At 70.8% G+C, this 54779-nt stretch carries 48 protein-coding genes, 1 pseudogene and 1 riboswitch; of the genes and pseudogenes, 33 read left to right on the forward strand and 16 right to left on the reverse strand.

What is annotated here, in order from left to right; genetic code table 11:
• Together CKO43_RS08520 and CKO43_RS08525 are read right to left on the reverse strand one after the other, a co-directional pair.
• Window positions 1-1098: pseudogene (locus CKO43_RS08520) on the reverse strand (lytic transglycosylase domain-containing protein); the annotation flags it as partial.
• A gap of 48 nt (window positions 1099-1146) precedes the next feature.
• A complete protein-coding gene (locus tag CKO43_RS08525; RefSeq protein WP_200227103.1) occupies window positions 1147-2091 on the reverse strand; it encodes a LysR substrate-binding domain-containing protein in 945 nt (314 codons plus the stop codon).
• Window positions 2092-2187: 96 nt separating this feature from the next.
• On the opposite strand from CKO43_RS08525, the gene CKO43_RS08530 reads away from it, so the two are divergent.
• Complete coding sequence (locus CKO43_RS08530; RefSeq protein WP_200227105.1) at window positions 2188-2529, forward strand: DUF2917 domain-containing protein; 342 nt, start codon at window positions 2188-2190, stop codon at window positions 2527-2529.
• 1 nt (window position 2530) lies between these two features.
• Here CKO43_RS08530 and CKO43_RS08535 read toward each other — a convergent pair whose 3' ends face one another.
• Window positions 2531-2863 carry a TfoX/Sxy family protein gene (locus tag CKO43_RS08535; protein ID WP_200378386.1) on the reverse strand — a complete coding sequence of 111 codons (333 nt, stop codon included), beginning with the start codon at window positions 2861-2863 and terminating at the stop codon, window positions 2531-2533.
• A gap of 55 nt (window positions 2864-2918) precedes the next feature.
• On the opposite strand from CKO43_RS08535, the gene CKO43_RS08540 reads away from it, so the two are divergent.
• Window positions 2919-3518 carry a 5-formyltetrahydrofolate cyclo-ligase gene (locus CKO43_RS08540; protein WP_200227110.1) on the forward strand — a complete coding sequence of 200 codons (600 nt, stop codon included), beginning with the start codon at window positions 2919-2921 and terminating at the stop codon, window positions 3516-3518.
• 73 nt (window positions 3519-3591) lie between these two features.
• Window positions 3592-6309: a S8 family serine peptidase gene (locus tag CKO43_RS08545; protein ID WP_200378387.1), complete on the forward strand. Its 2718-nt coding sequence runs from the start codon at window positions 3592-3594 to the stop codon at window positions 6307-6309.
• Between the two features lie 40 nt (window positions 6310-6349).
• Here CKO43_RS08545 and CKO43_RS08550 read toward each other — a convergent pair whose 3' ends face one another.
• The 4 genes from CKO43_RS08550 to ppk2 all read right to left on the reverse strand — a co-directional run bounded on the left by CKO43_RS08550 (window position 6350) and on the right by ppk2 (window position 10938).
• Window positions 6350-6949: an OmpW/AlkL family protein gene (locus tag CKO43_RS08550; protein ID WP_200227114.1), complete on the reverse strand. Its 600-nt coding sequence runs from the start codon at window positions 6947-6949 to the stop codon at window positions 6350-6352.
• Window positions 6950-7087: 138 nt separating this feature from the next.
• Window positions 7088-7930 carry a methylenetetrahydrofolate reductase [NAD(P)H] gene (metF, locus tag CKO43_RS08555; RefSeq protein ID WP_200378388.1) on the reverse strand — a complete coding sequence of 281 codons (843 nt, stop codon included), beginning with the start codon at window positions 7928-7930 and terminating at the stop codon, window positions 7088-7090.
• Between the two features lie 192 nt (window positions 7931-8122).
• Complete coding sequence (gene ahcY / locus CKO43_RS08560; RefSeq protein ID WP_200227118.1) at window positions 8123-9559, reverse strand: adenosylhomocysteinase; 1437 nt, start codon at window positions 9557-9559, stop codon at window positions 8123-8125.
• 82 nt (window positions 9560-9641) lie between these two features.
• A riboswitch (S-adenosyl-L-homocysteine riboswitch) is annotated at window positions 9642-9718 on the reverse strand.
• Window positions 9719-9774: 56 nt separating this feature from the next.
• Window positions 9775-10938 carry a polyphosphate kinase 2 gene (ppk2, locus tag CKO43_RS08565; RefSeq protein ID WP_200378389.1) on the reverse strand — a complete coding sequence of 388 codons (1164 nt, stop codon included), beginning with the start codon at window positions 10936-10938 and terminating at the stop codon, window positions 9775-9777.
• A gap of 30 nt (window positions 10939-10968) precedes the next feature.
• Here ppk2 and CKO43_RS08570 point away from each other — a divergent pair, with 30 nt between their 5' ends.
• On the forward strand, window positions 10969-11787 hold the full coding sequence (locus tag CKO43_RS08570; protein ID WP_200378390.1) for an HAD-IIB family hydrolase: 819 nt from the start codon (window positions 10969-10971) through the stop codon (window positions 11785-11787).
• A gap of 1 nt (window position 11788) precedes the next feature.
• On the opposite strand, the gene CKO43_RS08575 is transcribed toward CKO43_RS08570, so the two are convergent.
• Complete coding sequence (locus tag CKO43_RS08575) at window positions 11789-12286, reverse strand: hypothetical protein (protein WP_200227125.1); 498 nt, start codon at window positions 12284-12286, stop codon at window positions 11789-11791.
• A 174-nt stretch (window positions 12287-12460) separates the two neighbouring features.
• Here CKO43_RS08575 and purT point away from each other — a divergent pair, with 174 nt between their 5' ends.
• From purT to CKO43_RS08590, 3 genes are all read left to right on the forward strand, one after another.
• A complete protein-coding gene (purT, locus tag CKO43_RS08580) occupies window positions 12461-13666 on the forward strand; it encodes a formate-dependent phosphoribosylglycinamide formyltransferase (protein ID WP_200227127.1) in 1206 nt (401 codons plus the stop codon).
• 246 nt (window positions 13667-13912) lie between these two features.
• Window positions 13913-14872: a chemotaxis protein CheX gene (locus tag CKO43_RS08585; protein ID WP_200227129.1), complete on the forward strand. Its 960-nt coding sequence runs from the start codon at window positions 13913-13915 to the stop codon at window positions 14870-14872.
• Between the two features lie 38 nt (window positions 14873-14910).
• On the forward strand, window positions 14911-15282 hold the full coding sequence (locus CKO43_RS08590; protein WP_200227131.1) for a response regulator: 372 nt from the start codon (window positions 14911-14913) through the stop codon (window positions 15280-15282).
• Between the two features lie 18 nt (window positions 15283-15300).
• Here CKO43_RS08590 and CKO43_RS08595 read toward each other — a convergent pair whose 3' ends face one another.
• Together CKO43_RS08595 and metK are read right to left on the reverse strand one after the other, a co-directional pair.
• Entirely contained in the window at window positions 15301-16083 is a 783-nt protein-coding gene (locus CKO43_RS08595; RefSeq protein WP_200378391.1) for a MipA/OmpV family protein, read from the reverse strand.
• A gap of 300 nt (window positions 16084-16383) precedes the next feature.
• On the reverse strand, window positions 16384-17565 hold the full coding sequence (gene metK, locus CKO43_RS08600; RefSeq protein ID WP_200227135.1) for a methionine adenosyltransferase: 1182 nt from the start codon (window positions 17563-17565) through the stop codon (window positions 16384-16386).
• Between the two features lie 212 nt (window positions 17566-17777).
• Between metK and CKO43_RS08605 the strand changes: the two genes are divergently transcribed.
• The 6 genes from CKO43_RS08605 to CKO43_RS08630 are packed head-to-tail and all read left to right on the forward strand — an operon-like array spanning window position 17778 to window position 23201.
• Window positions 17778-18632, forward strand: coding sequence for a lysophospholipid acyltransferase family protein (locus CKO43_RS08605; protein WP_200227137.1), 855 nt, complete (start codon window positions 17778-17780; stop codon window positions 18630-18632).
• Window positions 18629-19519: an LpxL/LpxP family acyltransferase gene (locus CKO43_RS08610; protein ID WP_200227139.1), complete on the forward strand. Its 891-nt coding sequence runs from the start codon at window positions 18629-18631 to the stop codon at window positions 19517-19519. The genes CKO43_RS08605 and CKO43_RS08610 overlap by 4 nt, the downstream gene beginning before the upstream one ends.
• Before the next feature lie 7 nt (window positions 19520-19526).
• Window positions 19527-20372: a diaminopimelate epimerase gene (dapF, locus tag CKO43_RS08615; protein ID WP_200227141.1), complete on the forward strand. Its 846-nt coding sequence runs from the start codon at window positions 19527-19529 to the stop codon at window positions 20370-20372.
• A complete protein-coding gene (locus CKO43_RS08620) occupies window positions 20369-21034 on the forward strand; it encodes a DUF484 family protein (RefSeq protein ID WP_200227143.1) in 666 nt (221 codons plus the stop codon). Before dapF ends, CKO43_RS08620 begins: the two co-directional genes overlap by 4 nt.
• 8 nt (window positions 21035-21042) lie before the next feature.
• Window positions 21043-21984, forward strand: a complete 942-nt coding sequence (locus CKO43_RS08625; protein ID WP_200378392.1) for a tyrosine-type recombinase/integrase — start codon at window positions 21043-21045, stop codon at window positions 21982-21984.
• Between the two features lie 35 nt (window positions 21985-22019).
• Window positions 22020-23201 (forward strand): class I SAM-dependent rRNA methyltransferase, encoded by a 1182-nt coding sequence (locus CKO43_RS08630; protein WP_200378393.1) that lies wholly within the window; start codon window positions 22020-22022, stop codon window positions 23199-23201.
• Window positions 23202-23210: 9 nt separating this feature from the next.
• On the opposite strand, the gene CKO43_RS08635 is transcribed toward CKO43_RS08630, so the two are convergent.
• Together CKO43_RS08635 and CKO43_RS08640 are read right to left on the reverse strand one after the other, a co-directional pair.
• Window positions 23211-24140, reverse strand: coding sequence for a YcjF family protein (locus CKO43_RS08635; protein ID WP_200378394.1), 930 nt, complete (start codon window positions 24138-24140; stop codon window positions 23211-23213).
• An 80-nt stretch (window positions 24141-24220) separates the two neighbouring features.
• Entirely contained in the window at window positions 24221-24688 is a 468-nt protein-coding gene (locus CKO43_RS08640; RefSeq protein ID WP_200378408.1) for an Lrp/AsnC family transcriptional regulator, read from the reverse strand.
• 153 nt (window positions 24689-24841) lie between these two features.
• Here CKO43_RS08640 and glmS point away from each other — a divergent pair, with 153 nt between their 5' ends.
• Both glmS and CKO43_RS08650 read left to right on the forward strand, forming a co-directional pair.
• Window positions 24842-26692 (forward strand): glutamine--fructose-6-phosphate transaminase (isomerizing), encoded by a 1851-nt coding sequence (gene glmS, locus CKO43_RS08645; protein ID WP_200227151.1) that lies wholly within the window; start codon window positions 24842-24844, stop codon window positions 26690-26692.
• Between the two features lie 213 nt (window positions 26693-26905).
• Window positions 26906-27334 carry a VOC family protein gene (locus CKO43_RS08650; protein ID WP_200227152.1) on the forward strand — a complete coding sequence of 143 codons (429 nt, stop codon included), beginning with the start codon at window positions 26906-26908 and terminating at the stop codon, window positions 27332-27334.
• A 360-nt stretch (window positions 27335-27694) separates the two neighbouring features.
• Here the strand turns inward: CKO43_RS08650 and CKO43_RS08655 are convergent, their stop codons facing one another.
• On the reverse strand, window positions 27695-31561 hold the full coding sequence (locus CKO43_RS08655) for a CHASE domain-containing hybrid sensor histidine kinase/response regulator (protein ID WP_200378395.1): 3867 nt from the start codon (window positions 31559-31561) through the stop codon (window positions 27695-27697).
• Between the two features lie 115 nt (window positions 31562-31676).
• A complete protein-coding gene (locus tag CKO43_RS08660; RefSeq protein ID WP_200378396.1) occupies window positions 31677-33047 on the reverse strand; it encodes a tryptophanase in 1371 nt (456 codons plus the stop codon).
• A gap of 262 nt (window positions 33048-33309) precedes the next feature.
• Here CKO43_RS08660 and CKO43_RS08665 point away from each other — a divergent pair, with 262 nt between their 5' ends.
• Together CKO43_RS08665 and CKO43_RS08670 are read left to right on the forward strand one after the other, a co-directional pair.
• Complete coding sequence (locus CKO43_RS08665) at window positions 33310-33897, forward strand: NADPH-dependent FMN reductase (protein ID WP_200378397.1); 588 nt, start codon at window positions 33310-33312, stop codon at window positions 33895-33897.
• Between the two features lie 128 nt (window positions 33898-34025).
• On the forward strand, window positions 34026-35921 hold the full coding sequence (locus CKO43_RS08670; protein ID WP_200378398.1) for a bifunctional metallophosphatase/5'-nucleotidase: 1896 nt from the start codon (window positions 34026-34028) through the stop codon (window positions 35919-35921).
• A gap of 31 nt (window positions 35922-35952) precedes the next feature.
• On the opposite strand, the gene CKO43_RS08675 is transcribed toward CKO43_RS08670, so the two are convergent.
• Window positions 35953-36951, reverse strand: coding sequence for a helix-turn-helix transcriptional regulator (locus CKO43_RS08675; protein WP_200378399.1), 999 nt, complete (start codon window positions 36949-36951; stop codon window positions 35953-35955).
• 98 nt (window positions 36952-37049) lie between these two features.
• Here CKO43_RS08675 and CKO43_RS08680 point away from each other — a divergent pair, with 98 nt between their 5' ends.
• The 3 genes from CKO43_RS08680 (at window position 37050) to fusA (ending at window position 41379) form a co-directional block, all read left to right on the forward strand.
• Window positions 37050-38186, forward strand: a complete 1137-nt coding sequence (locus tag CKO43_RS08680) for an Acg family FMN-binding oxidoreductase (RefSeq protein WP_200378400.1) — start codon at window positions 37050-37052, stop codon at window positions 38184-38186.
• Window positions 38187-38208: 22 nt separating this feature from the next.
• The gene (locus CKO43_RS08685; protein WP_200378401.1) at window positions 38209-38832 is read left to right on the forward strand and encodes a DUF3313 family protein; all 624 of its coding nucleotides are present in this window, start codon (window positions 38209-38211) and stop codon (window positions 38830-38832) included.
• A 504-nt stretch (window positions 38833-39336) separates the two neighbouring features.
• Window positions 39337-41379 (forward strand): elongation factor G, encoded by a 2043-nt coding sequence (gene fusA / locus CKO43_RS08690; RefSeq protein WP_200378402.1) that lies wholly within the window; start codon window positions 39337-39339, stop codon window positions 41377-41379.
• A gap of 95 nt (window positions 41380-41474) precedes the next feature.
• On the opposite strand, the gene CKO43_RS08695 is transcribed toward fusA, so the two are convergent.
• On the reverse strand, window positions 41475-41801 hold the full coding sequence (locus CKO43_RS08695) for a BON domain-containing protein (protein WP_200378403.1): 327 nt from the start codon (window positions 41799-41801) through the stop codon (window positions 41475-41477).
• Between the two features lie 955 nt (window positions 41802-42756).
• Between CKO43_RS08695 and CKO43_RS08700 the strand changes: the two genes are divergently transcribed.
• The 13 genes from CKO43_RS08700 to CKO43_RS08760 all read left to right on the forward strand — a co-directional run.
• Window positions 42757-44127: a 2-hydroxycarboxylate transporter family protein gene (locus CKO43_RS08700; RefSeq protein ID WP_200378404.1), complete on the forward strand. Its 1371-nt coding sequence runs from the start codon at window positions 42757-42759 to the stop codon at window positions 44125-44127.
• A 94-nt stretch (window positions 44128-44221) separates the two neighbouring features.
• The gene (locus tag CKO43_RS08705) at window positions 44222-45121 is read left to right on the forward strand and encodes a fumarylacetoacetate hydrolase family protein (RefSeq protein WP_200378405.1); all 900 of its coding nucleotides are present in this window, start codon (window positions 44222-44224) and stop codon (window positions 45119-45121) included.
• 71 nt (window positions 45122-45192) lie between these two features.
• Window positions 45193-46248 carry a [citrate (pro-3S)-lyase] ligase gene (gene citC, locus CKO43_RS08710; protein WP_200227180.1) on the forward strand — a complete coding sequence of 352 codons (1056 nt, stop codon included), beginning with the start codon at window positions 45193-45195 and terminating at the stop codon, window positions 46246-46248.
• Between the two features lie 61 nt (window positions 46249-46309).
• Window positions 46310-46606 (forward strand): citrate lyase acyl carrier protein, encoded by a 297-nt coding sequence (gene citD, locus CKO43_RS08715; protein WP_200227182.1) that lies wholly within the window; start codon window positions 46310-46312, stop codon window positions 46604-46606.
• Entirely contained in the window at window positions 46603-47475 is an 873-nt protein-coding gene (gene citE, locus CKO43_RS08720) for a citrate (pro-3S)-lyase subunit beta (protein ID WP_200227184.1), read from the forward strand. Before citD ends, citE begins: the two co-directional genes overlap by 4 nt.
• A 20-nt stretch (window positions 47476-47495) precedes the next feature.
• Window positions 47496-49016 carry a citrate lyase subunit alpha gene (gene citF, locus CKO43_RS08725; protein ID WP_200378406.1) on the forward strand — a complete coding sequence of 507 codons (1521 nt, stop codon included), beginning with the start codon at window positions 47496-47498 and terminating at the stop codon, window positions 49014-49016.
• Between the two features lie 12 nt (window positions 49017-49028).
• Complete coding sequence (citX, locus tag CKO43_RS08730) at window positions 49029-49571, forward strand: citrate lyase holo-[acyl-carrier protein] synthase (RefSeq protein ID WP_200378407.1); 543 nt, start codon at window positions 49029-49031, stop codon at window positions 49569-49571.
• Entirely contained in the window at window positions 49555-50529 is a 975-nt protein-coding gene (gene citG / locus CKO43_RS08735; RefSeq protein WP_242481101.1) for a triphosphoribosyl-dephospho-CoA synthase CitG, read from the forward strand. Before citX ends, citG begins: the two co-directional genes overlap by 17 nt.
• A 118-nt stretch (window positions 50530-50647) precedes the next feature.
• Window positions 50648-52357 carry a sensor histidine kinase gene (locus tag CKO43_RS08740; protein ID WP_346728230.1) on the forward strand — a complete coding sequence of 570 codons (1710 nt, stop codon included), beginning with the start codon at window positions 50648-50650 and terminating at the stop codon, window positions 52355-52357.
• On the forward strand, window positions 52341-53048 hold the full coding sequence (locus tag CKO43_RS08745; protein WP_200227189.1) for a response regulator: 708 nt from the start codon (window positions 52341-52343) through the stop codon (window positions 53046-53048). Before CKO43_RS08740 ends, CKO43_RS08745 begins: the two co-directional genes overlap by 17 nt.
• A gap of 38 nt (window positions 53049-53086) precedes the next feature.
• Window positions 53087-53665, forward strand: coding sequence for an RBBP9/YdeN family alpha/beta hydrolase (locus tag CKO43_RS08750; RefSeq protein ID WP_242481102.1), 579 nt, complete (start codon window positions 53087-53089; stop codon window positions 53663-53665).
• Window positions 53666-53880: 215 nt separating this feature from the next.
• A complete protein-coding gene (locus CKO43_RS08755) occupies window positions 53881-54111 on the forward strand; it encodes a hypothetical protein (protein ID WP_200227193.1) in 231 nt (76 codons plus the stop codon).
• A 151-nt stretch (window positions 54112-54262) separates the two neighbouring features.
• The coding region (locus CKO43_RS08760; protein WP_346728231.1) for a pyruvate formate lyase family protein at window positions 54263-54779 on the forward strand (517 nt) is incomplete at its 3' end.

Here is a 54779-nt window from a genome sequence, read left to right on the forward strand (position 1 = left end):
ACGCGCCATCGCGCGCGAGCGCCAGTAGACCCAGGCGGCGTCGCTGCGCTCGGCCGGGCTCAGCGCGTCGATGGCGCGTGCGATCAGCGCCCAGCGGTCGGGTGCCTGCGCCGCGCGCAGCCCGGCGCGCACGCCCCAGGCCAGCGTGTCGTCGCTCCAGCTGGGCTGGGCGGCGCCGTTCAGTGCCCAGGCGCGGCGGTAGTAGTCCTGGCCCTGCGGCTGCTGCAGCACCGCGGCCCACTTGCCGGCGAAGGCCCAGGCGAAGGCGGCGTCGCGTGCCGTCAGGCGCTTGTCCCAGCCGCCGGCCAGCTGCGCCGCGGCGCCGGCGGGGTCATTGGCGCCCAGCTTCAGCAGCGCGACGAGCGCGATCGACGGCGGCACGTCGCTGCGTGCCAGCAGGCGGGCCGGGTTGGCGAGCGCGTCGTCGACGGCCTTCAGCGTCTCGGGCCCGAGCAGCTGCACCGCACTGCGCAGCGAACGCTGGCCGCGCGCCGAGTTCTGGCGCTCGAGCTCGAGCGCCAGCCGCGCCTGCTGCCAGACGTCGTCGGTGCCGAAGCGGCCGGCGGTGAACAGCGTCTGCGCCATCAGCGCGCAGCCGTCGTCGGCCTCGCGCTGGGCGTACCAGGCCGTGAGCGCGTCCTGGCGCACGTCGCGGCCGGCCAGGTGCTCGGTCAGGCGGGCGTAACACGCGACCTCGCGGTCGTCGTTCATGCGGAAGCGCGGGTAGTCGCGGGCGAAGTTCGCCCAGTCGCGGCGCTTGCCGAGTTCGAGCAGCCAGTCGTTGCGTAGCCGGTCCTCGAGGTAGCTGCCGCTCCAGCGCCGGTAGAAGGCCTCGACCTCGGCCGGCTGGACCTCGGCCAGCCGGCTCGTCAGGTCCCAGTAGTCGACCCAGGCGGCCAGCGGGTGTTCGGCGAACAGCGCCGCGCTGCGCAGCGCCGAGAGTTTGGCGCGGTCGCCCTTCTGCCAGGCGGCGCGGGCGTCGAGGATGAGGTCGTCGCCGGTCTGGGCCTGCGCCGCGGGCAGCAGCAGCGCCAGGGCCGCGACGGCGGCGCCGGCGCGGCCGGGCATCCGGCGGATGAAGCGGTACAGCACGTGCATGGAGCCGAATCTAGCGGATCGTGAGAGGCCGTCCGCCGTGCGATCGTTTCAGCCGGCCGCCAAGGCTTCGTCGTCGAGCCCGGAACGTGTGGCCTCGGCCTGCTCCAGCACCCAGGTCTCGAAGGCCGCCAGTTCGGGCCGTTCGCGCCGCGACGGCCAGCGCACCAGCCAGTAGGCGAAGGGCGAGCGCAGGCGACCGGCGGCACCGAAGGGTTCGACCAGCTCGCCGCGTGCCAGCGACTCGCGCACCAGCGCCATGCGCGCCAGCGCGACGCCCTGGCCCGCGGTCGCGGCCTGGATCTGCTGGTAGGTGTAGTTCAGATAGAGCCAGCCGCGCGGCTCGAGCAGGGGCACGCCTTTGGCGCCTAGCCAGTGGCGCCAGCTCAGGTACTCGACGCTGGGCAGCTGCGAATCCTCTTCCAGCAGCGTCATCTGGGCCAGATCCTCGGGCCGGGTTAGCGGGCCGAGCGCGGGGCTGGCCACCGGGGTCACGACCTCGCCGAACATCAGCGTCGAGCCCGGCGGCGCGTTGTCGGGGTGGCAGTAGCGCAGCGCCAGGTCGAGCTCGGGGTCGTCGAAGTCGACGATCGCGTCCTGCGCCGAGACGCGGATGTCGATGCCCGGCTGCTCGCGCTGGAACTGCTGCAGCCGCGGCAGCAGCCACATCGACGCGAACGAGGGCCAGGTCGTCAGGTTCACCTGGCGCCGGCCCTGCACGCTGCGGATCTGGCGCACGGTGGCGTCGAGCCGGTCCAGCAGCGGCGCCACGGTGCGCAGCAGCGCCTCGCCGGCGCTGGTGAGTTCGACGTGGCGCGTGCCGCGCAGGAACAGCGGCAGGCCGATCTCTTCCTCCAGCGCGCGGATCTGGCGGCTCACCGCCGGCTGCGTCAGGTGCAGCTCGTCGGCGGCGGCGCGGAAACCCAGGCGCCGCGCCACCGCCTCGAAGGCGCGCAAGGGGCCGATGGACAAGGGGCGCTGGCGCGGTCTATTCATGCGGTTTGATTATCAATGTGCGCTGCATTCCTGATTGGACCGCAGGCCTGTTGCCGCCGAGAATTCCTTCCCAAGCAGCCCATTCGGGAGTCCGATATGTCCCAAGCCGTCATGACCGATCCGCATCAACGCGCACCGTGGGAGTGGGCCGTCGAGCCGGCCACGGCGGTGCGTCTGCCGGCCGCAAACCAGCCGCGCTGGCTGGCGGTGTCCGAAGGCCGCGTCTGGCTCACGCGCAGCGGCGCCGGGCCGCACGCGCAGGACGTCTGGCTGCAGACCGGCGAACGCCACGAACTGCCCGCCGGCACCGAGTGGGTGCTCGAAGGCTGGCCGGCCGCCCAGGTCGAGTTGCTGGAAGCGCCGCAGCCGGCGCCGGCACGGCGCCAGTCCCGCTCCGGTCGCTGGCACGCGCCTTGGGGCGCGGCGCACGCCGCCTGATTCAGCGCCGCCGCGCCGCCAGCGCAGCGGCCAGCGCCCGCCGGGCCCAGGGCGCCATCGCCTGCGGCGAGTCCATCGCTTCGGCCGGCGGTGTCCAGAAGCCGAGCTGCACCTCGCGGCCGGCGCGCTGGTAGCGGAACGGGCGTCCGCCGGCGGCTTCGAATGCCGCCTGCGTCGCGGCGCAGGTCTTCAGATAGAAATCGTCGCCGACGATCAGCGCGACGAAGAGGCCGTCGACGTCGAAGCCGTGGCTGCCGAACATGCGGCGGCGGCGCACCGCGCCCAGCGGCGACAGCAGCTCGTGGCAGTGTTCGGCGAAGGCGTCGATGCGCATCGTGGTGTCAGTCTAGACATCCCATGGCGCGGTACCAAGCCTCACAATGCGCGCCATGACACTGCCGTTCCAGCTGCCGCTGCAGCCCTCCCGCGACAAGAAGACGCTGAGGCGCCAGCTCCAGGCGGAACGGCAGTCGCTCGTCGACCGCCACCAGCGTTCGGTGCACCTGCAGGAAGTGCTGCGCGTCTGGCTGATCGGCCGCGGCGAAGCCACGATCGGTGCCTACTGGCCGATCAAGGGCGAGTTCGACGCGCTGCCGGCGCTGTATCGCTGGAGCGAGGCCGAACCCGACCGTCGCATCGGCCTGCCGGTGATGGACCGCGAGACGCGCCAGCTGCGGTTTCACGTCTGGTACCCCGGCTGCCCGATGGAAGAAGACGCCTATGGCATCCCCAAGCCCAAGGACACCGAGCAGTTCGCGCCAGCGCTGCTGCTGGTGCCCTGTGTCGGCTTCGGGCCGGGCGGCGTGCGCCTGGGTTACGGCGGCGGTTTCTACGACCGTACGCTCGCGACGATCAGCCCGCGCCCGCTGACCGTGGGTGTCGGCTACGCGCACGGTTTTGTCCCCTGGCTCGAGGCCGAGGCGCACGACGTGCCCCTGGATGTCGTGCTGACGGAGGACGGCGTGCACTGGCAGCGCCCCGGAGTCTGATCCGCCTGCGGCCGGCCCTGCGCCCGGCCTGCCTATCATCCGGCCCGGCGTCCGCGTGACGCAGGAGAACCCGATGAGTGCCCAGCCCTACCCGATCTCGTCCTTGGCGCGCCGCACGGCGCTGGCCGCAGCGCTGCTCGCGCTGGCGGCCTGCGGCGGAGGCGGCGGAGGTGGAAGTGACGACGGCGGGAACGACGACCCCGGCAGTTCGTCGGGCTTCACGGTGTCGGGCACGCTCAGCGTGCCGGCCAACCTCGTCGTCGACGGCGACACCAACGACATCAACCAGACCCGGGTCGCCAACGACGGCTTTGCCAGCGCCCAGGCGATCTCCGCCACCAGCCAGGTGATGGGAACGGTCAACCTGCCGCGCACGGGGCCCGAAGGCGCCAGCTACGCGGCCGGCGACGGCAACGACTTCTATCGTGTGACGCTGGCCGCCGGGCAGACGCTGGAGCTGGATTTCAGCGCCGACCCGGCCGTGCACAACCTGGACCTCTATGTCTACCGCCAGTCCGGCGGCAGCTACGCGCTGGTCGGCGATTCGAGCGGCAGCAGCAGCTCCGAGTGCCTGCGCATCACGAGCGCTGGCGAATACTGGGTGCAGGTGCTGGCCAACAAGGGCGCCTCGCTCTACAACCTGCGCATCGCAGCGGCCGGTGCTGCCAGTTCGTGCAGCAACACCGCGACCGCCGTCGGGGTGCAGCGCGTGCTGCCCGGGCAACTGATCGCCGGGCTGGCCGCCGGCACCGCCAAGGCCACTGCCGCCGGTGCGCTGATCGCCGCGCAGCCGCTGTCGCTGCTCAAGGGGCGGGTCGCGCCGGGCCACATCGGCCTCTTCGCGCTCGACGCGAGCGAGAAGGCGCGGCGGCGCGGGCTGCTGGCGCTTGCCGGCGCCTCCGCCGAGGAGTTGCAGGCCGCGCCCCGGCCGGCCTGGATGGACGAGCTCGACGCGAGTTCGCGCCTGCAGGTCGAGACACTGCAGTACGCCAAACGGCTGCGCGCCAGCGGCGCCTTCGACTACGTCGTCGCCAACCGCCCGGTGCACGCCAGCGCCACGCTCGTCGGCAGCTACCCGCCCAACGACGAGCGCTATTCGCTGCAGCGCTGGCACTACGAACAGATCGCGCTGCCGACGGCGATGCAGACCCTGCTCGCGATGACGACCCAGCCGACGCTCAGGCCCATCGTCGCCGTGCTCGACACCGGCATCGTCGCCGACCATCCCGATCTGAAGAACCAGATCGCCGGCGGCTACGACTTCGTGCGCGACGCCGACTCGGCCGGCGACGGCGGCGGCATCGACTCCAACCCCGACGACCTGCTGTCGGACGCGTCGCAGCCCTCGTTCCACGGCACCCACGTCGCCGGCACCATCGCCGCCGAGACCTTCAACGGCACCGGCGTCGCCGGCGTCGCGCCGATGGCGCAGCTGATGCCGCTGCGCGTGCTCGGCAAGGGCGGCGAAGGCAGCTTCTACGACATCCTGCAGGCGCTGCGCTACGCCGCCGGCCTGGACAACGACTCCGGCACGCTGCCCGCGCGCCGTGCCGACGTCGCCAACCTGAGCCTGGGCGCAGAAGGCACGGCCTGCGACGCCGACACCGAGTCCCTGATCGCCAGCGTTCGCGCCCAGGGCACGATGGTCGTCGCCGCCACCGGCAACGAGTCCGAACGCGACAGCGGCAGCATCGCCGCCGTCGACTTCCCGGCCAACTGCCGCGGTGTCATCGCCGTCACCGCGACCAATGCCCAGCGCGGCATCGCCTACTACGCCAACGGCGGCACCCAGGTCGCGCTCGCTGCGCCCGGTGGCGACATGCGTGTGGCGACCAACGGCACCGGCCTGCCCGACGGCATCTACAGCACGCTGGCTACCTTCGAAACGGGCGGCAACCGGGTGTCGACCTACGGCCAGTACCAGGGCACCTCGATGGCCACGCCGCACGTCGCCGGCGTGCTCGCGCTGATGCGCTGGGCCTACCCCGGCATCACGCCGGCACAGGTCGACGCGCTGCTGCAGGACGGGCAGCTGAGCGACGACTACGGCGCCAGCGGCCACGACAGCGACTTCGGCTGGGGCCTCGTCAACGCCGCCAAGGCGGTGCGCGCGGCGCTGAACCTGAAGGACGGCGTCTCGGCGCCCGTCGATCAGGGCGTCATCGAGGCGCAGCCCTCGTCGCTGGACTTCGGCACCAGCACCACCAGCCTGAACTTCACGCTGCGCAAGACCGCCGACACCGACGAGACTGTGCAGTCGGTCAGCGACGACAGCAGCGCGGTCAGCGTCGCCGCGTTGTCGGTCGACGGCGCCGGGCTCGGCAGCTACCGCGTCAGCGTCGACCGCAGCGGCCTGGCTACCGGCCTGTACACGCCCACGATCACGGTGACGACCAGCCGGCGCACGCTGATCGTGACGCTCAGCATCCAGAAGCTGGCGGAAGGCACGGGCAGCGGCGACATCGGGCCGGTCTATGTGCTGGTCTACGACGCGGCCACCGACGAGATAGTGCAGCAGGGGCTGGTGAGCGCGTCCGGTGGCAGCTACCGCTACAGCCTGAGCGGCATCACGGCCAAGTCGGTCTACATCGTTGCCGGCAGCGACTACGACAACGACAGCGTCGTCTGCAGCCGAGGCGAGGCCTGCGGCGCCTATCCGGTGCTGGGTGCGACGCTGACGCCGGTCGACCTGAGTGGCAACCGCAGCGGGCTGGACTTCCTGCTGACGCCGGTGGGCGTCGGAAACGCGGAGGCCGCCTCGCGGGCGGCCTCCAGGAAACGTCAGGACTGAACGGAAAAAGGCGGCCCGGCGTACCGGGCCGCGAAGCGCATCAGAAACGCTTGCCGAAGCCGATGCTGTAGAGCATCGGGTCGACCTTGAAGGTGCCGTGGTCGACGCCGCCGACGGACACGTCGGTGCGGATCTGCACCTTCTTCACGTCGACGTTGAACAGCCAGCCGCCGCCCAGCGGAACGTCGACACCGACGTTCAGCGCCGCGCCGAAGCTGTTCTTGTCGACGTCGACGCCGGCCGGCAGATCGACGCTCGAGAAGCGCGTGTAGTTGATGCCGGCGCCGGCGTACGGGCGGAAGCCGTTCAGGCCGGTGAAGTGGTACTGCAGCGTCAGCGTCGGCGGCAGGTGCTTGAGCGTGCCCAGCTTCGTGTTGCCCGACTTCACGTCGTGCTTTTGCGGGTAGGTGAGGATCAGTTCCGTCGCCAGATTCGGCGTGAAGAAGTAGGTGATGTCCACTTCCGGGAACGTCTTGGAGTTGACGTTCAGATCCAGGTCCGTTCCCTTGTTGGCCGGATCGAGGTAGAGCGCGCGGGCACGGATGATCCACGAACCGCTGTCGTCAGCCTGGGCCTGGGCCATCGGGGCGGCCAGACCGGCCATCAGGGCGACGAGGGCGAGCGCGGTGCGCTTGAACATGGATAACTCCTCAACTTTTGATCTGGCCACATGGCCTGGATCAATTTGGCGCGCCCCCATCATCGTCAAGTTTGAGGCAGCGCAAAGCCTCCATTTCAGGCGGGGTCGAAACGTCCGGGTTGTTGCTCTTGACCGACGTCAGCTGGCTTGAGCCAAGCCCAGGCGTCGGGAGATCTCCAGCGCCAGCGAGGACTGGTTCAGCGTGTAGAAATGCAGCCCCGGCGCGCCGCCCGCGATCAGGCGTTCGCACAGCCGCGTGACGACCTCGATGCCGAAGGCGCGCACCGATGCGGCGTCGTCCATGAAGCCTTCCATCTTCAGCGCGACCCAGCGCGGGATCTCGATGCCGTCGCGCGCGGCGAACTGGGCGATCTTGGCGTAGCTGTGGATCGGCATGATGCCGGGCACGATCGGCACCTTCACGCCCAGCTTGTGCACTTCGTCGACGAAGTGGAAGTAGGCGTCGGGGTTGTAGAAGAACTGCGTGATCGCCGAGTTGGCGCCGGCGCCGACCTTGTTCGCGAAGTGCTCCAGGTCGCGGCGCGCGTAGCGCTGCTGCGGGTGGTATTCGGGATAGGCGGCGACCTCGATGAACCAGTCGTCGCCCTGGGTGCGGCGGATGAATTCGACCAGTTCGCTGGCGTATCGGAACTCGCCGGCCGTCGCGGTGCCGCTGGGCAGGTCGCCACGCAGCGCGACGATGCGACGTATGCCCTGCTCGCGGTAGGTGGCCAGGATCTCGGCGATGCTGGCCTCGGTGCTGCCGACGCAGGACAGGTGCGGCGCCGCCTCATGGCCCATCGTGGCGATGGCCTTGACGGTATCCAGCGTGCGCTCGCGCGTCGTGCCGCCGGCGCCGTAGGTGACGCTGAAGAACTCGGGTTTCACCGCCGCCAGGTCCTGGACGACGGTGCGCAGCTTGTCGGCGCCGACCGGCGTGTTGGGCGGGAAGAACTCGAAGCTGACGGGCGTGGTGCTCATGGGCGAACTCGCTGGCGGTGACGTGCTGTGCAGGCGCCCGAGCCGCCGCTGGCGGACTCGGGGCGCATCAAGCGTACGCCGCGGCCTGGCTCGGCCGGGGCGCTGGTGGGCCCCCTCGGGGGCCGAGTCGGGGTCCGGTTCGTCCGGTGGACAGACCGGGCCCGAGGAAGCGCCGAAAGGCGCTTCGGGGGCTCAGTACCGGTACGTGTCCGGCTTGTACGGACCTTGCTTGGGCACGCCGATATAGGCCGCCTGCTCCTCGGTCAGCTCGGACAGCTCGGCGTTCAGCGTCTTCAGCTGCAGCCGCGCGACCTTCTCGTCCAGGTGCTTGGGCAGCACGTAGACCTTGCCGGCTTCGTAGTAGTCGCTGTGCGTGAACAGCTCGATCTGGGCGATCGTCTGGTTCGCGAACGAGCTCGACATCACGTAGCTCGGGTGGCCGGTGCCGCAGCCCAGGTTCACCAGCCGGCCCTTGGCCAGCAGGATGATGCGCTTGCCGTCTGCGAAGATGACGTGGTCGACCTGCGGCTTGATCTCTTCCCACTGGCACTTGGCTTCGAGCGCCGCGACGTCGATCTCGTTGTCGAAGTGGCCGATGTTGCAGACGATGGCGTTGTTCTTCATCTTCGCCATGTGGTCGAAGGTGATGACGTTCTTGTTGCCGGTGGCGGTGACGAAGATGTCGCCCTTGTCGGCGGCCCAGTCCATCGTCACGACGCGGTAGCCTTCCATCGCCGCCTGCAGCGCGTTGATCGGGTCGATCTCGGTCACCCAGACCTGGGCCGACAGCGCGCGCAGCGCCTGCGCCGAGCCCTTGCCGACGTCACCGTAGCCGGCGACGACGGCGATCTTGCCGGCGACCATCACGTCGGTGGCGCGCTTGATGCCGTCGACCAGCGACTCGCGGCAGCCGTAGAGGTTGTCGAACTTGCTCTTCGTGACCGAGTCGTTGACGTTGATCGCGCGGAACAGCAGCGTGCCCTTGGCCGACATCTCGTTCAGGCGGTGCACGCCGGTCGTCGTCTCTTCGGTGACGCCGATGATCTGGGCGCTCTTGCGGCTGTACCAGGTGGGGTCGACGGCGAGCTTGGCCTTGATCGCGGCGTACAGGCAGGTCTCTTCCTCGCTCGTCGGCTTGTCCAGCAGCGACAGGTCCTTCTCGGCGCGCTTGCCCAGGTGCATCAGCAGCGTTGCGTCGCCGCCGTCGTCGAGGATCATGTTCGGGCCTTCGCCCTCGCTGCCGGCGGGGCCGAACTCGAAGATGCGGTGGGTGTAGTCCCAGTAGTCGGTCAGGTTCTCGCCCTTGTAGGCGAAGACCGGCGTGCCGCGTTCGACCAGCGCCGCGGCGGCGTGGTCCTGGGTCGAGAAGATGTTGCACGAGGCCCAGCGGACTTCGGCGCCCAGAGCCTGCAGCGTTTCGACCAGCACACCGGTCTGGATCGTCATGTGCAGGCTGCCGGTGATGCGCGCGCCCTTCAGCGGCTGCGTCGCGGCGTATTCGGCGCGGATCGCCATCAGCGCCGGCATCTCGCTTTCGGCGATGTTGAGTTCCTTGCGGCCCCAGGCGGCGAGCGACAGGTCTGCGATCGCGTAATCCGGGTGGTGCTGTGCTTTGAGAACGGCGGTCATCACGAGGCTCCAGTTGGGTTGGAACCCGCGCGCCTGCGCTCGGGAAGGGGAAACGATCGTCACCCACCCACGACGCCGGTCGTGCGGGTGAGCGCGGTTGCAATGGGAGGTTTCCGAGCCTGGCCTCAAGCGGGTGAGGTTGCAACGCTCCTCGGAAGGTGTGCGATTGTAGCCACGGCCGGCGGCGCGGAACATGCCGCCGGCCGCGTGCCGGCTCAGGAGTCGTTGGACGGCGTGAATTCGTCCGCGCTGAAGTTCGCGATCGCCGCGCGGCCGACCAGCAGCGTGTCGACGGTGCCCAGCGTGCGCAGGTCCTTCTTCGTGTAGGGCAGGCGGTGCAGCAGGTAACGCATCGCGTTCAGGCGCGCGCGTTTCTTGCAATCCGACTTGATGACGATCCACGGCGCGTCCGAGGTGTCGGTGTGCAGGAACATCGATTCCTTGGCGCGCGTGTAGTCGTCCCACTTGTCGAGCGAGGCGACGTCGATCGGCGACAGCTTCCACTGCTTGAGCGGGTGCGCGCGGCGCTCCTTGAAGCGGCGGCGCTGCTCGTCGCGGCTGACCGAGAACCAGAACTTGAAGAGGTGCACGCCGCTTCTGACGAGTTGCCGTTCGAACTCCGGCGTCTGGCGCAGGAACTCGTCGTACTCGGCGTCGCTGCAGAAGCCCATCACGCGTTCGACGCCGGCGCGGTTGTACCAGCTGCGGTCGAACAGCACGATCTCGCCGCGCGTCGGCAGGTGCTGGATGTAGCGCTGGAAGTACCACTGGCCGCGTTCGACGTCGCTGGGTTTTTCCAGCGCGACGACACGCGCGCCGCGCGGGTTCAGGTGCTCCATGAACCGTTTGATCGCACCGCCCTTGCCGGCGGCGTCGCGGCCTTCAAAGAGGATGACGACCCGCTGGCCGGTGTCCTTGACCCAGGCCTGCAGCTTCAGCAGCTCGACCTGAAGCCGGTACTTCTGGCGCTCGTAGTTGCGCCGCGACATCAGGTTGCGGTAGGGATAGGCGCCGTCGCGCCAGCCGGGGCGCAGCTCCATGTCGGGGTCGGTGCCTTCGACCGGCGCGCGGTCGCGGTCGAACAGCAGCCGGCGCAGCGCCTTGGCTTCGTCGGGCGAGGCGCCGGCGACCAGCGCCTGCACCTGCCGCAGCCACTCGCCGTCGGGGTGCGGTTCGCCCGCCGCGTGCGCGGCGAGCACGTCCTTCAGCGCCATCGCGGTCGCCGTCTGGTGGCGTTCGGCGGCGCGTTCGACGACGTTGCGTTCGATTGCGGCGCCGTTGAGCGCCGGGGCGACGTCGCCGCTGGCGACGGCACGCGGGCGCCGGGCGCGGCGTGCCGGCTTGGCTGGAAGAGGGCTTGCGGCAGAATCCTGGGCCATGAGACGTGCTCGCGACGTTGCGACCACTGCATGATCGACCGTCCAGCCGAGCTGTCAATTATCTTGAGTCAAGCCGTCGAGCTCGATCCGGGCGCCTTGCACGGCGTGCTCGGCATCTTCACCGACATCGACGACACGCTGACCGCCGAGGGCCGCCTGGACCCGCCGGCGGCCGCCGCGCTCGCCGAGCTGCAGGCCGCCGGCGTGCCGGTGATCGCCGTCACCGGCCGGCCGCTGGGCTGGTGCGTGCCGCACCTGGGCATCTGGCCGCTGGCGGCGATGGTGGCCGAAAACGGCGGCGTCGCGCTGATCCCCGACGGCGACGGCGCCCGCATCGAATACGCCCAGAGCGCCGCCGAACGTGCAGCCAACGCGCTGCGCCTGCGCGCCACGGCCGAGCGCGTGCTGCGCGAGCTGCCGGGCACGGCGCTGGCGCGCGACAGCGACGGCCGCGTCACCGACATCGCCGTCGACCACAGCGAGTTCACCCGGCTCGACGAAGCGAGCATCGCCGCGGTCGTGCGCCTGATGCAGGAAGAGGGGCTGACGGCCACCGTCAGCTCGATCCACGTCAACGGCTGGATCGGCGGCCACTCCAAGCTGACGGCAGCGCAGTGGATGCTGCGCCGGCTGTATGGGCGCGAGCTGGCGCCCGAGATCGGGCGCTGGGCCTACGTCGGCGACTCGACCAACGACCAGCAGATGTTCGCGGCCTGCCCGCTGTCGGTCGGCGTCGCCAACCTGCGGCGTTTCGCCGCCCAGCTGAGGACCTGGCCGCGTTTCATCACCGCGGGTGAACGCGGTGCCGGCTTCGCCGAAGTCGCGCGCGCGGTGCTGGCGGGGCGCTGATTTAGGCCAGCGCGCGCGGCGCCAGGCGCCGGTAGGGCGCCTCGACCAGCTCGCGGTGGTGCCAGCCGCGGGCCGAGCGGATCGGGAACTCGGCCGCGTACTGCCCGTCCTCGCATGCCAGTTCGACGTAGAGCACCGCCCGGCGCTTGATCTTGCGTTCGCAGACGTAGACGAACAGCGCCTCGGGTCGCGGGTCGGAGAGCAGCTGTGCCAGCACGGTGCGGCGCTGGGTGTCGTCGGCCAGGCGCTCGGGGTCGGACGCGGTGCCGGCGACCGGCGCGATCCAGGTCGAGCCCAGCAGCTCGCCGGGGATGCAGGGGTCCATCTCGATGCCGTAGAGCTGGCCTTCTATCGTCATGCCGCGGCGCACATTGGCCTGCAGCGGGCGGAACAGCTCGCGGAAGACGATGTTGATGTCCGCCGACTCCATGAAGCGGTGCTGGCGGGCGCCGCGGTGTTCATGCAGCGGGGCGCCGAAGAGGTCGTCGAGTTGGGCCATGAGAGGGTTTCGGCTCCGCGGCGCCAGCGTTGAGCGGGAAAAGCCGGGCAAAGTCCGCGTTGTGCGGCGAGACAGGCGGCCTCAGGCGTGCCTTCGGGCCCGGTTTCGGCATGCGCCGGGGCCGCCGGCGCGGCGACAATGCGCGGCCTTCACCGACTCCCAACCCGCACCGCCATGAGCTCTCCGATCGGCACCCCGCTCGCCCCTTCCGCCACCCGCGTGCTGCTGCTGGGCAGCGGCGAACTCGGCAAGGAGGTGCTGATCGCGCTGCAGCGCCTGGGTGTCGAGACCATCGCCGTCGACCGCTACGAAAATGCGCCCGGCCAGCAGGTCGCGCACCACGCGCGCACGATCACGATGAGCGACCCGGAGCAGCTGCGTGCGCTGCTCGAAGCCGAGAAGCCGCAGCTCGTCGTGCCCGAGATCGAGGCGATCGCGACGCCGGTGCTCGAGCAGATGGAAGCCGAAGGCCGCATCCGCTGCATCCCGACGGCACGCGCCGCGCGCCTGACCATGGACCGCGAAGGCATACGCCGCCTGGCCGCCGAGACCCTGGGCCTGCCGACCAGCCCCTACCGCTTCTGCGACTCGCTCGAGGAACTGCAGGCCGCGATAGCCGGCGGCATCGGCTATCCCTGCGTCGTCAAGCCGGTGATGAGCTCCAGCGGCAAGGGCCAGAGCAGAATCGACGGCCCCGACGGCGTGAAGAAGGCCTGGGACTACGCGATGGCCGGCGGCCGTGTCGCCGGCGGCCGCATCATCGTCGAGGGCTTCATCGACTTCGACTACGAGATCACGCTGCTGACGGTGCGTGCGCTCGGCGCCGACGGCCAGCCGCAGACGCAGTTCTGCGCTCCCGTCGGCCACGTGCAGGTCAGCGGCGACTACGTCGAGAGCTGGCAGCCGCACCCGATGAGCCCGGCGGCGCTGGCCGCTGCGCGCGACATCGCGAAGAAGATCACCGACGACCTGGGCGGTCTGGGCCTGTTCGGCGTCGAGCTCTTCGTCAAGGGTGACCAGGTCTGGTTCAGCGAGGTCAGCCCGCGCCCGCACGACACCGGCATGGTGACGATGGCCACGCAGTGGCAGAACGAGTTCGAGCTGCACGCACGCGCCATCCTCGGCCTGCCGGTGGACACGACGCTGAAGAGCCCGGGCGCCAGCGCCGTGGTCTACGGCGGCGTCGACGCCGCCGGCATCGTCTTCGACGGCGTCGCCGACGCGCTGGCGGTGCCGGGCAGCGAGCTGCGCCTGTTCGGCAAGCCCGAGAGCTTCGTCAAGCGCCGCATGGGTGTGGCGCTGGTGCACGCCGACGACGTCGACACCGCACGCGAACGCGCCAAGCTGGCGGCGTCGCGCGTCAAGCCGCGCGCGGCCTGACGGGGCACCGGCGCCGCGCACGCGCCGGTCGTGGACAACCACACGCTCGTCCCGACCGGGCAGCGGGCGGCGGGCGCGCAGGGCTCAAGCCGGGCCCTGGCGCGGCCGATCAGCGACTGAGGCAGGACCTGCGGCGCCGCAAGGCGTCGCTCGCCTGTCGACGGCCCGAGCGCGATGTCACGCGCGGGGCCCGAGCCCGGCCCGGCAGACGGTGCCGACCACGACACCTTTCGCCCTGCGCCCGCCATGTCCGATGCCCCCACGCTCGCAGCGAAGGTGCTGCTGCTCGAACACGACCCCCGCCACTACCAGGCGCTGTGGGACTTTTCCCAGTCGCTCGGGCTCGTCGTGCTGCCGCGCAGCGCAACCGACGCGCTGGCGACGCTGGGCCAGCACAAGGACCTGGGCGGCGTGATGCTGGCCGAGGACCTGCCCTGCGAGTCGGGTGACGCGCTGGCGCTGGCGCTGGCGATCAACCGCCTGCGGCCCGAGCTGCCGATCTTCCTGCGCCGCACCGGCACGCTGCCGCTGTCGGACGAGCAGGCGCGTGCGGCCAGCCACCCCTGGACCGAACTCGACACGCTGCGCGAGGCGATCGAGTGCAGCCTGTTCAGCCTGCGCTACCCGACCGAGCTCGTCACCGGCGTCGTCGAGCTGACGGCGGGCGCGATCCGCTCGATGTTCCCGCACGCCCAGGTGGACAACGAAGCACCGTACGTCGTGCACGACCGCATCATCTTCGGCCAGGTGTCGACGCTGATCGCGCTGGAGAGCACCTGGTGCCGCGGCTACATGATGCTGCAGACGGAAGAGAGCGCGCTGCGCCAGGGCATGCTGCAGGGCTTCGGCTACGAAGGTGTCGGCGGCGACCTGAACTTCCGCGAGCTCAACCACCTGCTGGGCGAGACCACCAACCTGATCTGGGGCGCGTTCAAGAACCGCTACATCCCGCCCGAGGCCTTCGCCAACGAGCAGACCCAGGTGCCGATCGTCATCAACCACGAGCAGAAGTACATCTCCTTCGGCTCGCAGGACCCGCAGCTGTGCGTGCGCTACCGGCTGTCGGACCCGCGGCGCCCGGGGCTGCCGCCGCTGATCATCGTGCAGCGGCTGATCTTCAACCTGCTGTGGAAGCCCGAACGTTTCACCGAATACGCCAGCCCGACCGACAAGCCCGGCGGCACCGGCGAACTCGAACTCTTCTGAAACCCCCAGCGCGTCGCGTGGCGCGAGGATCCTGTCCCATGGCCCATGTCCTGGTCGTCGACGACTCGAGCACGATGCGCGAGATCGTCTCCAGTTATCTCATCCAGAACGGTTTCGAAGTCACCGTGGCCAGCGACGGCCGCGACGGCATCGCCAAGCTCCAGCAGGACCCCGGCATCCGGCTGATCGTCAGCGACGTCAACATGCCCAACATGGACGGGCTGACGATGGCGCAGAAGATCCGCAGCGAGTTCGGCAACAAGGACGTGCGCATCATCATGCTGACGACCGAGGACAACGCCGCGATCCGCGCCCGCGGGCGCGAGGTCGGCGTCACCGGCTGGATCGTCAAGCCCTTCCGCGGCGACGCGGTGCTGGCGCCGTTCCGCAAGTTCTGCGGGCTGAGCTGAGCGCGGCGTGCCTGGTGCTCAGAAGGCGTAGAGGTAGCCGAGCCTGAGCTGGGGCACCGTCCGGCGCTCGACGATGGGGCTGTCGGCGACGCCGCTGCCATAACGCGTTGCCGACAGGTCCACCAGCAGTCGCTGGCGCGCAGCCAGGCTGTACTGGACGCGCACGCCGGCCTGCACCGCCAGCGTCGCATCGCCCTGGTACGCGGCGCGGCCCTGGCGCACTTCGTCGGAGCGCACGCCGTAGAAGTAGTCGACGGAGGTCCCGTCCAGACGCGTGAACTGGAGGTGCGGGACGATCCGGGCCTGCTGGCCCCACGTGAAGCCGTGTTCGATGCCCAGCTTCAGCTGCGAGCCCTCGCTGTGGCCGGAGACGTCCTTCAGGTACGCCAGCGAGACGTTGGCGACCGCGTTGTGCCAGGTCGAAGCCAGCCCGACGTAGACCGAGCCCTTGCGTTCGGCCATCCCTGCCAGCCGGTCGGAGTCTGATGCCTCGTAGCCTTCGCCGATCGAATACTGGGTGCGCAGCGCGAAGTCCAGCGTCCCGTAGGACGGCAGCTTCAGGTCGAGCTGAGTGCCGGCGAAGCGCAGCCATCGGCTCTCGTAGGTCAGCAGCGGCAGCACCCGGGTCTTCGTGTCGACGCCGGCGTAGGGACTGCGCATGGTGGCCAGGGCCAGGCCCAGGCCCCAGCGCTGGGTCTCCGGCTGGTCGGCGCCGTTCGGTTCGGCCGCATGGGCGGCGACGGCCGTCAGCAGGGCGAGGGCAAGCAGCAGCCGGGGCGCGCCGTTCGTGTTCTGGGTCATCGCTTCTCTGTCGGTGGAGGGATGGGAGCCCGGATCATCGCGCTTGTCGTGTGAAGCGCGCCATACCGTGCCGCCGCCGCTCCATCCCGGCGTTGGGCTTCGCTCACATCGCTGGCGCGATATGAGCGAAGCCCGAGAACCGACGCCGCGCCTGGCGCGGCGGGCTTACAGGCCGGCGGCCGCTCGCAGGGCGGCCGCTTTGTCGGTCCGCAAGCTCCGGCCGGGCCTTGCGGCCCTTGACTTCGCTGGCGCGAAGTCAGCCTGCGCTGGCGCCCGGATACCGCGCTGCGCGCGGCGGGCTTACAGCCCGGCTGCGGCGCGCAGCGCCGCCGCTTTGTCAGTTCTCTCCCAGCTGAACTCGGGCTCTTCGCGGCCGAAGTGGCCGTAGGCCGCGGTCTTCTCGTAGATCGGGCGCAGCAGGTCCAGCATCTGGATGATGCCCTTGGGGCGCAGGTCGAAATGGGTCTCGACCAGCTTGGCGATCGCGGTGTCGGAGATGACGCCGGTGCCTTCGGTGTAGACCGTGATGTTCATCGGCTTGGCGACGCCGATGGCGTAGGCCACCTGCACCTGGCACTGGCGCGCCAGGCCGGCGGCGACCACGTTCTTGGCGACGTAGCGCGCGGCGTAGGCGGCCGAGCGGTCGACCTTGGACGGGTCCTTGCCCGAGAACGCGCCACCACCGTGCGGGCAGGCGCCGCCGTAGGTGTCGACGATGATCTTGCGGCCGGTCAGGCCGCAGTCGCCTTGCGGGCCGCCGATGACGAAACGGCCGGTCGGGTTGACCAGGTAGCGCGTGTCCTGCAGCCATTCCTTGGGCAGCACCGGCTTGATGATCTCCTCGATGATCGCCTCGTAGAAGCTGGGCTTCAGCTTGGTGGCGGTCTCGCTCTGGTCGGGGTGGTGCTGGGTCGACAGCACGACGGTGTCGATCGAGTGCGGCTTGCCGTCGACGTAGCGCATCGTCACCTGGCTCTTGGCGTCGGGGCGCAGGAAGGGCAGCTTGCCGTTCTTGCGCAGCTCGGCCTGGCGTTCGACGAGGCGGTGCGCGTAGTAGATCGGCGCGGGCATCAGCTCGGGCGTCTCGTCGCAGGCGTAGCCGAACATCAGGCCCTGGTCGCCGGCACCGGTGTTCAGGTGGTCGTCGCTGGCGTGGTCCACGCCCTGGGCGATGTCGTTGCTCTGCTTGTCGTAGGCCACGAGCACCGCGCAGCCCTTGTAGTCGATGCCGTAGTCGGTGTTGTCGTAGCCGATGCGCTTGATCGTGTCGCGCGCGACCTGGATGTAGTCGACGTGCGCGTTGGTCGTGATCTCGCCGGCCAGCACCACGAGGCCGGTGTTGGTCAGCGTTTCGGCGGCGACGCGGCTGCGCGGGTCCTGCTTGAAGATCGCGTCGAGAATCGCGTCCGAGATCTGGTCGGCCACCTTGTCGGGATGGCCCTCGGAGACGGATTCGGAGGTGAAGAGGAATTCGTTCGCCACTGCTGAAAGCTCCTGTTGGTCTGTCTATCGCACCCTGACTTCGCGATCGTCGGGTCAGACAGTTCTGGAGCCGCGGCGAACGCTTTAGCGGATTTGTTGAGCCAACCCCGCATGCTGCGGCGTCAGGCCCGGCGGGGGCTCGGTATCCTTCGGCTCCCCGCGTCGCCCCGCAAGTTGTCCTGTTAACTCGGCGACGCGCGGATCATACAAGCATGCATTTCCTGGTCCGCTGGCTATCTCGCCGTTCATTGAGATTTCTCCACATGTTGGGCGGTTTGCTGGGTTGGCTGGCCTACGCGTTGTCTCCCACCTACCGTCGCCGGCTGGCTGCCAACGCCGCGCTCGCCGGGCTGACGCCGGCCCAGCGCCGCGAAGCGGTGGCCGACGCCGGCCGCCTGGTGATGGAAGTGCCGCGGCTGTGGCTGCGCCCGCGCGAGCAGCCGATCGCCGACCCGGTGCGCTGGGAAGGCGCCGAACTGCTGGAGCCGCTGCTCGGCCGCGGCAAAGGCCTGGTGCTGCTGACGCCGCACATGGGCAGCTTCGAGATCGCCGCCCAGGCCTATGCCGAACGTTTCGGCGCACGCCAGCCGATCACCGTGCTCTACCGCCCGGCGCGCAAGCAGCTGCTGCGTGAACTGGAGGAGACCGCACGCGCCCGGCCCGCGCTGGCCACCGCGCCGGCGACGCTGGCCGGCGTGCGCCAGATGCTGCGCGCCTTGAAGAAAGGCGAAACCGTGGGCCTGCTGCCCGATCAGGTGCCGCCCGAAGGGCAGGGCGTGTGGGCGCCGTTCTTCGGCAAGCCCGCCTATACGATGACGCTGGCCGCGCGCCTGGTGCAGCAGACCGGCGCCGCCGTCGCGATCGTCTGGGCCGAGCGCCTGGAGCGCGGCAGCGGCTACGCGGTGCGTGTGCTGGCGCTGCCCGAGCCGCTGCCCGAAGGCGCTGATGACGAGGCGGCCGCGCTGGCCGTGAACCGTTCGATGGAAGCCGTGATCCGCATGAAGCCCACGCAGTACCTCTGGGGCTACCACCGCTACAAGGCGCCGCGCCGCGCCGCCGCGTCATGAACGCCGCCGCGCGCGTCGTGCTGGCGCTGGTCTGGCTGCTGCACTGGCTGCCGCTGGGGGTGCAGGCCGCGCTCGGCCAGGGCCTGGGCGCGCTGTTCTACCGTTTCGCCGGCCCGCGCCGGCGCATCGCGCTGCGCAATCTGGAGCTCTGTTTCCCCGAGATGCCGCTGGCCGAGCGCGAGCGCATCGCACGCGAGCACTTCGGCTGGCTGGGCCGCAGCCTGATCGAACGCGGCCTGCTCTGGTACGCCAGCCCCGAGCGCCTGAAGCGCCTGATCCAGGTCGAAGGCCAGGTGCACCTGGCCGACGAGAGCGAGCGCCCGGTGATGTGGCTGGTGCCGCACTTCATGGCGCTGGACGTCGCCGGCGCCGCGACCCAGCTGTTCCAGAAGCGCTGGGTGGCCTCGATCTACCAGCGCCAGAGCATCCCGGCCTTCGACGCCGCGATGCGCGCCGGCCGGCTGCGCTTCAAGCAGGGCGAGGTGTTTTCGCGCCACGAGAGCGTGCTGCCGCTGATCCGCGCGATCAAACGCGGCGCCGCCTTCTTCAACCTGCCCGACATGGACTTCGGCCGCCGCGAAGCCGTGTTCGTGCCCTTCTTCGGCGTACCGGCGGCCACGCTGATGGCGCCGGCCAAGATGGCGGCGTCGCTGAAGATGATCGTGCAGCCGGTGGTCGCCGAGTTCCTGCCTGGCGGCGCCGGCTACCGCGTGCGTTTCCTGCCTGCCTTCACCGACTGGCCCAGCGGCGACCCCGAGGCCGATGCGCGCCGCATGAACGAGTGGATCGAGAGCGAGATCCTGCGCAACCCGGCGCAGTACCTGTGGGTGCACAAGCGCTTCAAGACCCGCCCGCCGGGCGAGCCCAAGCTGTATGCGAAGCGATAATCGGCCGATGCGACTGCGCTTCACCAAGATGCACGGCGCCGGCAACGACTTCGTCGTGCTCGACGCCACCCGCAGGCCGCTGGAGCTGTCGGCCGCGCAGCTGCGTCACCTGGGCGACCGGCGCCTGGGCGTCGGTGCCGACCAGATCCTCCTGATCGAGCCGGCCAGCACGCCCGGCGTCGACTTCCGCTACCGCATCTTCAACAACACCGGCAACGAGGTCGAGCACTGCGGCAACGGCTCGCGCTGCTTCGTGCGCTACGTCGTCGACCACGGCCTGACGGACAAGAAGACCATCCGCGTCGAGACCGTCAACAACCAGCTCGAGCTGACGCTGGCCGACGACGGCCGCGTGCGCGTCGACATGAACCGCCCGATCTTCGATCTGGCGCGTGTGCCCTTCGACGCCAGCGGCCTGGTGCCGCGCGCCGAGGGCGGCTTCGAACTCTGGCCGCTGGCGGACGTCGGCGTCGAGCTCGCGGTGCTGTCTATGGGCAACCCGCACGCGGTGATGCGTGTCGCCGACGTCGACAGCGCGCCGGTGGCGACCATCGGCCCGCGTGTCGAGGGCCACCCGCGTTTTGCACGCCGCGTCAACGCCGGCTTTCTGCAGCTGCTGTCGCGCCGCGAGGTCCGGCTGCGTGTCTACGAACGCGATGCCGGCGAGACCCTGGCCTGCGGCAGCGGCGCCTGCGCCGCGGTCGTCGCCGGCATCCGCCTGGGCTGGCTCGACCGCCGCGTCGAGGTGCACGCGCGCGGCGGCGACCTGCTGATCGAGTGGCCCGACGACAGCGCCTCGGTGCTGATGACGGGCCCTGCCGTTACCGTCTTCGAAGGAGAGATCGAGCTGTGAACCTCCAGGGCATCACCGAGAACGACATCGCCGAGTACCTGGCCAACACGCCCGGTTTCTTCGAGCGCCACGCCGAGCTGCTGTCCAGCGTGCAGCTCACCAGCCCGCACGGCCAGCGTGCCGTCTCGCTGCAGGAGCGGCAGATGGAAATGCTGCGCGACCGCATCAAGGGTCTGGAGATGCGCATCGTCGAGATGATCCGGCACAGCCAGGAGAACGTCGGCATCGCCGACCGCCTGCACCGCTGGACCCGCGCGCTGCTCGTCACCGCCGACGCCGCCGCGCTGCCCGAGGTGCTGGTCGACGAGCTGCAGCACCAGTTCATGATCCCGCAGGCGGCGATCCGCGTCTGGGGCGTCGCCCCGGAGCACCAGGGCCAGCGCTACAGCGCCCCTGTGAGCGACGACGCCAAGAGCTTCGTCGACAGCCTCACGCAGCCGTACTGCGGCGTCAACGCCGGCTTCGAGTCGGTCGGCTGGCTGCCCGAGCCGACGGCCATCGCCTCGGTCGCGCTGATCCCGCTGCGCAGCGGCCCGGTCAGCTTCGGACTGCTGATCCTGGGCTCGCCCGACCCCACGCGCTACAGCGCCGACATGGGCACCGAGTTCCTGGCGCGCATCGGCGACGTCGCGGGTGCTGCCCTCTCTCGTCTGACCGCCTGAACGATCCGATGGACGGCACGCTGCCGGATGACGCGCAGCGCTGGCTGGACCACCTGAGCGTCGAGCGCCGCCTGTCGGCGCGCACGCTGACGCTGTACCGCGACGCCCTCGGCCGGCTGACGGCCTCGGCCGCGGCCGACGGCGTCGAGTTGCGCGCCGCGCTGCCGCACCACGTGCGCCGCTGGATGGCGCAGCTGCGCACCAGCGGCCTGGCGCCGCGCAGCATCGCGCTGGTGCTGTCGGCCTGGCGCGGGCTGTACCGCTGGTGGGGGCGCGAAGGGCTGGTGCCGGCGAACCCGGTCGACGGCCTGCGCGCGCCCAAGGCGCCCAAGCCGCTGCCCAAGGCGCTGTCGGTCGACCACGCGGTGGCGCTGGCCGAACACGAGAACGAAGACGGCGACGCCCGCCTGGCGGCGCGCGACCACGCCATCGTCGAGCTGCTCTACGGCTGCGGGCTGCGCATCGGCGAGCTGCTGGCGCTGGACCTGGCGCCCTCGGCCACGGCGGCCGGCTGGATCGACGTCGACGACGCCAGCGCCCACGTGCTGGGCAAAGGCCGCAAGCGCCGCAGCGTGCCGGTCGGCGCCAAGGCGCTGGAGGCGCTGGCGGCCTGGCTGGCGCAGCGGGCGCAGCTGGCGGCGGCCGGCGAGCCGGCGCTCTTCGTCAGCCGGCGTGGTGAGCGCCTGTCGCAAGGCGCCTTGCGCGCGCGGCTCAAGCAGATCGCGCTGCAGGCCGGGCTGCCGACGCACGTGCACCCGCACATGCTGCGCCACAGCTACGCCAGCCATCTGCTGCAGAGCAGCGGTGACCTGCGTGCGGTGCAGGAGCTGCTGGGCCACGCCAGCATCTCGACGACCCAGGTCTACACCCAGCTCGACTTCCAGCACCTGGCGCGTGCCTACGACGCCGCGCACCCGCGCGCCAAACGCAAGACGCCCGAAGGCGGCTGAAGGCTGCGCGCCCGGCCGCAGCGACAATCGCGCCCATGAAAACGATCAGACTGCGCGAAGGCAAGGAGCGCTCGCTGCAGCGCCGCCACCCCTGGGTGTTCCAGGGCAGCGTCGAAAAAGGCAAGGCCGACGCCGGCGAGACCGTGCGTGTGGAAGCCGCCGACGGCAGCTTCCTGGCCTGGGGCGCCTACAGCCCGAACTCGACGATCCGGGTGCGCGCCTGGAGCTTCGAAGCCAGCGAGCGCATAGACGCCGACTTCTTCGAGCGCCGCATCGCCCGTGCGCTGGCGCTGCGTGCGCGGCTGCCGGTGGCCAGCGACGGCGTGCGCCTGGTGCACGGCGAAGCCGACGGCCTGCCGGGTCTGGTCGTCGACCGCTACGGCGACCTGCTGTCGGTGCAGTTCCTGTCGGTGGGCAGCGTGCGCTGGAAGGACGTGATCGCCGACGCGCTGATGGTGCAGACCGGCGCGCGCGGCCTGTACGAGCGCTCCGACGCCAGCGTGCGTTCGCTCGAAGGGCTGGAGCCCGCCACCGGCTGGCTGCGGGGCGGCGGCGGCACCGAGGTCACGATCCGCGAACACGGCTGGAGGCTGACGCTGGACGTGGCCACCGGCCACAAGACCGGCTTCTACCTCGACCAGCGCGACAACCGCGCGCGTTTTGCCGAGCTGGTGCGCCAGCAGGGCGCACGCCGGGTGCTGAACTGCTTCAGCTACACCGGCGGATTCACCGTCGCGGCGCTGGCCGGCGGCGCCCGCCACGTCACCAGCATCGACTCGTCGGCACCGGCGCTGGAGCGTGTACGCGCCCACGTCGAGCTGAACGGTTTCGACGGCGCGCGCAGCCAGACGCAGGACGCCGACGTCAACCAGTTCCTGCGCGACGAGATCAAGGCCGGCCGCAGCTACGACGCCATCGTGCTGGACCCGCCCAAGTACGCGCCTACGGCCGCGCACGCCGAACGCGCGTCGCGTGCCTACAAGGACATCAACCGCCTGGCGCTGAAGCTGCTGGAGCCGGGTGGCCTGCTGCTGACCTTCAGCTGCTCGGGCGGCATCAGCGCCGACCTGTTCCACAAGATCGTCGCCGGCGCGGCGATGGACGCCGGTGTCGACGGTGCCATCCTGGCGCGGCTGGAGAGTGCGCCCGACCACCCGACGACGCTGTTCTTCCCCGAAGGCGAGTACCTGAAGGGGCTGGCGATCGTCAAGCAGTAGCGCCGGCGCTCAGCGCCCGCGCACCAGCGCCATCACCTTGGTGGTGTCGAGCGTGCGCGCCTGCTGCTGGATCTGCGGGCCGTACTGCGCCTGCAGCCCACGCGCCTGCTGCAGCAGGTCGGTGTAGGACTGGCGCAGCAGCTCGGCCGACAGCGTGCGGCCGCCCGCGTAGTAGCGCTTGGCGACGTGGCCCAGCGCCCAGGTCGTCGCGAACGCCAGCCCCGAGCTGACCGCCTGTTTGCCCAGGCCGCCGAACAGCCCCTTGCCCAGCAGCCCGCCGAGCAGCTTGCGCCCGGCCTGCTCCAGGTACTGCGAGGTGAGGCCCACGCCGGCGGTGGCCAGGAAGTCCTTCACGTGGCCGCTGTCCAGCGGGTAACCGTAGGCCAGGCCGACGCGGTGCACCAGCTTCATCTGCAGCGGGATGATGGCCAGCGTGGACAAGGACTCGGGCAGCAGCTCGAGCGCGCCGTTGACGACGGCCGCGTTGACGATGGCACGGTCGAGTTCGGCTTCGTCGACCACCGGTTTGGTGCCGGCGGCGGGTGCCGCGGCCACCGGCAGGGCGGCCTCGGCCAGTGTCTCGGCCTGCGCCGAGTAGGCGCTGGCTTCGGCGCCGTCCAGCTGCAGCCGCTGCGCCAGGTCGGCGAGGAAGGCACGTTCGGCGGCCGACTGCGCGCCGTCGGCATCGCAGACGCCCACCGCCATCTCGTAGGCCAGCTGGCGCGCCTCGGCGCTGCCCAGCGCGGCGGCGGCGCCGGCCACGTCCACACGCTTCAAAAGCACGTCCTGCACCAGCTGCGGCAGGCCGACCGCCGCGTCCTGCGCCAGGCCTTCGGCGATGCGGCGCACCTGCTCGTGCTCGCGTTCGTGCTTGCGGCCGTCGGCAAAAGCCGCCAGCAGGCTGATCGTCAGGATGGCGCGGGTGTCTTCGGTGTTCATGCGGCGGCCTCGTGGATGCAACGGCGCCGCACTCTAGCGACAGCGCCGAACACCGCCGGCGCGAAGGTGCTTGGGCGCCGTCAGCGCGCCGGCAGCGGCAGCCGCGGGTCGAACTTGGCGCGTTTGACGCTGAAGAAGGCCTTCACGTTGCGCACGTTGGCGTCCTGCGTGAACAGGCGCTGCACCAGCGCGTGGTAACCCGGCATGTCGGCGGCATGCACCACGAGCACGAAGTCCGGCCCCGGCGAGACGCGGTAGCACTGCTGCACCGCGGTGTCGGCGGCCACGCGCGCTTCGAACGTGTCCAGGTGCTCGGCGCCCTGGCGGTCGAGCGTGATCTCGACCAGTGCCGTCAGCCCCGGGCCCAGGCGTTCGGGCGAGAGGATGGCGACGCGGCGCTCGACGATGCCGGCGTCCAGCAGCCGCCGCACCCGGCGCAGCGCCGTCGCCGGCGAGGTCAGCGCACGTGCCGCCAGCTCCTGGTTGGACAGCGAGGCGTCGGTTTGCAGCAGGTCCAGCAGGCGCAGGTCGGTGGCGTCGAGTTCCATGGCGAAAGAATACGCCAAACGGATGCCTCATATGAAACGATAGTCCGATGCCGCATTAAAGCAGTTGAATCGTTCACGAAGCGCCGTCGAATGAATGAAAAGTTCAGGCTCGCGGTCCTAGGATGCCCGCACCGAGTTCCAAGAGGTTCACCCATGTGCGGCATCGTCGGCGCGGTCAGCGCGCGCAACATCGTCCCGATCCTGATCGAAGGCCTGAAGCGGCTGGAATACCGCGGCTACGACTCCTGCGGCGTGGCGGTGCACCAGGGCGGCGAGCTGCGCCGGGCGCGCAGCACCGCGCGTGTGGCCGAGCTGGAAGCCAACGTCGCGCGTGACGAGATTGCCGCCACCACCGGCATCGCCCACACGCGCTGGGCGACGCACGGCGCGCCGCTGGTGCACAACGCGCACCCGCACTTCTCGCCCGGCCCCGGCGGCGACGGCCCGGGGCGGGTGGCGCTGGTGCACAACGGCATCATCGAGAACCACGACGAGCTGCGCGCCGAGCTGCAGCTGCGCGGCTACGTCTTCACCAGCCAGACCGACACCGAGGTCATCGCCCACCTGGTGCACCGCTATTACGAAGGCGACCTGCTGGAAGCGGTGCAGCGCGCGCTGCCGCGGCTGCGCGGCGCCTACGCCATCGCCGTGTTCTGCCGCGACGAGCCGCACCGCGTGATCGGCGCGCGCCAGGGCTCGCCGCTGGTGCTGGGGCTGGGCGAGGGCGAGAACTTCGTCGCCTCGGACGCGATGGCGCTGGCCGGCGTCACCGACCGCATCGTCTACCTGGAAGAGGGCGACGTCGTCGACCTGCAGCTGGGCCGCGTGTGGATCAGCGCCGCCGACGAACAGGGCCGCTACCGCGGCGTGGAGCGCCCGGTGCGCACCGTGGCCGCCTACAGCGGTGCTGCCGAGCTGGGGCCGTACCGGCACTACATGCAGAAGGAGATCTTCGAGCAGCCCAAGGCGATCGCCGACACGCTGGACGGCGTGCCCGGCATCAGCCCCGAGCTGTTCGGCGACGGCGCGTACCGCGTGTTCAAGGAGATCGACCGCGTGCTGATCCTGGCCTGCGGCACCAGCTACTACGCCGGCAGCACCGCGCGCTACTGGCTGGAGTCGGTGGCCGGCATCCCGACCACGGTCGAGATCGCCAGCGAATACCGCTACCGCGACAGCGTGCCCGACCCGCGCACGCTGGTCGTCACCATCAGCCAGAGCGGCGAGACCGCCGACACGCTGGCTGCGCTGAAACACGCGCGCAGCCTGGGCATGAAGCACACGCTGACCATCTGCAACGTGGCGACCAGCGCGATGGTGCGCGAGTGCGAGCTGGCCTACGTCACGCGCGCCGGCGTGGAGATCGGTGTCGCCAGCACCAAGGCCTTCACGACCCAGCTGGTGGGCCTGTACCTGCTGACGCTGGCGCTGGCGCAGGTGAAGGGGCGGCTGACCGACGAGCAGGAAGCCGAGGAGCTGAAGGCGCTGCGCCATCTGCCGATGGCGCTGCAGGCCGTGCTGGCGCTGGAGCCGCAGGTCATCGCCTGGAGCGAGGACTTCTCGCGCAAGGAGAACGCGCTGTTCCTGGGCCGCGGGCTGCACTATCCGATCGCGCTGGAGGGAGCGCTGAAGCTCAAGGAGATCAGCTACATCCACGCCGAGGCCTACCCCGCCGGCGAGCTGAAACACGGCCCGCTGGCGCTGGTGACCGAGCAGATGCCGGTGGTGACGGTGGCGCCGAACGACGCGCTGCTGGAGAAGCTCAAGAGCAACATGCAGGAAGTGCGCGCCCGCGCCGGCCAGCTCTACGTCTTCGCCGACGCCGACACCCACATCGCCAGCGAACCCGGCGTGCACGTCATCCGCATGCCCGAGCACTACGGGCGGCTGTCGCCGATCCTGCACGTGGTGCCGCTGCAGTTGCTGGCGTATCACGTGGCTTGTGCGCGGGGAACGGATGTGGACAAGCCGCGGAATTTGGCGAAGTCGGTGACGGTGGAGTGAGGGGCTGCGCTGGCGGCACCGCCGTCAGCCAGGCGACCAGCGATGAAGTCGCTCCATCACCTCGGCTTTCGGCAGCCGCCGGCGCGGGTGGTTCGTGATGGCTGACCGGAACAACGTTCACGGCTCCGAACGCCAGCGCCAGGCGCACGGCAAAGCGCCCTCGAGCGCTATGCTCGTCACCAGTCTTTGTCGACTGAGTCAAGCGAGCTGTCCATGGAAACGCAGGCCCTGCATCGTGGCCGATTGATCGATCACGTCCAACTCGTGGTGCGGGATCTCCCGGCCAGTCAAGCCTTTTACGCCGCCATCCTCGATTCGCTCGGCGTGCCGATGGGCGGCACGGGCGAGGGCTACTTCTGGGCCGACGAGCTATTCGTCACCGCCGTCGACAGCCCGGCTGCGCTGGGGGTGCTGACCGGGCGCCATCACCTGGCCTTCCAGGCGCAGGACAGGGCGATGGTGGACAACTTCTACAAGGCCGCACTCGCCCATGGCGGCCAGGACCATGGCGCTCCCGGCGAGCGTGCCTACCATCCTGGTTATTACGCGGCTTTTGTCCTGGACCCGGACGGCAACAACATCGAAGCCGTCTATCACGGTGAAGCCAAACGCAGCGCTGCGTCGGTCGTGATCGAGTTCTGACCGCGGCGGCGGGCGGCATCACCGCGCCTCCAATGCCCTGCGGCCGAATCGGCGCCGGCGTGTAGTTCCGCCGCGGGAAGGCCAGCCGCACCAGGTCCATCACCCCGGGGCTTCTCGCGGCCGTCGGGCTGGCGGCCGAACATCACCTTGACGATCTCGCGCAGGCCCTGCGCCGGCTCGGCCAGCTCATCGTCCGAAGGCGCAGTGCCCCCATGCGGGTCTCGTCGTGCACGCCGAGCAGGAAGTCCACTTCGCGCAAAGTGCGCACGGGCCTGCCCTCGCGTTCGGCGGCCGCGGCTTCGCGCCGCTCCATGAGCTAGTCGCCGCTGCTGCGCGAGCGGGGCGCCTGTCGCCTGAAGCTCAGCCGGCTGCGGCAGTGCTGCCGCCCTGCGCCAGCGCCTGCGCGACGCGTTCAGCCAGCTCGACCAGCTGCCCGTCGATCGCCCGCGCCCGCGCCTGCAGCTCGTCGTCGGAGCCTGACCCGCCTGCCAGCGCCGCCTCGAAGCGGCCGACCTCGTCGGCCAGCGCGGTAGCGCCTATGGTCGCGCAGGCGCCGCGCAGCGAGTGCGCCTGGTCCTGCCAGGGCCGGCGCTGATCATCGGCCGGCGGCGTGCGCCAGGCCGGGATGCCGGAGCCATATCGCGCGACGAAACGCTGCAGCACGCGCGCCAACGCCCGGGGGTTCCCCGCGGTGTGGCGCAGGGCCGCCTGCACGTCCAGCGCCCCGGTCTCCTGCAGCGAGGCGGCCAGGCCGGCCGTGCCGCCACGTGTCGCGCCGGCGGCGGGTGCGGCGGCCTCGCCCGGCGGCAGCCAGCGCAGCAGGGTTTCGTAGAGCGTCATCGCCTCGACCGGTTTGGCGATGTGGTCGTTCATGCCCGCGGCCAGGCAGGCGGCCCGGTCCTCGCCGAAGGCGTTGGCCGTCATCGCGACGATGGGCAGGGCGTCGCCGAGCCGCGCGCGGATGCGGCGCGTCGCCTCCAGGCCGTCGGTTCCCGGCATCTGCATGTCCATCAGGATCATGTCGAAGCCGCCGCGTGCCGCCTGCTCGACCGCCTGCTCGCCGTCGGCTGCCACCTCGACGACGATGCCGGCATCCTCCAGCAGTGCGCAGGCCACCTCCTGGTTCACCTGGTTGTCCTCGGCCAGCAGCACGTGCGGCCGCGCCGGCCGGCGTTGCAGCCGCGTCAGGGCGTCGGACGGCCGCGCCGCCACCGGTGCACCCGCCGGCAGGCTCAGCAGCGCCTGCGACAGGGCGTCGTTGATCGACGACGGCGTGACCGGCTTGGCGAGCACGGCGACGAACTGCGCCTGCCGGGCACGGCTGCGAAGCGCGTCGGCGTCGTGGGCGGTCACGAGGATGCACGGCGGCAGCTCGCCTTCGTGGCGTCGCAGCTCGAGCACGGTCTCGATGCCGTCCAGCCCCGGCATGTGCCAGTCGACGACGAGCAGGTCATGGGGCCGGCCGGCGGCGCGTTCGGCGATGACAACTTTGATCGCCTGCGTGCCGTCGCCTGCCTCGTCGACCTGCATGCCGACGCGCCGCAGCAGGTCGGCGAGCACCTCGCGCGACTCGGCGAGGTCGTCGACCACCAGCGCCCGCATGCCGAACGGCGCCTGGACGGCAGGCCAGCGGACGTCGCCGCGGGCGTCGCCCTGGCCCAGCCAGCAGCTGAACCAGAAGCTGCTGCCCTGCCCGGGGCTGCTGTCGACGCCGACGTCGCCGCCCATCAGCCGCGCCAGGTGCCGCGTCAGCGCCAGGCCCAGGCCGGTGCCGCCGTAGCGGCGTGTCGTCGAGGCATCGGCCTGCTCGAAGGCCTGGAACAGCCGCGCCTGGCGCTCCGGCGCGATGCCGATCCCGGTGTCGCGGACCTCGAATCGCACCAGCAGGCGCCCGCCCTCGGAGGCGACGCGTTCGCCGCGCAGCCGGATCCAGCCGCTGTCGGTGAACTTGACGGCGTTGGCCAGCAGGTTGATCAGCGCCTGCGCCAGGTGCTTGGCGTCGCCGCGCAGCCGCTCGGGCAGCTGGCCGGCGTCCAGCACCAGCTCCAGCCCCTTGTGCGCCGCGCCTTCGGCCACCATGTCCAGCACGCGGTGCATCAGCTCGTCGCGCGAGAACTCGGCGTTCTCCAGCGTCAGCCGCCCGGCCTCGATCTTGGACAGGTCCAGGATGTCGTTGATGACCTGCAGCAGGTGGCGCGCCGCGTCGTCCACCTTGTGCAGGCGCTCGCGCAGCGTCGGTTCGGCGGCGTCGCGCGCCATCAGGTGGGTCAGGCCGATGATCGCGTTCATCGGCGTGCGGATCTCGTGGCTCATGTTGGCCAGGAAGGCGCTCTTGGCGCGGGTCGCCGTCTCGGCCTGGTCGACGCGCCGCGCGAGTTCTTCGTTGAGCTGCTCGAGCTTCTGTTCGGCCTGCTTCAGCGCGGTTATGTCGGTGCCCACCGCCAGGTAGCGCACGATCGTGCCGTCCGGGTCGAGCACCGGGACGATGACGCTGTCCATCCAGAACAGGCCGCCGTCCTTCGCGCGGTTGCACACCTCGCCCTGCCAGGCGCGGCCGGCGGCGATGGTCCGCCACAGCACGCTCCAGAACTCCGGCGCGTGCGTTCCCGAGCTGACGACGCGGTGGGTGCGGCCCAGAAGCTCGTCGCGCGAGCGCCCGCTGACGCGGCAGAAGTGCTCGTTGGCGTCGAGGATCGTGCCTTGGGGGTCGGTCACCGAGTACAGCGACTGCGCCGTGATCGCGGTGGACAGCGTCAGGTAGTCGCGCTGCGCGGCGCTGAGCGTGGCTTCGGCGAGCTCGGCGCGTTCGGTCGCGACGGCACGTTCCTGCTCGGCGCTGCGCAGCCGCGCCGCACGCTGGCCGGAGTCGCGCACGATGGCCGCCACGCCGACGACGTGGCCGGTCTCGTCGGCGATGGGCCCGAGCGCGATCGAGACGTCCAGCAGCTGCCCGTCGCGGCGGCGGCGCTGCGTGTCCAGCGGCTCGATGGCTTCGCCGGCAGCGGCGCGGCGCAGCAGCTGCGTGTCCTCCGCCTCGTGTCCCGGAGGCAGGATCAGCGAGGCCAGCGGCCGGCCCAGCGCTTCGGCGGCCGGATAGCCGAACAGGCGCTCGGCGCCGCGGTTCCAGTCGGTGACGCCGCCGTCCAGCGACAGGCCGACGATCGCGTCGCCCGAACGTTCGACGATGGCGGCTCGGCGCGAACGTTCGATGGCCGTCTGGCGCCGCTGCGCCGCCGCCCCGGCCAGCAGCGCGGCCGCGAAGGCCGCCAGCGCACTGGCCGCGGCACCGGCGAGGAACAGCGTGCGCGGCTCGGTGCCGACGGGCCGCGCCATGAAGGCCGGCGTGGCGCTCATCTGCAGGCGCCAGCGGCGGCCGAGCACCTCGCGCTCGACCACGGTGCGCACCGTCTCGTCGCCGGCCTTCAGTCCGCTGTCGTAGAAGCGCCCGGCCGAGCCGGTCTCGCCCTCGGTCACGTCGTCGGCGGCGAGATGGAAGAGGTCGGTGGCCAGGCCGGTCGCGGCGATCAGCTCGGGCGCGACGATGGGCGCGTAGGTCCAGCCCCAGACCTCGCCGTCGGCGGGCGCGCCGGCCAGCCGCACCGGCAGCAGCATCAGGAAACCCTGGGCTGGCGCCGTGGTGGCCTGCACCAGCGTGATCGGCGCGCTGATCGCGGCCGCATTGCTGCGCATCGCGAGCGCCGCGGCGGCGCGGCGCCGGGGCTCCGACGCGATGTCCAGCCCAGACGCACCCGCGTTGCGGACGCCCGGAGCGACGTCGACGATCACCCAGTGCTCGCCATCGTGAGGTGCCAGATGACGGACCTGGAAGCCCGTCCAGCCCCGGCGGCGGATGTCTTGCGCGAAGGCCGCCTCCTCGCCCTGCGTCACGCGCTGGATGTAGCCGACGCCGCGCGCGCCGGGAAACTCGCGGTCGAGGTCGCGTGTCTGGCTGTAGGCCAGGAAGGCCGCCCGGTCCAGCCGCTGCGGCCCCAGCGCGACGATGGCACCACGCAGGCCGCGCAGCCCGCGTTCGTAGCTCAGGACGTTGGCCCTCAGCTGGTCGGCGGCGCCCGCCGCGAGATGCACGAACTGCTCCTGGCGCTGCTGCGTGACCGAGCGCTGCTGATGCCAGGCCAGCGCGGCGCTGATGACGAGCCCCGCCAGCAGCACGGCTGCGGCCGTCAGGGCCTTGGCGGCGGAAACCTGCGACACCGGGGCGAGGTTCATCGCCGACGATGGTACGGTGGAACCCGGTGACCCTGGCGTGTGGAAAACGCGCCGCGCATCCCTCGCCGGAAGGGGCGTCCCCGCGTGTCGGGCGCGCGCGGGGACGCCTGCCGCGTCAGGGCGCCAGCTTCTCGAACCGGCAGGTGAAGTGCCGCATCAGCTTGGGCTCGCTGACGATCCGGTACCCCGTCAGCCCGTCCTTGCCCGCCGCCACCTCCTCGAAGGCCTCGACGACGTAGTCGGCGTGGCTCTGGGTGTAGGTCCGCCGCGGGAAGGCCAGCCGCACCAGGTCCATCGCCCCGGGCTTCTCGCTGCCGTCGGGCTGGCGGCCGAACATCACCGTGCCGATCTCGCAGCTGCGGATGCCGGCCACCTCGTACAGCGCCACGGCCAGCGCCTGGCCCGGGTACTGCAGCGGCGGGATGTGCGCCAGCCAGGCGCGTGCGTCGATGAATACCGCGTGGCCGCCGGCGGGCTTGACGACCGGGATGCCCATCGCGTCCAGGCGCTCGACGATGTAGGCGTTGGTGCGGATGCGGTAGCGCAGGTAGTCCTCGTCGACGATCTCGCGCAGCCCTTGCGCCAGCGCGTCCAGGTCGCGCCCGGCCAGGCCGCCGTAGGTCGGGAAACCTTCGGTGCGGATCAGGTGCTGGCGTGCCTGCTCGGCCAGCTCGTCGTCGTTCAGCGCCAGCCAGCCGCCGATGTTGCCGAAGGCGTCCTTCTTGGCGCTCATCGTCATGCCGTCGGCCACCGCGAAGCAGTCGCGCACGATGTCCTCGATCGAACGCCCGCCCTGGCCTTCTTCGCGCGTCTTGATGAACCAGGCGTTCTCGGCGAAGCGGCAGCCGTCGATGACGAAAGGCTTGCCGTGGCGGTGCGCCAGCTCGGCCACGGCGCGGATGTTGGCCAGGCTCACCGGCTGGCCGCCGCCGGCGTTGTTGGTGATGGTGATCATCACCAGCGGCACCTCGTCGTGGTGGCGCTGCAGGTAGGCCTCCAGCCGCTCCAGGTCCATGTTGCCCTTGAACGGGTGCTCGCTGCGCGGGTCCCGGCCTTCGGCGATGACGAGGTCGTCGCCGATCGCGCCCGAGGCCTCGATGTTGCCGCGCGTGGTGTCGAAGTGCGTGTTCGACGGGATGCGCCGGCCGGCCCCGCCGAAGATCGAGAACAGGATCGCCTCCGCGGCCCGGCCCTGGTGCGTCGGGATCACGTGCCTGAACGGCATCAGGTGCTTCACCGCCGCTTCGAAGCGGTAGAAGCTGGGGCTGCCGGCGTAGCTCTCGTCGCCGCGCATCACGGCGGCCCACTGCAGCGAGGACATGGCGCCGGTGCCGGAGTCGGTCAGCAGGTCGATCAGGACGGCGTCCGAGGGCAGGCCGAAGAGGTTGTGGCCGGTGGCAACGAGGTGTTGCTGGCGCTCTTCGCGGGTCGTCAGGCGGATCGGTTCGACCGACTTGATGCGGAAGGGCTCGATGATGGTCTTCATCCAAGGGGCTCCAGTACGGCCCCGTACTCCCGCGGCAACCGTTGCGCGATGGGGCCGATGCGCTGCGGTTGCCCGGAAATGCCGGACCGCGCTCAGCGCCCAAAGGGGTTGCGGGGCGGCATTGTGCTGAGCTTTTCCGCCGGGTCAAGGCTCCCGGCATCGCGGCCGGGCCCGGCGCCGGCGCCCCCGCCGCCGCAAAGGCGTATCGCGCCCCGCACGGTGCTGCCGTAGCCTGCGCTGCCGTCCCCACCGGAGCCGCGCCATGGACAAGATCCTCGTCTTCTACGGCTCGTACCGCAGCGACCGCGTCGGCATCCGCCTGGCGCAGTTCATCGTCGACGGCCTGCGTGCACGCGGCGCGGCGCCGGAACTGGTCGACGCCCAGGCGGTCGGCCTGCCGATGCTCGACCGCATGTACAAGGAGTACCCGGCCGGCCAGGCGCCGCAGGCGATGGAAGACCTGGCGCGCAGGATCCGCGGCGCCGACGCCTTCGTCTTCGTCTGCGGCGAATACAACTGGGGCCCGCAGCCGGGGCTGAAGAACCTGACCGACCACTTCCTCGAGGAGTGGTTCTGGCGCCCGGCGGCGATCGCCAGCTATTCGGCCGGGCGCTTCTCGGGCGTGCGTTCGGGCAGCACCTGGCACGCCATCCTGTCCGAGATGGGCATGGTCGTGATCTCCAGCGCGCTGGCCGTCGGGCCGATCGCGCAGACGCTGGACGCCGACGCCCAGCCGCAGGGCGGCCCGGGCGAGTCGCTGCGCAAGGCCTTCACACGTTTCGCCGACGACCTGGCCTGGTGGACCGAGGCGGCGCGCGCGCAGCGGGGGAGGGTGGCGCCGCCGTATTGATGACCCGGGCGCGCCGCGGGGTGGTGTCGCCGGGGTGACCCGCCGTGGCACGGCAGCCGCCGCTGTCATCGCGCTTTCACCCGCCGTGCTGATGATCCGCGGATTTCCATGACCCCCGGTGACCTCCCATGTCCGTGACTCCGCGACTGCGCCCGATCTCCTTGCGCCGCACGGCGCTGCTCTGCGTCACCTCGCTGGCCGTGGCCGCGCTGTCGGCCTGCGGCGGCGACGGCGGCGATGACGACAGCTACCCGGCGATCGAGATCAACATCGCCCACGTCAACGACCACCACTCGCAGCTCGAGCCCTTCAGCGGCGTCACGCTGACGCTGGGTGGCGAGGCCACGCAGGTCGAGCTCGGCGGCTTCTCGCGCCTGACGACGCTGTTCGACGCCCAGTCCGGCACCAAGAACCTGCTGAAGCTGCATGCGGGCGACGCCGTCACCGGCACGCTCTACTACACCTTCTTCAAGGGCGAGGCCGACGCGAAGATGATGAACACCGTCTGCTTCGACGCCTTCGAACTCGGCAACCACGAGTTCGACGACGGCGACCAGGCGACGCGCAACTTCGTCGACATGCTGCACGCCGGCAGCTGCCAGACGCCGGTGCTCGGCGCCAACGTCGTGCCTGCCAGCGGCACGCCGCTGAACCCGTCCGGCACCTCGCTGGTCAAGCCGTACACGATCAAGACCTACGACGGCGTCAAGGTCGGCATCGTCGGCATCGACATCGCCGGCAAGACGACGAACTCCTCGCGCCCGCTGGCGACGACGCAGTTCCTCGACGAGGTCACGACGGCGCAGAAGTACATCGACGAGCTCAAGCAGCAGGGCATCCGCCACATCGTGCTGCTGACGCACCAGGGCTACGACGTCGACAAGGCGATGGCCGCCAAGCTGAGCGACGTCGACGTCATCATCGGCGGCGACTCGCACACGCTGCTCGGCGACTTCAGCGCCTTCGGCGTCGCCAGCTCGGGCGCCTACCCGACGCAGGTCACGAACAAGGACGGCGCCAAGGTCTGCATCGGCCAGGCCTGGGAGTACGCCAAGGTCTTCGCGCTGATGAACGTGAAGTTCGACGACAAGGGCGCGGTGGCCAGCTGCAGCGGCAACGCCTCGCTGGTCATCGGCGACAGCTTCGCGCGCAAGAACAGTTCGGGCAGCTTCGTCGCCGTCGACGACGCCACCAAGGCCAACATCGTCGCCAGCCTGGCCAACGAGCCGCGCGTCAAGGTGACGACGCCCGATGCCGACGCTGCGGCGCTGCTCGCGACCTACACCACGCAGGTCGCGGCCGAGAAGACCAAGACCATCGGCACCGCCACCGAGGCGCTGTGCCTGGTGCGCGTGCCCGGCGAGACGACCAACCGCTCGTCCGGCGTCGCCGGCTGCATCGAAGCGGGTGCCGAAGCCAATCTGCAGGCGCGCGGCAGCGACGCGGCGCAGATCGTCGCCCAGGCCTTCCTCGCGGCCAGCAAGCGCGCGCACTTCGCGCTGCAGAACGCTGGCGGCGTGCGTGTGCCGCTGAAGGCCGGCACGCTGACGATGAACGACGCGTTCACGCTGCTGCCCTTCACCAACGTGCTCGTCGAGATCGACGTCACCGGCGCGCAGATGGTCGCCGCGCTCGAGGACGCCGTCTCCAACCACCTCGACAACGCCCAGTCCAGCGGCTCGCATCCCTACGCCGCCGGCCTGCGCTGGAACCTGGACATGAGCAAGGCCAAGGGCAGCCGCTTCAGCCAGGTGCAGGTGAAGGACCGCGTCACCGGCGCCTGGTCGGCGATCGACCCGGCCAAGACCTACACGCTGGTGACCAACGACTTCGTCGCCGCCGGTCAGGACGGCTACCGCACGCTGGGCACGGTCTACGCCACCGGCGCCTACGTGAACACCTACCTGCTCTACACCCAGACCTTCGCCGACTACGTGAAGGCCCAGGGCACGGTGGCGCGGCCGGCGCGTGCCGACTATTCGCACCAGCAGGTGATCACGGCCGCGGGCGTGCAACTGCCCTGAGCCTGAGGCGGGCGGCGCGGCCGCCCGCGTCTCAGCGCCGCCCGGCCCGCCAGCGGCCGGGCGTCACGCCGGTCCAGCGCCGGAAGGCGCGTGTGAACGAGCTCTGCTCGGCATAACCGAGCCGGCTGGCCACCTCCACCAGCGCCAGCCCGGGTGTCGCCAGCAGCCGCGCCGCCTCTTCGCGGCGGAACTCCTCGACCACCTCGCTGAAGCTGCGGCCGATCTCGGTCAGCCGGCGCTGCAGCGTGCGTTCGGATACGCCCAGCAGCTCGGCCAGACGTGCGGCGTCGGCGTGGCCTTGCGCCAGCGCGTCGCGCAGCCGCGCCCGCAGCGCCTGCTGCAGCGACGAGTCGCCCGGCTGCGCGAGCTCCAGCCTGGCCGCCATGTCCTTCAGCGCGGCGTGCAGCATCGGGTCGGCGCTGCAGGTCGGCAGCGCCCAGGTGGCGGCATCGATCAGCATCTCGGCGCAGGGGTGGCCGTAGGCCGGCGGCTGGCCGAACAAGGCCAGGCGCTCGGCGTCGTCGCCCGCCGGCCGCGCCACCGGCAGCCCCAGCAGCCGCGGCCGGAAGCCCCCGCCGGTGACGTGGTGCAGGCGCAGGAACAGCGTCGCCAGCGTGAACTCCAGTGCCTGCACCGGCATCGGCGCCAGCGCGCGCACGCGCAAGGCGTGGCCGCCGTCGTCCAGCGGGTCGATCTCCAGCGCGGTGTCGGTGGACACCATCGCGAAGTGCAGCCGCGCCGACTCGCAGCCGCCGGCCACGGTGTCGGCGCTGCCGACCAGGTAGTCCAGCGCCCCGAAGGCGCCGAACGCGATCGTGCCGGCCAGCGCGCTGGGCAGGCCGGGGCCGTGCAGCGGTTCGGCTGCGTGCCACATGCGCACGTAGGCCTGCGCCGGCACCAGCGCGTCCGGCGCGTCGGGCAGCGGCCCCAGCGCGGCCTGCACGCGCGCCGCGTCCAGCCCCAGCGCGGGCAGGCCCTGGAGCTGCAGCCTGAGCGTCAGCGCGGGCACCCAGGCCGGCGCTTCAGCCATGGAGCCGGATGTTCAGAGACTGGCGCGTTCTGGCAAGCCGGCGCGGGGCCCGGTTCATACAGTGAGTCCATCGAAGAGCGAGCCGGAAGCTTAGAACAATGAAACGACGTTCCTGGATGCGGGTGCTGGCCGCCGGCGGCGTGACGACCCTGCTGCCGGGCTGCGACACGATGCCGGCTGCAGCCACGGCCCCCTGGCACGAACCCGGGGCCGGCGAAACCGACCCGCGGCGGCGGGCGCTGGCCTGGGCGCTGCTGGCGCCCAGCCCGCACAACCTGCAGAGCTGGGTGGCCGACCTGCGCGAGCCCGGCCTGATCCGGCTGTCGGTCGACCTGCAGCGCCTGCTGCCGGCCGCCGACCCGCAGAACCGCCAGGTGCTGATCGGCTGCGGCGCCTTCCTCGAACTGCTGTGCCTGGCCGCCGCCGCGCAGGGCCAGCGCGCCGACGTGACGCTGCTGCCCGAAGGCGAGTACGCCGCAGGGGGCGTCGATGCGCGGCCGTTCGCCAGCGTCCGGCTGACGGCCGACGCCGGCCTGCGGCCCGACCCGCTGTTCGCCGCGGTGCCGCTGCGCCGCAGCAACCGTGCGCCTTATGGCGAGCGCATGCCCGACGCCGCCCTGCTGGCGACCCTGGCCGCTGCGGCGCGGCGCCCCGGCCTCACGCTGCGCGCCAGCACCGAGCCCGCCCCGGTGCGCCGCGTGTGTGCGCTGGCGGCCGCTGGCTGCCGCGTGGAGTTCGGCGACGCCGCCACCTGGGCCGAGAGCGCCGGCCTGATGCGCGTCGGCGCCGCGGCCGTGGCCGCCGAGCCCTCGGGTTTTGCCGTCACCGGGCTGCAGGCCTGGTTCGCACGACGGCTCGGCCTGCTGGACGACGAGACCCGGCGCCGCACCGACGGCGTGGTCGCGCACGCGGCACTGGCCGCCGCGCTGGACGCGATCGGCCATACGCCGGCCTGGGTCTGGCTGGTCAGCGCCGACAACAGCCGGCGCACGCAGATCGAGGCCGGCCGCGCCTACCTGCGCACCGACCTGGCCGCCGCGCAACAGGGCTGGGCGCTTCACCCGAACTCGCAGCTGCTGCAGGAGTTCGACGCGATGGCGCCGCTGTACCAGCGCCTGCACGCCGAACTCGGCGTAGCCGCGCCGGCGCGGGTGCAGATGCTCGTGCGCCTGGGCGTCGCGCCGCGCCCCGAACCCGCGCCGCGGCGCCCGCTGGGCCGCTTCGTGCGCAGCTGAACCCGTCTTCCCGAGGACCGTGATGAAAACTCTGACTCGTCTTGCCGCCACCGCCGTCTGCATCGCCGCCTTGTCGGCCTGCGGCACCGTGATGCCCACCGCCGACAGCGGCTATCTCAGCGACTACCGCGCGCTGCTGCCGGCCGCCGACGCGTCGGGCGCCCGGCGTGCGGCGGCGCACGCGCTGGACCCGGCCCGCCTGACGATCGACGAGGTCGTCTGGCGTGCCGATGCACGCACCGACCTCGGCGACGACGAACGCCAGGCGCTGCTCGCCGGGCTGGAGCGCGAACTGCGCCAGGCGGTGCAGACGCTGCCGCCGGCGCCCGAGGGGCGGCCGGCGCGCATCCGCGCGGCGATCACACGTGTCGAGACCGTCTCGCCTGGCCTCAACACGGTGGGCACGCTGCTGCTGATCGGCCCGCTGGACCGGGGCGGCGCGGCCTTCGAGATCGAGGCCGTCGACGCCCAGACCGGCGACCAGCTCGCGGCGCTGCGGCTGGGCTATTTCGCCCCGCTGGGCGAGCTGAAGGCCCGCTTCAGCCGGCTCGCGCCGGCGGGGATCGCGGCCCACGAGGCGGCGCTCGAGTTCGCGGCCCTGCTCCAGCCGGCCGGCGCTTCGCCAGCAGGCGCGCTGCCGCGCTGAAGCGCGCGCCGCCTGCCGCTGATGGACTCAATCCGGAGCCCTTGAAGCGCTCGGCCGGCGTGGTTGGCCTGGCTGGACGCACGCCACGCGCCGGAGTCTTGTCCACACCCCCGGTAGTGCCGGCCGCAGCCGCCGACACCGCTGCACGAGCCGCTTGAGACAATCCGCACCCATGAACACCGCGTCCCGCATGAGCAAGGCGACCATCGCCACCTGACACGCCTTTCGACGCGATCGGAAGGCTTGCGCCTTCCGGCCCCGAACCCCGGCAAGCGCGAGCTTCCCGGGGTTTTCTGTTTTCCACCTTCCGGACTTCTGCCGTGCGCACCTACGACAAGCTGATCGCCACGATTCCCGCTCGCCGGAGCGGGAACTGCGTGCGCCCGTGCTTCGGCTGCGCCTTGCACATCAGTCGCTAGCCCTCAGGCGGATCGCCTGGCGGCTGGCCATGCCGACCAGGCCCTCGACGAAGCCCCGAGCGGGGCTTCGCGACGAAAGATCCGTATGAACTCGAACGACAGAAAGCTCCGCAACATCGGCGTCATCGCCCACGTCGACGCGGGCAAGACCACCGTCACCGAACGCATCCTGTTCCACACCGGCGAGAACCATCGCATCGGTGAGGTGCACGACGGCAGCGCGCGCATGGACTTCGACCCGCAGGAACGCCAGCGCGGCATCACCATCGACAGCGCCGCCGTTTCCGTGCAGTGGAAGGGCGCGCAGCTCAACATCATCGACACCCCCGGCCACATCGACTTCAACGTCGAGGTGCGCCGCGCGCTGCGTGTGCTGGACGGCGCCGTCGTGGTGTTCGACGGCGTCGCCGGCGTCGAGCCGCAGACCGAAACCAACTGGCGCCTGGCCGACGGCTACGGCGTGCCGCGCATCGCCTTCGTCAACAAGCTGGACCGCGTCGGCGCGGACTTCCGGCGCGTGGTCTCGATGATCGGCGAGCGCCTGGGCGTCAAGGCCCTGGTGCTGCAGCTGCCCATCGGTGCCGAAGGCGGGTTCCGCGGTGTCGTCGACCTGCTGGCGATGCGCAGCCTGGTCTGGCCGCGCGACGACGCCAGCGAGCCGCCGCAAGTCGGCGCGGTGCCGCCCGAGCTGCTGGACCTGGCCTTGCGCGAGCGCGAGCGCCTGCTCGAGACCGTGGTCGAACAGGACGACGAGCTGCTGCTCGCCTATCTGGACGGCCAGACGCTGCCGGTCGAGGCCCTGCGTCGCGCGATCCGCAAGGGTGTGCTCGCCCAGGCCTTCGTGCCGGTGCTGGGCGGCTCGGCCTACCGCAACCGCGGAGTCGAGCCGCTGCTCGACGCCGTCGTCGACTTCCTGCCGAGCCCGGGCGATCTGCCGGCCACCGAAAACCGGCCGGCGGCCGATGCGCGCGCGCCGCTGGCGGCGCTGGCGTTCAAGCTCGCCCACGACGGGCATGCGGGCATGGTCTTCGTGCGCGTCTACAGCGGGCGTCTGCGCCGTGGCGACACGGTGCTGAACACGGCCACCGGGCGCGTCGAGCGTGTGTCGCGGCTGTACGAGGTGCATGCCGACGAGCGCATCGACATCGACGAGGCGCAGGCAGGCGACATCGTCGCCGTCGTCGGGCTCAAGGACACGCTGACCGGCCACACGCTGAGCGACCGGGCGCATCCGGTGCAGCTGGAGGCCATCGGCGTGCCCGAGCCGGTGATCGACGTCGCGCTCGAACCCCGGCGCCAGGCCGACCAGCAGGCGCTGGCGGCGGCGCTGGCGCTGCTGCAGCGCGAAGACCCGAGCCTGCGCGTGCGCCAGGACGCCGAGTCGGGGCAGATCATCCTGTCCGGCATGGGCGAGCTGCAGCTGGAAGTGGCGGTCGAGCGGCTGCGCTCGCGCCACGGCGTCGACGTGGCAGTGGGGCGGCCGGAGGTGGCCTACCGGGAGTCGATCTCGAAGGAGGTGGAAGTGAACCATGTGCACCGCAAGCAGAGCGGCGGCCCCGGCCAGTTCGCCGAGCTGCGGCTGCGCCTGGCGCCGCTGGAGCGTGGCGCGGGCCTGCGTTTCGAGAGCCGGATCACCGGCGGCGCGATCCCGAAGGAGTACATCCCGGCGGTCGAGGCCGGCGTGCGTCGCGCTGCGCAGCTGGGGGTGCTGGCCGGGTTCCCGACCGTGGACCTGCAGGCCACGCTGCTGGACGGCAGCTTCCACGAGCGCGATTCGTCGACGCTGGCCTTCGAGCTGGCGGCGGCGGCGGCGTTCCGCGAGGCCGCGGCCCAGGCCGGCCCGGGCCTGCTCGAGCCGGTGATGGCCGTCGAGGTGGTGACGCCGCTGGACCACCTGGGCGACGTCATCGGCGACCTGCACCGGCGCCGCGGCATCGTGCGCGGCAACATCACGCGCGGCAACGCCGCGGTGATCGACGCCGAGGTGCCGCTGAAGGAGATGTTCGGCTACATCGGCAGCCTGCGTGCCCTGTCGCAGGGGCGGGCGCAGTACACGATGCAGTTCGACCGCTACCGTGAGGCGGCGGCTGCCGGGCGGGCGGCCTTGGCGCCGGCCAGCGTGGCCTGAGCGGTGTTCCGCGGGCGCGGGCATTCCGGCCCGCGCCCCATCCTGCGGCGAACGCCGCTGTCGCCGCGCCGGCGGCGGGTGCCCGGGGCGGGCCGCTACTTGCCGGCGACGACCTGAATGCGGTTGTCCACCGCCGTCACGCCCTTCACCTCGGCGGCGATCTTGGCGGCCTTGTCCGAGCGCGCCTGCGTCGTCACGGTGCCGGTCAGCACGACGGCACCGGCGCCGTCGGTCTCGACGCCGATCTTGACCAGGCTGGACGCCTTGTCGGCCGCCAGCGCGGCCTTGACCTTGGTGGTGATGACCGAGTCCTTGGCGAGGGTCTTGGCCGAGTCGCTGCCTTCGGCCGCTTGCCCTGCCAGCGGCAGCAGCAGGGTGCCGGCCAGGGCCAGGGCCAGGCCAGCCGCAATCGGTGTACGCATGGTGTGTAACTCCTCAGGTGTGCAGACGCAGGCGCGGCGCGCCCCGGCCCGCATCCTGGGCGCCCGTGCCCGCGTCATCTGTGCGCCGGCGTACGCAGGGCGACAAGGGAAACGGCCGTGGCCGGGGGGCTGCTGGTCGCGGGCGGTCCCGGGGCCGGGCTTGCGCGGAGCATGCGGCAAGCGCCCCGGGGGAATTGACGGCAATAACGAAATAAACGCCATAAAACCCACGGTGGCAATTTGATTTGATGCAACTTCGGTGGCCCGTCTGCCGGTAACTTAGGCGCACTTTCCGATCCGCCCTGCGCAACCAGATAAAAGTTACGGAATAGCCGACATCTGCTTGCCGACACCCGATCAGGAGTACATCTTGGAAGTTATCGAAACCACCCTCAGCGAAACTCTCCGACCATTGCGCGGCACCGCCGCCGATGGCCGATATCCCGCCGCCGAACCCCGCCGGATTCTGTCCCGGCGAGTTCCCTCGGAACGCCCGCGGTTCGACGATGCGTCGCCAGCAGCCCCGCTGCAGCACCCCGCTGCGCCCGGCTACAGCTGACCGGCCTGCTGCCGGTCGGCCCGCGCCCTGCGCCCAGCCTAGGGTCGTCGCCACTACCAGTTTTCCCTGCGCCTGATCCGGTGCCGGCCTGACGCCGGCGCCGGGCCGCGGTTCGCGCCAGAGGCCGCCGCCAAACCGTCCAGGTTTGGGTGGCGCCAGGCCTGCGCTCGCCCCGGCAATCGTCGGCAAAGGGTTCTGGGAAAGGCGTCCGACCGGCTCGGGGAGCGTCTGGCTACCGGTTTTCAAAGACCTTTACCAAAACTTGTCTCGGTCAACGAGAAAACCAGCGCCATAGCACCCGGCTTAGCGGCCCGGTGCCTCATGGCGAGATCGGCGGAATCCCCCTCGAAAACTACCCGGGGATATTCGCAAGACGGCAACCAACGGAGCGATACGATGAGTGAAGCAAGCCGCGCAATCCTGGAGGCGGTGCCTGGCGGCACCGCCGGCACCGGGCAGAAGTTCTGGCCCCATGGCTGGTGGCGCCTGATGGAGGCGAAGGTCGGCGTGATTCCGCTGCCCTTGTTCGTGCTGGCCGGCGTGCTGGTGCTGGCTCTGGCCAGCACCAAAGGCGGTCTGACCAACGAGCTGACGGTGATGGCCGTGACGCTGGCCTTCTTCGGCTTCGCCTGCGGCGAGATCGGCAAACGCATCCCGGTGATCGGCAAGATGGGGGCGGCCGCGATCTGCGCGACCTTCATCCCGTCGGCCCTGGTGTACTACGGGCTGCTGCCGGACATCGTCGTCGAGGCGACGACGAAGTTCTACAAGGCCACCGGCATCCTCTATCTGTACATCTGCTGCGTCATCGTCGGCAGCATCATGAGCATGGATCGCAAGACGCTGATCCAGGGCTTCATGAAGATCGTGATCCCGATGGGCTGTGCCGCCGTCGCCGGCATGGTGGTGGGCACGCTCGCCGGCGTGGCCGTCGGCAAGAGCGCCTACGAGACCTTCTTCTTCATCGTCCTGCCCTGCATGGCCGGCGGTGTCGGCGAAGGCGCGATCCCGCTGTCGATCGGCTTCGCCGAGATCCTCAAGCAGGACCAGGGCGAGATGTTCGGCCGGATCATCCCGATGGTGATGATGGCCAACGTCGTGGCGATCATGCTCTCCGGCGTGCTCGGCGCCATCGGTCGGCGCTATCCGCACCTGACCGGCAACGGCCGTCTGCTGCCTGGCTCCCCGGACGATGAGGAACAGGCCGCCAAGAGCGAGGCCGGCGGCAAGGGCGTCGAGGTCACGGGCCTGGCCGCCGCCGCGCTGATGGCCATCAGCCTGTACATGATCGGCATGCTGGGCTTTCGCCTGATCGGCCTGCCGGCTCCGGTGGGCATGCTCTTCGTCGCCGTGCTGGTCAAGCTGACGCAGGCCGCCTCGCCGTCGCTGACCGAAGGTGCACGCTCGGTCTACAAGTTCTTCCAGACCTCGGTGACCTACCCGGTGCTGTTCGCCGTCGGCGTCGCCATCACGCCGTGGGAGCGCCTGGTCGCCGCCTTCGCGCTGGACAACATCGCCATCATCGTCGCCACCGTGCTGACCGTGGTCGGCACCGGCTTCTTCGTGTCGCGCAAGCTCGGCATGTACGCGGTGGACGCGGCGGTCGTGTCCTGCACGCAGTGCGGCCAGGGCGGCACCGGCGACGTGGCCATCCTCTCGGCTTCGAACCGCATGCAACTGATGCCGTTCGCCCAGATCGCCACGCGCATCGGCGGCGCCATCAACGTCACGGTGTCGCTGCTGGTCCTGTCGCGCATGGTGGCCTGAACCCGGCCGCTTCATCTCCCTGCTTCATCCAACGGCGTCGGTGCCCATCTCCGGCTCGGCAGAGCACCGACGCCCCACGTTTCACGAGGACCCCATGAAACTGCTCAGCTTCCGCAACGCCCGCGGCCATCGCAGCTACGGCATCCGCACCGAGCGCGGCATCGTCGACCTCGGCAGCCGCCTGGGCGAGCGCTACCCGTCGCTGCGCGCGCTGCTCGCCGCCCCGGGCGGCATCGAGCTGGCACGCCAGCACGAGCAGGCCGCACCCGACTGCCAGGAAAGCCAGATCTCGTTCCTGCCCGTCATCGAGCATCCGAACAAGATCTTCTGCGTCGGCATGAACTACGCCGCCAAGCGCCAGGAGTTCAACGAGACCAACCCGGCGCCGACGCTGTTCGTGCGTTTCCCGGATTCGCAGACCGGGCATCGCCGCCCGGTGATCAAGCCGGCGCACAGCCGCGAGTTCGACTACGAGGGCGAACTGGCGGTGGTGATCGGCACCGGCGGCCGCGGCATCCGCCGCGAGGACGCCCTGCAGCACGTCGCCGGCTACGCCTGCTACATGGACGGCTCGGCGCGCGACTGGCAGCACACCTGGTTCACCGCCGGCAAGAACTGGCGCGAGACCGGCGCCTTCGGCCCGTGGATGGTGACCAGCGACGAGATCGGCGACCCGCAGCAGCTGCAGCTGCGCACCTTCCTCAACGGCATGCAGGTGCAGGACGACACGACGGCCAACATGATCCATCCGGTGGCCGCGCTGATCGAATACATCAGCACCTTCAGCGCGCTGTCGCCCGGCGACGTGATCATCACCGGCTCGCCCGGCGGTGTCGGCAAGAAGCGCGTGCCGCCGCTGTTCATGAAGGCCGGCGACACCATCGAGGTCGAGATCTCCGGCATCGGCCGGCTCTTCAACGTCATCGCCGACGAGGTCATCGAGCCCATCGAGGACCTGCAGGTTTCCGAGGCCGTCGAGGCCGCTGCGGCTTGAGCTGAACGGGTGCGAGCGGTCGGCCGGCGCTGCGGCGCCGGGTGACCCGCCATCCCGATGGAGCGTCCATCGTGAGCGAGGACATCGACTTTTACGCCATCGATCCGCGCGTGCAGCCGCACGAGCGCGACGAGGTGCGGCAACTGCTGGCCGAGTGCGATCTCGACCTGGAAGACGGCGTCGAGACCTTCGTCGTCGGCCGTCACGGCCGCCGCCTGGTCGCCTGCGCCGGTCTCGACCACAACATCGTCAAGTGCGTGGCGACGGCGCCGGACCTGCGCGGCAACTCGCTCAGCCTGAAGCTGATGAGCGAGATCATCAACCTGGCGCAGGACTGTGGTCACCACCACCTGTTCCTGTACACCCATCCGCGCAACGTCTCCTTCTTCGCCGGCTGCGGCTTCTACCGCCTGGCCGAGGTGCCGGGCCACGTCAGCCTGATGGAGAACACGCCGGTGGGCATCGCCGGCTACTGCCGCCGCCTGGCCGGTGCGCGCCGGCCGGGCCGCAAGATCGGCTGCATCGTGATGAACGCCAACCCGTTCACGCGCGGGCATGAGTACCTCGTGCGGCTGGCGGCGGCGCAGTGCGACTGGCTGCACCTGTTCGTCGTGCGCGAGGAGGCGTCGCAGTTCTCCTACCGCGACCGTTTCGCGCTGGTGCAGAAGGGTGTCGCCGGCATCGCCCGGCTGACGCTGCACCACGGCTCGGAGTACATGGTCTCGCGCGCCACCTTCCCCGACTACTTCTTCAAGGAGAAGGGCATCGTCGGCGACTGCTGCACGGCCATCGACCTGCTGCTGTTTCGCGAGTACATCGCGCCGGCGCTGGGCGTGACCCACCGCTTCGTCGGCACCGAGCCGTTCTGCGCCACGACGCGCAAGTACAACGCCGACATGCAGCACTGGCTGCAGCAGGTGCCGGACGAGGCGGCGCCGGTGGCCGTCGTCGAGGTGCCGCGCACGTCCTGCGAAGGCGTGCCGATCTCGGCGTCCGAGGTGCGGCGGCTGCTGCGCGCCGGCCAGGCCGGGCGCATCGCGTCGCTGGTGCCGCCGGACACGCTGCAGCTGCTCAACCACCAGTACGCCCCCGCGTTCCGGCGCGAATGCGGCGAGCTCAGTGTCTAGCGCGGCACACCGTCATTTCCGGGCCGGCCGCCGTGCCGGCCCTTCACAAGAGGTATTTGCGATGCAAATCGTCAAGGAAGCACTGGCAGGGACGCTGGAATCCAGCGACCTGCTGGTCAAGGTCGCTCCCGCCGCCGACGGGCGGCTGGAGCTGGTGATCGAAAGCGAAGTGATGCGCCAGTTCGGCGCCCAGATCCGCCGCGTCGTGGTCGACACGCTCGAGCGCCTGGGCGTCAGCGCCGGCCTGATCGTCGTCGAAGACAAGGGGGCGCTGGACTGCGCCATCCGCGCCCGCGTCCAGACCGCCGTGCTGCGCGGCGCCGGGCAAGTGCAAATCGACTGGAGCCAACTGTCATGACATTGCGCCGAAGCATGCTGTTCCTGCCCGGGGCCAACGCCGCGATGCTGAGCACCGCGTTCGTCTACAAGCCCGACTCGATCATGTTCGACCTGGAGGACGCCGTCTCGCTGCGCGAGAAGGACGCCGCGCGGCTGCTGGTCTTCCACGCGCTGCAGAACCCGGCCTACGCCGACATCGAGACCGTGGTCCGCATCAACCCGCTCGCCACGCCCTTCGGCCTGGCCGACCTGGAGGCGGTGGTGCGTGCCGGCGTCGACATCGTGCGCCTGCCCAAGACCGACAGCGCCGCCGACGTGCACGAGCTGGAAGCCCAGGTCGAACGCATCGAGCGCGAGTGCGGCCGCGAAGTCGGCTCGACGCGGCTGATGGCGGCCATCGAGTCGGCCTCGGGCGTCGTCAACGCGCTGGCCATCGCCACCGCGAGCAAGCGCCTGGTGGGCATTGCGCTGGCCGGCTTCGACTACGTGATGGACATGCAGACCGAGCGCGGCGACGGCACCGAGCTGTTCTACGCGCGCTGCGCGGTGCTGCACGCCGCGCGTGTGGCTGGCATCGACGCCTTCGACGTCGTCTATTCCGACGTCAACGACGAAGCCGGCTTCCTGCGCGAGGTCGAGCTGATCCGCAAGCTCGGCTTCAACGGCAAGTCGCTGATCAACCCGCGCCAGATCGAGCTGCTGCACAACGCCTACGCCCCGAGCGAAGAGGACGTGGACCACGCGCAGCGCGTGATCGCCGCCGCCGACAAGGCCGAGCGCGAAGGCCTGGGCGTCATCGCGCTCAACGGCAAGATGATCGACGCCCCCATCGTCAACCACGCCCGGCGTGTGCTCCAGCGGGCGCAGGCCTCCGGCGTGCGCAAGTGACCGGACCCGGAGTTCCCTTCATGAACACGACACTGCAAGACGCCCTGCGCCGCGAGCCGGCGCTCGAGGGCCTGGAACCGTTCGAAGACTACGCCCACCACACGCCGCACCTGCGCGACCCGCAGCACAAGCTCACGCGCAAGATCGTGGCCTCGCTGCAGGACGCGGTGCGCCGCGTGGGCCTGACCGACGGCATGACGATCTCGTTCCACCACGCCTTCCGCGAGGGTGACAAGACGATCAACAACGTCGTCCAGGTGCTGGCCGACATGGGCCTGCGCAACCTGACGTTGGCGTCCTCGTCGCTGCTGAGCTGCAACGCGCCGCTGATCGAGCACATCCGCAACGGCGTCATCAGCCGCATCTACACCTCGGGCATGCGCGGCAAGCTCGCCGAGGCGATCTCCAACGGGCTGATGGAACACCCGGTGCACATCCACTCGCACGGCGGGCGCGTGCACCTGATCAAGAGCGGCGAGCTGAAGATCGACGTCGCCTTCCTCGGCGTCTCGGCCTGCGACGAGTTCGGCAACGCCAACGGCGTCAGCGGCAAGTCGCGCTGCGGCGCGCTGGGCTACGCCAAGGTCGACGCCCAGTTCGCGCGCCGCGTGGTGCTGCTGACCGAGGAGTTCGTCGACTTCCCGAACACGCCGGCCAGCATCTCGCAGGACCAGGTCGACTGCATCGTCAAGGTCGAGCAGGTGGGCGACCCGTCGAAGATCAGCGTCGGCGCCGCACGCGTGACGAGCAACCCGCGCGAGCTGCTGATCGCGCGCTGGGCCGCCGACGTGATGGAGCACTCGGGCTACTTCCGCGACGGTTTCTCGCTGCAGACCGGCTCGGGCGCGTCGTCGACCGCGGCCACGCGTTTCCTCGAGCCGCGCATGCGCAAGGCGGGCATCAAGGCCGCGTTCGCGCTCGGCGGCATCACCGGCGGCATCGTCGACCTGCACCGCAAGGGGCTGATCACCAAGCTCGTGGACACGCAGAGCTTCGACGCCGACGCCGCCGAGTCGCTGCGCACCTCGCCCGAGCACATCGAGGTCTCGACCAACGAGTACGCCAACCCGAGCTCCAAGGGCACGTTCTGCGACCGCGTCGACCTCGTCATCCTGTCGGCGCTGGAGATCGACCTGGACTTCAACGTCAACGTCATCACCGGCTCCGACGGCGTGATGCGCGGCGCCTCCGGCGGCCACAGCGACGTGGCGGCGGCGGCCAACCTGGCGATCGTCGTCGCGCCGCTGATCCGCAGCCGCATCCCGACCATCGTGCGCCGCGTGACGACGGTCGTGACGCCGGGCGAGTGCATCGGCGTGCTCGTCACCGACCACGGCATCGCCGTCAACCCGAACCGGCCCGAACTCGCCGAGCGGCTGCGCGCGGCCGGGCTGCCGGTGATGACGATAGAGGAGCTGCACGCGCGTTCGGTGGCGCTGACCGGCGAACCGCAGGCCATCGAGTTCCTCGACAAGATCGTCGGCGTCGTGCGCTTTCGCGACGGCTCGGTGATCGACCTCGTCCGTCAGGTCAAGCCCTGAACGGCAGGGCGCATGCGTAGCACTGACACGCCCGTGCCGGTGACGCTGGAGCAGATGCTGGCGGCGCGCGAGGAACGCGTGCGCCACCAGCAGGCCGCGCTGGCGGCGCACGGGCTGCCGCTGCTGTCGCTGACGCTGGTGGCGCCCGGGCCGGTGAAGGACAGCGCGCCGCTGCGCGCGGTGTTCTGCGTCGCGCTCGAGCGCATCGAGGCGCTGTGCCGCGAACACGGCTGGCGCGTCGCCGCCTGCCAGGCGTGGCGCCAGGCCACCGGCTGCGAGGCGCTGCTGGCGGTCGACGTCGACGCCGGGCAGCTCAAGCGCGCCGCGGTGGCGCTGGAGGACAGGCACGCGCTCGGCCGTCTGTGGGACCTGGACGTGCTGGGCCTGGACGGGCGCTCGCTGTCGCGCACGGGGCTGGGCCTGGCGCCGCGGCGCTGCCTGGTCTGCGACGAGGCGGCACACGCCTGCGCGCGCTCGCGTGCGCACCCGCTCGAACAACTGCAGGCGGCGATGGCCCGCCTGCTGGAGAACCATCACCATGCGGCCGTTTGCTGATTTCGTCGCGCCCGCGGCAGGGGGGGGCGCGCGTGCACCGGCGGCCGCTGGGCGCCGGCCTGCGATCCTGGACACCCGCCGCGTCGCCGGCTGGGGCCACGAGGCCCTGATCCGCGAGGTCGAGCTGAGCCCCAAGCCGGGTCTCGTCGACCGCTTCAACAACGGCGCGCACGACGACATGGACCTCGCCATGTTCCGCGCCAGCGCCGCGGCCATCGAGCCCTGGCTCGGCGTGTTCTTCCGCTTCGGGCGCAGCGAATGCGACCGGCCGGCGGCCGACTTCCTGCCGCGGCTGCGGCCGCAGGGCCAGGCCTGCGAGCGTGCGATGTTGCGCGCCACCGGCGGCGTCAACACGCACAAGGGCAGCGTCTTCGCGCTCGGGCTGCTGAGCGCCGCCGCCGGCCGCCTGGCCGGGCGCGGCGTGGCCGCCGACGCCGACGGGCTGTGCCTGGAGGTGGCGGCGATCTGCGACGGCCTGGTCGCGCGCGAGCTGCGCGACGGCGGGCCAGCCGCCACGGCCGGCGAGCGCCTGTACCGCGAGCACGGCCTGCCCGGGGCACGCGGCGAAGCTGCCAGCGGCTTCGCCACCGTGCGCCGCCACGGGCTGCCGGCCTGGCGCCGCGCACGCGCCGCCGGCCACGGCGAAGAGGCCGCGCTGCACGCCGTGCTGCTGAACCTGCTCGCCTACAATCAGGACACGAATCTCGTGGCGCGCGGCGGGATCTCGGCCCTTCATTTCGTCCAGACGCGCGCGCGGGCCCTGCTCGTGGCCGGCGGCGTCGATGCGGCGGACCATCTGGCCGAAATGGCCCGCCTCGACCGCGAGATGATCGAGCGCCACATCAGCCCGGGCGGCAGTGCCGATCTGCTGGCGGTGACGTGGTTCCTGTCCCGCTTCAGCCTGTACCCGGACGACGGCGCAGGGCTGGGTTCCTCGGCCCGCGCAGGCGTCGTCTGAGGCCCGTCCCGGCCGCGTATGCCTGCGATGACCCGACCATCCCCTGCCCGCGCCGCCGGCGCGCTGCGCCGACTGGCCGGGCTGCGGCCCGCGCGCTGATCTTCCTGCCGCCTCCGCCGTGGACATCCTGAGCGCACGATCGGGCGACGAAACGCCGGCCGCCGAACCCCGGCCCGTCTGGCGCCGCCCGGGGGCCGACGGCGCGGCAGGCCTGGCGCGCCTGGCGAGCTTCCAGGTCCGGGTGTTCCTGCTGCTGCTGTGCGTGTCGGCCTCGCTGCTGTTCGTCGTCGGCTACTACGTCTTCGAGCGCATGCACGCCACGCTGTACGAGAACCTCGGCCAGCATGCGGTCGTGCAGGCGCAGCAGATCGCCGCGATCCCCGAGTTGATCGAGGCGGTGCGCCGCCGCGACCTGCCCGTGATCGAGCGCATCGCCAAGACCATGCTGCAGCGCACCGATGCCAGCTTCATCGTCATCGGGGACGCCAACGGGCTGCGCCTGTACCACCCCACGCTGGATCCGGGCACGCCGATGGTCGGCGACGACAACGCGCCGGTGCTGCGCGACGGCCAGAGCGAGGTGACGGTGCGCGCCGGCTCGCTGGGTTACGGGCTGCGTGGCAAGGCGCCGATCAAGGACGCCGACGGCGTGGTCGTCGGCGTCGTGTCCGTGGGTTATCTGCAGGACCTGATCTTCAGCCGCGACGTCGCGCAGCGCGGCCCGGTCATCGTCTTCCTCACCATCGCCCTGGGCGCCACCTTCCTCACCGCCTGGTTCTTCGCGCGCAGCATCAAGCGCCAGATGCTGGGCATGGAGCCGGCCGAGATCTCGCGCCTGGTGCGCCAGCAGGAGGCGGTGTTCGACGCCATCATGGAGGGCGTCATCGCCGTCGACCGGCACGACCGCGTGCGCGCCATCAACCACGCCGCGCGCGACATCGTCGGCGACACCCGGTCCAGCCAGGAAATCATCGGCTGCCGGCTGAGCGACGTGGTCGGCAGCGGGGCGCCGAGCCGCGGCGGCGACGGCACCGACGGCGCGCCCGAGATCCGCGACGCGGTGCTGCTGTTCAACAACGTGCAGGTCATCGCCAACCGGCTGCCCGTCGTCGTCGCCGGCAAACCCGTCGGCGCGGTGCTGAGCTTCCGGCGCAAGGACGACATCGCGACGCTCAGCCTGCAGCTGTCGCAGGTGCGCCGCCATGCCGACAACCTGCGTGTCGTGCGCCACGAGCACATGAACTGGCTGTCGACGATCTCCGGCCTGCTGGAGATGAGGCACTACGACGAGGCGCTGCAGCTCGCGCGCATGCAGTCGCGCACGCAGCAGCGCGTGCTCGACACCATCTCGCAGGCGTTCTTCAACGCCCCGGTCTGCGGCATGCTGCTGGGCAAGTACTACCGGGCGCGCGAACTGGGGCTGGAGCTGGTGATAGACCCCGGCTGCCGGCTCAGCAGCCTGCCCGAGGTGCTGAAGGTCTCCGAGTGGCTGTCGATCATCGGCAACCTCCTGGACAACGCCTACGACGCCGCGCTCGCGCTGGGCGAGCGCGGGCAGCGTGTGTCCTTCCTGATGATCGAGTCCGACGACGAGATCGTCATCGAGGTTGCCGACACCGGCGTCGGCGTCGAGGCCGGTGTGCGCGAGACGCTGTTCGAACTCGGCGTGAGCACCAAGCCCGGCGGCGAGCACGGCATCGGGCTGCACCTGGTGAAGACCTATGTCGAGCAGGCGGCCGGTACGATCACGATCGAAGACAACGAGCCGCGCGGGACCATCTTTTCGCTGTTCATTCCCAAAGGAGCCGCCCGTGCCGCCCAAGCATGACGTGTTGATCGTCGAGGACGAAGCCCGCCAGGCGCGGCTGCACGCCGACTTCGTCGGCCGGCACCCGCGCCTGCGTGCAGCCGGCATCGCCACCACGATCGCCGAGGCGCGCCGGCTGCTCGACAACCTGCGGCCGCGGCTGATCCTGCTGGACAACTGGCTGCCCGACGGCAACGGCATCGACCTGCTCGAGCACCTGGTGACGCAGAAGTTCGATGCCCATGTCATCTTCATCACCGCCGCCAGCGAGATGGAGATCTGCGGCAAGGCGATCCGGCTGGGCGCCTTCGACTACATCATCAAGCCGATCGACTACGACCGGCTCACCGCCGCGCTGGAGCGCTTCTGCCAGTTCCTGGACTCGCAGGCCGCGCATCGCCTGGTCGACCAGCGGCGCGTCGACGAGCTCTACAACCTGCAGGCCAAGGCGGCGCTGGAAGAGCGCCGCACCAAGGGCATAGACCAGCTGACGCTGGCGCGGCTGAAGGACTATCTGCTCGACGATCACGGCGAGGGCACCGCCGACACCATCGCCCGCGCCGTCGGCATCAGCAAGACGACGGCGCGCCGCTACCTCGAATACCTGGTCGAGACCCGCTTCGTTGCCGCGCAGATCTCCTACGGCAAGGTGGGCCGCCCGGAACGCAGCTACCGGCTGCTGCGCGCGGCGCCCCCCGACGCCGAGCCATAACGCCGCCGCACGCTGCGGGTCGCACGATGTGGCAATCGATGATGGCATCCCGGGCCTGCCCGGACACGAACGCCGCGCTGCAGGCGGGCGCCCGGGACTTCGACTTCGTGCTGGTGCCGGGCCGATACGACTCCGGGCCCGAGCACTGGCAGTCGTGCTGGGAGCGCTGCCTGCCGGTCTGGCAGCGCATCACGCTGCAGAACTGGCAGGACCCCGACGTCGACCGCTGGGTCGGCGCCATTTCGCGCCTGACGGCGCGCAGCGGCAAACGCGCCATCCTGGTCGGCCACAGCCTGGGCGCGCTGGCTTCGTGCTGCATGGCGCTCGACCATCCCGACCGGGTGGCCGGCCTGATGCTCGTGGCGCCGGCCGAGCCGGCCAAGTTCGAGGCCGACGACCGGGTGCCGGCCTGCGCGCTGGGTGTGCCCAGCGTGCTGGTCGCCAGCCACAACGACCCGTTCATGAGTTTTCGCCGCGCCGAGCACTGGGCACGCGTCTGGGGCAGCGAACTGGTCGATCTGGGCGAGGCCGGGCACATCAACGTCGAGGCCGGCTTCGGGCCGTGGACCTACGGGCTGGAACTGCTGCGCCTCCTGTACCTGCGTGCCGCGGCCTGAAGGCCCGCAGCGTCGGCTCGTGCGGCACGCGCCGGGCGCGTCTTCGCGCCGCCGGCGCTGCTGGCGGCGGCCCCGCAGGAATTGACGGCAATAACGAATTAAGTGCCATTAAAACCGCGGCGGCGATTTGACTTGATGCAACCCCGGGGGCTCGTCCGGCGGTAACTTAGCAGCACTTTCCGATCTGCCCGGTGCGACCAGATGGACCTCGCGGAATGACCGACATCTGCTTGCCGAAACCCGATCAGGAGTACATCTTGGACGTTATCGAAAATACCCTCACCGAAACCCCTCGTAAATTGCGCGGCGTTGCCGCCGATGACCGGAATCTCGCTGCCAGACCTTTCCCGGCGTCGGCTCCGCGCGTTCCCGAAGCGCGGCCCCCGTTCGACGACGCGTTGCGCGAGGAGGAGCTGCAGCACATCGCCGTGCTCGGCTACAACTGACCCGCCTGCCGGGCTGTCGACTCCCGGCCTGACGCCGGGGGCGCCACCCGCCAGCACTCCCCGTGCCTGATCGGGCCGGCAGGACGCCGGCGCGGGGCACCGGTTCACGCCACGAGGCGCCCGACCGTCCAGGTTCGGTCGCGCCAGGCCTGTGCTCGCCCCGGCAATCGTCGGCGGCGCGTTCGGGCAGGTGGCGGGGGCGATTCAGGCGCGGCGCCGGCCGGTTTTCACGGGTCTGAGCCAAAACCTGTCGCGGGCGTTGCCGATGGCGCCGCCAGCAAATATTCCAGGCGACCCGCCGGAACTTCCCGAAACGCCCACGAGACGTTTCCACAACAAGGAAATCAAGATGAATACGATGACTATCACCAGCAGCCGCGCCAACGCCTGGGAAGGCTTCGCCGGGGGTGCCTGGGAAAAAGCCGTGGACGTCCGCGACTTCATTCAGAAGAACTACACCCCGCATACCGGCGACGCCGCCTTTCTGACCGGCGCTACGGCCCGCACGCTGGGCCTGTGGCAGACGCTGCAAGGCCTGCTCAAGCAGGAACAACAAAAGGGCGTGCTCGACGTCTCGACCGACCGTCCGTCGACCATCGTCGCCCACGACGCCGGCTACATCGACGCCGAGCGTGAACTCATCGTCGGCCTGCAGACCGACGCCCCGC

It is taken from the genome of Rubrivivax gelatinosus (genome assembly GCF_016583785.1).
Classification (GTDB): Bacteria; Pseudomonadota; Gammaproteobacteria; order Burkholderiales; family Burkholderiaceae_C; genus Rubrivivax; species Rubrivivax gelatinosus_B.

What these genes read in the sequence shown, in the direction of transcription:
- CKO43_RS08660 (WP_200378396.1), bottom strand. Translation starts at nt 33,047, where the DNA reads ATGAAGACCATCATCGAGCCCTTCCGCATCAAGTCGGTCGAACCGATC.
- CKO43_RS08650 (WP_200227152.1), top strand. Translation starts at nt 26,906, where the DNA reads ATGGAAACGCAGGCCCTGCATCGTGGCCGATTGATCGATCACGTCCAA.
- CKO43_RS08605 (WP_200227137.1), top strand. Translation starts at nt 17,778, where the DNA reads ATGCATTTCCTGGTCCGCTGGCTATCTCGCCGTTCATTGAGATTTCTC.
- CKO43_RS08705 (WP_200378405.1), top strand. Translation starts at nt 44,222, where the DNA reads ATGAAACTGCTCAGCTTCCGCAACGCCCGCGGCCATCGCAGCTACGGC.
- CKO43_RS08535 (WP_200378386.1), bottom strand. Translation starts at nt 2,863, where the DNA reads ATGCGCATCGACGCCTTCGCCGAACACTGCCACGAGCTGCTGTCGCCG.
- fusA (WP_200378402.1), top strand. Translation starts at nt 39,337, where the DNA reads ATGAACTCGAACGACAGAAAGCTCCGCAACATCGGCGTCATCGCCCAC.
- CKO43_RS08595 (WP_200378391.1), bottom strand. Translation starts at nt 16,083, where the DNA reads ATGACCCAGAACACGAACGGCGCGCCCCGGCTGCTGCTTGCCCTCGCC.
- citG (WP_242481101.1), top strand. Translation starts at nt 49,555, where the DNA reads ATGCGGCCGTTTGCTGATTTCGTCGCGCCCGCGGCAGGGGGGGGCGCG.
- CKO43_RS08635 (WP_200378394.1), bottom strand. Translation starts at nt 24,140, where the DNA reads ATGAACACCGAAGACACCCGCGCCATCCTGACGATCAGCCTGCTGGCG.
- CKO43_RS08585 (WP_200227129.1), top strand. Translation starts at nt 13,913, where the DNA reads ATGTCCGATGCCCCCACGCTCGCAGCGAAGGTGCTGCTGCTCGAACAC.
- CKO43_RS08530 (WP_200227105.1), top strand. Translation starts at nt 2,188, where the DNA reads ATGTCCCAAGCCGTCATGACCGATCCGCATCAACGCGCACCGTGGGAG.
- CKO43_RS08685 (WP_200378401.1), top strand. Translation starts at nt 38,209, where the DNA reads ATGAAAACTCTGACTCGTCTTGCCGCCACCGCCGTCTGCATCGCCGCC.
- ppk2 (WP_200378389.1), bottom strand. Translation starts at nt 10,938, where the DNA reads ATGGCCCAGGATTCTGCCGCAAGCCCTCTTCCAGCCAAGCCGGCACGC.
- CKO43_RS08550 (WP_200227114.1), bottom strand. Translation starts at nt 6,949, where the DNA reads ATGTTCAAGCGCACCGCGCTCGCCCTCGTCGCCCTGATGGCCGGTCTG.
- metF (WP_200378388.1), bottom strand. Translation starts at nt 7,930, where the DNA reads ATGAGCACCACGCCCGTCAGCTTCGAGTTCTTCCCGCCCAACACGCCG.
- citE (WP_200227184.1), top strand. Translation starts at nt 46,603, where the DNA reads ATGACATTGCGCCGAAGCATGCTGTTCCTGCCCGGGGCCAACGCCGCG.
- CKO43_RS08655 (WP_200378395.1), bottom strand. Translation starts at nt 31,561, where the DNA reads ATGAACCTCGCCCCGGTGTCGCAGGTTTCCGCCGCCAAGGCCCTGACG.
- CKO43_RS08695 (WP_200378403.1), bottom strand. Translation starts at nt 41,801, where the DNA reads ATGCGTACACCGATTGCGGCTGGCCTGGCCCTGGCCCTGGCCGGCACC.
- CKO43_RS08640 (WP_200378408.1), bottom strand. Translation starts at nt 24,688, where the DNA reads ATGGAACTCGACGCCACCGACCTGCGCCTGCTGGACCTGCTGCAAACC.
- CKO43_RS08610 (WP_200227139.1), top strand. Translation starts at nt 18,629, where the DNA reads ATGAACGCCGCCGCGCGCGTCGTGCTGGCGCTGGTCTGGCTGCTGCAC.
- CKO43_RS08575 (WP_200227125.1), bottom strand. Translation starts at nt 12,286, where the DNA reads ATGGCCCAACTCGACGACCTCTTCGGCGCCCCGCTGCATGAACACCGC.
- CKO43_RS08750 (WP_242481102.1), top strand. Translation starts at nt 53,087, where the DNA reads ATGATGGCATCCCGGGCCTGCCCGGACACGAACGCCGCGCTGCAGGCG.
- CKO43_RS08625 (WP_200378392.1), top strand. Translation starts at nt 21,043, where the DNA reads ATGGACGGCACGCTGCCGGATGACGCGCAGCGCTGGCTGGACCACCTG.
- citF (WP_200378406.1), top strand. Translation starts at nt 47,496, where the DNA reads ATGAACACGACACTGCAAGACGCCCTGCGCCGCGAGCCGGCGCTCGAG.
- CKO43_RS08540 (WP_200227110.1), top strand. Translation starts at nt 2,919, where the DNA reads ATGACACTGCCGTTCCAGCTGCCGCTGCAGCCCTCCCGCGACAAGAAG.
- CKO43_RS08525 (WP_200227103.1), bottom strand. Translation starts at nt 2,091, where the DNA reads ATGAATAGACCGCGCCAGCGCCCCTTGTCCATCGGCCCCTTGCGCGCC.
- CKO43_RS08755 (WP_200227193.1), top strand. Translation starts at nt 53,881, where the DNA reads ATGACCGACATCTGCTTGCCGAAACCCGATCAGGAGTACATCTTGGAC.
- glmS (WP_200227151.1), top strand. Translation starts at nt 24,842, where the DNA reads ATGTGCGGCATCGTCGGCGCGGTCAGCGCGCGCAACATCGTCCCGATC.
- CKO43_RS08545 (WP_200378387.1), top strand. Translation starts at nt 3,592, where the DNA reads ATGAGTGCCCAGCCCTACCCGATCTCGTCCTTGGCGCGCCGCACGGCG.
- CKO43_RS08675 (WP_200378399.1), bottom strand. Translation starts at nt 36,951, where the DNA reads ATGGCTGAAGCGCCGGCCTGGGTGCCCGCGCTGACGCTCAGGCTGCAG.
- CKO43_RS08665 (WP_200378397.1), top strand. Translation starts at nt 33,310, where the DNA reads ATGGACAAGATCCTCGTCTTCTACGGCTCGTACCGCAGCGACCGCGTC.
- CKO43_RS08570 (WP_200378390.1), top strand. Translation starts at nt 10,969, where the DNA reads ATGATCGACCGTCCAGCCGAGCTGTCAATTATCTTGAGTCAAGCCGTC.
- CKO43_RS08670 (WP_200378398.1), top strand. Translation starts at nt 34,026, where the DNA reads ATGTCCGTGACTCCGCGACTGCGCCCGATCTCCTTGCGCCGCACGGCG.
- purT (WP_200227127.1), top strand. Translation starts at nt 12,461, where the DNA reads ATGAGCTCTCCGATCGGCACCCCGCTCGCCCCTTCCGCCACCCGCGTG.
- CKO43_RS08590 (WP_200227131.1), top strand. Translation starts at nt 14,911, where the DNA reads ATGGCCCATGTCCTGGTCGTCGACGACTCGAGCACGATGCGCGAGATC.
- citX (WP_200378407.1), top strand. Translation starts at nt 49,029, where the DNA reads ATGCGTAGCACTGACACGCCCGTGCCGGTGACGCTGGAGCAGATGCTG.
- CKO43_RS08680 (WP_200378400.1), top strand. Translation starts at nt 37,050, where the DNA reads ATGAAACGACGTTCCTGGATGCGGGTGCTGGCCGCCGGCGGCGTGACG.
- ahcY (WP_200227118.1), bottom strand. Translation starts at nt 9,559, where the DNA reads ATGACCGCCGTTCTCAAAGCACAGCACCACCCGGATTACGCGATCGCA.
- dapF (WP_200227141.1), top strand. Translation starts at nt 19,527, where the DNA reads ATGCGACTGCGCTTCACCAAGATGCACGGCGCCGGCAACGACTTCGTC.
- citD (WP_200227182.1), top strand. Translation starts at nt 46,310, where the DNA reads ATGCAAATCGTCAAGGAAGCACTGGCAGGGACGCTGGAATCCAGCGAC.
- CKO43_RS08630 (WP_200378393.1), top strand. Translation starts at nt 22,020, where the DNA reads ATGAAAACGATCAGACTGCGCGAAGGCAAGGAGCGCTCGCTGCAGCGC.
- CKO43_RS08700 (WP_200378404.1), top strand. Translation starts at nt 42,757, where the DNA reads ATGAGTGAAGCAAGCCGCGCAATCCTGGAGGCGGTGCCTGGCGGCACC.